The organism is Aeromonas aquatilis, from assembly GCF_054052405.1.
In genome coordinates, this window is the sequence record NZ_JBSTYP010000036.1 from 1 (window position 1) to 49,966 (window position 49,966).

Consider the following 49,966-nt stretch of genomic DNA (forward strand, 5'->3'; position numbering starts at 1 on the left):
TACTTTGGCGAGCAGAAGGGTACCACCAATCAGCAGTTGGCCACCTCTCGCCATTCATCCATGAGTGTCGCACTTATTATCTGAATTCCCGAACGATTTTATCATTAATGTTGCTGGGCAGGTAAGTTTCCCGAATGAAGCTGTGGTTGAAATAAACAGACCTGCCAGTTAATTGATACGTTGCGGATGTAAACATTTACGCCAGGGCTGACACTTATTTCCATTATTCGTATTCGGCATATTTGGCGGAGTGAATTACGCCATCCTGTCAGATAAATCCGCCCCAATGGCGACAGCGCTTATCCTCCCAGCCGAGTCAGCAGCACGCCGCCAGTGATAATGGCCGCCGCCGTCAGCCGCATGCGCCCGAGCGGCTCTTTCAGCAGCCAGACCGAGAGCAGCATGGCAAACAACACGCTGCTTTCGCGCAGGGCCGCGACCACGCCAATAGGGGCTTGGGTCATGGCCCAGATAACAATCCCGTAGGCGAGCAGTGACATGGCGCCTCCCGCCATGCCTGACATTGCATGGCGGCGGATTTGGCGCCACGCGTTGCGCCTCTGGTGGACGATCAACACCAGCAGCATCGCCAGCCCGGTACAGGCAAAGAGCCAGAGTGTGTAGCGTACCGGTTCTCCCCCTGCGCGGGCGCCAGCCCCATCCGAGAGGGTATAGGTCGCCGTGAACATGGCCGTGATCAGTGCCGCCCGAACCGCTTTGCTGGCAAGGCGCTGCTGCCCACCTCGCCAGGCCATCAGCAAGACCCCCATGATCAGCACGCAGGCGCCGACGATGCCGCCGTAACCTGGGTAGTCCCCCAGCAGCAGGGCACTTAACACCATGGCGAGTAGCGGGGCACTGCCACGGGCCAGCGGATAGATCTGACCAAAATCCCCCTGATTGTAGGCATGACTGAGAAACAGGCAGTAACCGGTATGGAGCAGGACTGAGAGGCCGAGCCAGGGTAGCTCGGCAGTAGAGGGAAGCCCCATGGGCAGCAGCGCGACGGCGGCGATAAGCCCTGAGAAGATCGCCACCAGTGACACCCCCACCAGCCGCTCTTCGCCAATTTTGACCAGCGCATTCCAGCTGGCGTGAAGCAGGGCGGCCAGCAGAACGGCAAAAAAGACGGTGGTGCTCATGGGAAAGGGCTCTCGGGCGATGGGGGTCAACAGCATACCCGCCCGGAGCCTGACTGGCCGAGATCTTTATCAAGGCTTCGGCTTTTCGGGGCTCGCCTCCTGCGTGGTGGCGTTACCCAGTTGCCCCAACACCAGTTTGGGATGGGGGTCGGTCTGCAGCGGTATATCTTGCAGCTCGGTTCCCTGCTGGTGGCGATGGATGATCCCTGCTGCCATCTTGCCCAGCGCCTCGTAGCTGCTGATTGTGCCAACGCTGCAGCCGTGTTCGACGAACAGCTCGGCACTGCAGATGGTAGGGATGGCCGCTTCGTTGAGTGCATTCAGCAAACGGGGGGCGATGGAGAGCAGATAGCTGTCTGCGGCCAGAAAGACGATGTCGTTTTTGGCATCCTGTTGCAGCCGCTTCAGTTCGTTGTCCAGCCGCCGTGGGTCAGGGGCCATTCGCCAGGTGACCATCTGCCACTGATAGCGTTTCGCTTCATTGAGCAGCATATCGGCCACCAGCAGGGTGTTCTGCTCACGGGGGTTGAAGGGTAGCAGCAGCCGTTTGCTGGTGGTCAGATGCTCGCTGGCGTTGGCCAGTTGCAGTGCCATCGGCACCATGTTGCTTACCCCGGCCACCATGCTGTTCTGGGCTTTGTCTTCCGAGAGGATGTCTGCCCCGACCGGACCGGAGACCACATTGAAAATCAGAGGCTTGCGGTTGGCCACCAGACTCTTGGTCATGGTGGTGGCGGTGGTGCCAAAAGTGTAGATGTAGTCGTATTCGGCCAGTTTCGGCAGCATCTGCTGGCGCAGCATGGTTGCCAGCGCCGTACGATCCTGATCGGCGTTATAGGTGGTGATGGTGGCCTGATAGCCAAGACGGGTCAGCTCTGCCCGAAAGCCCGCTTCGGCTGCGGTTTCACCGCGCCACAGCACCATGGCGATAGAGAGGGCGTGAGCGGGAAGAGCCAGCAGCAACAGCAGGACGAAAGGCAGCCTGACCATGATCATCTCTCCGGCGATACATCTACTGTTGAGCCTAGGCTACTTTATCCGGTCGTGAACGACGCCCAGCAAAAAGCGCGATGGCAAGCCATCGCGCTTTGGGGATCCGCAAAACCTCGATTAGAAGTCGTAGCGGGCAGCCAGTTGGAAGTCATCCTTGACGTTGAGCTTGCCGCTCTCCTTGCTGTCCAGATTGTTGATACGGTACTCACCAATCACCCGCAGGTTCTTGTTGAATTTGTACTGGGCACCCAGGGTGTAGTAATCCACGTTGTCTTTCTTGATGCCAGCCTTGTCCTGTTCCTGCTTGTTCCACAGGGCCATCAGACCGAAGCCGTTCTCGAAGTTGTAGCCCAGCGCAGCTTCCCAACCGGTGTGATCGGTGCCGGTCGCGATGAAGTCGCTGCCATCGGCATAGCTCAGGGCGGCGTAGGCGGCCTTGTTGTCGAACTTGGCGGAGATCAGCCACAGCTTGGCATCTTCTTCACCGCTCTTGTCGCGGATACCTATGTTGTAGGCGGTACCCAGAGACAGGTTGAACGGGAAGGTATAGGCCACGGCAGCACCGTAGGCGGCGTCGCTATCCTTGCTGGTGGTCTCTTCGGTGTCACCACCGTCGAACTTGTAGCTGGTGTCGAGCTGGAAGCCATTGAACAGGCCGGAGTATTTCAGCACGGAACCGGCGCGGTTGGTGGCGAAGGTGTCGGTCTTGGCGCCCAGCGCGTCGTTGCCGTAGCCGTCGGAGAGGGAAACATCAGTCCAGTCGGCCAGGAAACCCGGGGCCCCTTTCTGGCGACCGAAGGTCACGGTGCCCCAGTCAGCGCCGACACCGGCGAACGCCAGGCGGGTGCGCAGGTTGTCGGAGTTCTCGCTGATGGTCTTCTCGCTGTCATTGATATACATCTGTACTTCGTACTGAGCCAGAGCCTTCAGGCCGCTCTGGATCTGGGTCTCGGCCTTGGCGCCGAAACGGACAAACTGGTTGGCACCCTGCTTGTCGCTGTATTCGCTTTTCGGTTTGCCGCTGGCATCCAGTTCCTTCTTGTCACCAAAGAAGTGGCCAGCGTAGATACGGCCATAGAGATCCAGCAAAGAGGTGTCATTTTTATACACTTCAACGGCTTGAGCCTGGAAGGCTGCGGTGAGAGTCAGTGCCACTACAGTCAGCTTTTTCATCTTAATCCCTTGTGTTGCAAGCTTTTGTTTTGAAGACGGGGCCATGCTAGGCCGCAGGGATGACAGCGGGGTGACAGTTGGGTGAAGAGTCGATGGCAGTTGGATTGCAATTGGATGAATTGGCTACATTCTTGCTCGCAACGGCTACTTTTGTGCGCAAAGGTTTGCCCTTGTGGTAGAATGCCGCCCGTTTTCGAGCTCCATAGGTTGGATATGCGATGAGACGTGAACTGGCAATCGAGTTTTCCCGAGTGACGGAAGCGGCTGCACTGGCTGGCTACAAGTGGCTCGGACGTGGTGACAAGAATATCGCTGATGGTGCGGCCGTAGCGGCCATGCGCCACATTCTCAACCAGATCGAGATCGATGGTGAGATTGTGATCGGCGAAGGTGAAATTGATGAAGCGCCGATGCTCTATATCGGCGAGAAGGTCGGTACCGGACACGGCGACGCGGTGGATATCGCGGTCGATCCCATCGAGGGTACCCGCATGACCGCCATGGGTCAGGCCAACGCGCTGGCGGTGCTGGCGGTGGGCGACAAGGGTTCCTTCCTGAAGGCGCCTGACATGTACATGGAAAAGCTGATCGTCGGGCCCAAGGCCAAAGGCGCCATCGACTTGAATCAGGCTCTCGAGCTGAATCTCAAGTCCGTGGCCAAGGCGCTGGGCAAGCCGCTCTCCCGTCTGACCGTCATTACCCTGGCCAAGCCGCGTCATGACAAGGCGATCAAGGAGATGCAGGGGCTGGGCGTGCGGGTGTTCGCCATTCCTGATGGTGACGTTGCCGCCTCCATCCTCACCTGTCTGCCGGACAGCGAAGTCGACATGCTGTATGGCATCGGCGGCGCACCGGAAGGGGTGATCTCCGCTGCGGTGATCCGCGCGCTGGATGGCGACATGCAGGCCCGTCTGGTGCCGCGTCACCGGGTCAAGGGCGACAGTCCGGAAGTGCGTGCATTGGGCGAGCAGGAAATTGCCCGCTGCGAAGCGCTGGGTATCGATGTCAATAAGGTGCTCAAGCTGGAAGACATGGCGAAGAATGACAACGTCATCTTCTCCGCCACAGGCATCACCAAGGGTGACCTGCTGGATGGCATCACCAGCGATGGCGTGATGGCGACCACCGAGACTCTGTTGATCCGTGGCAAGTCGCGTACCATTCGTCGTATCAAGTCGATCCATTATCTTGAGCGTAAAGACAGCGTAGTGCGCGACATTATTCTGTGATGTGGTGAGTGCTGGTCGGCGGCAAGTCCCGCACTATGTGCCGCCGTATCAAGTCGATCCATTACCTGGAACGCAAAGACAGCGTGGTATGAGATATCATCCTGTGATGATGGCTCGCTGAACCGGCTGTGTCTGAAGCCCGATCGCCCGTGCGGTCGGGCTTTTTGTTGTGCGCCAGCTACGTTTGTGCCGCCGCTTCGGCTATGGTGGCTCAGACCGTCCCAAAGGAGTGGAGTCTATGGAGTGTCGTAGCGGCTGCGCTGCCTGTTGCATCGCCCCCAGTATCAGCAGTGCCATTCCCGGTATGCCAGATGGCAAACCGGCTGGCGTCCCCTGTATCCAGCTCGATAGCGCCCTCGGCTGCAAGATTTTCGGTCAACCGGAGCGACCGGCGGTGTGTGGCGGTTTTCGCCCCATGATGGATGTGTGCGGCAGCCATCGCGCTGAGGCCATCTGGCTGATCGGCGAGCTGGAGCGGCTCACCACCTGACGAGAGAAGGGTGAAGAGATAAAAAAGAGGCCGCATCATGCGGCCTCTCGCGTTTCTGTTCGCCGGGGATCAGATCCCCGCCAGCTCCAGTGCCTGACGATAGTACTCGTTGGCCTTGTTGGTAAGGCGGCGTTTGTCCATCAGCTGGCCGAGGGCGTGGTAGGCGGCGGCGCTCGGCGCCCGCTCCACCTCCTGTTCCAGCAGCTTCTGGGCATCATCCAGTTGGCCTGCCAGCAGATAGAGCTGGGCCAGTGCGGTGTCCACCTCCGGTTGCCCCTGCTGCTTTTGCAGCAGCGCCAGCAGCGGCTGGTAGCTGTCGAGTTTCAGCTTGGGCAGGCGAGCCAGCAGCTGTGGCATCGGTTGTTTGCGCAGCGCCTCCTGCCACAGGGTGGCGGCTTCGCCGTCGGCGCCCAGCTGGCGCAGCAGATCGCCGTAGCAGGCCAGCAGTTCCGGCTCAAGGCGCAGCTTGCGCGGCAGATCCTGCCATACCGCCTTGAGGGTCTCGAGGCTGCCGTCAGCCTGTTGCAGGCGGCCACACCAGGCCTGTTGCAGCAGGTCTTCTTCCTGTTTCGGGGTCAGCTTGCCCACCTTGTGCAGTGCCGGGATCAGGTCGCACAAGGCGCTCCAGTCCTGACGGGCCAGATGCACCTGGCGCAGCTGATCCAGCACCATGGGGTGGCGCGGGTTGAGGGCGTAGACCGACTCCAGCATCGCCAGCGCGGTATCGTACTGGCCCTGCTCGATCTGCAGCTGGGTCTGGGTCAGGGTGAGCGCCAGCTCGGCTTTGGGATTCTCCTCCTGCGCTTTTTGCAGGTATTGATCCCGGCGGGCGTCGTCACCACGGGCCTGTGCCGCCTTGGCGGCGCTCAGGTAGTTGAGCAGCGGGGTGTCGCTGTTGCTGGCCCCCTTGATCATCAGCTTTTCAGCCTGACTGTAGTGCCCTTCGGCCATCGCCAGGGTGGCGGCCACGGTCTGTTGATTGGCCTTGCGGCGGCGGCGCGAGCCGTACCAGCCGAGGGTTTTGCGGCGCAGGCCGAATACCCGGCCCAGCAGCCACTCGACGATCAGCAGGGCGCCGTAGAACAGCACGGCCAGGATCACCGCGCTGGTGACGGAGGATTCGATGGTGTAATTGCCAAGGGCAATCAGCACATAGCCCTTGTTGCCGGAGGCTTGCGGGCCAAAGATCAGCCCTGCGACCATCACGGCAACCAGAATGATTATACGGATCATGGTGCCCTCCTCAGCTGCTGGCCAGAATGCGTTGCAGGCGTTCGGTCAGCACCTGCTCCAGCATGGCCTGGGTCTTGAATTGGGCCGGATAGTCGATCTGGATCTGCTCACCCTTGAGCTTGTCGATCTCGCCCTGCATGTAGCGGGTGGCGCTGTTGTCGGTGTCGAAATACTGGGTCAGCCAGCGCTGGGCCTTGTCCAGGCTGTCTTCGTAGAGCGCCTGCTGCTCGCGATAGACGGAGAGCTGGGCCTGCAACAGCTTGGTCTTGAGGTTTTCACGCAGGAAGATCTCCTGCTGCGGCGAGAGTAGTGCCTCGACCGCGCCATCGCGGCGACGGATGGTGACGAAGTTCTCGGTGAACTTGACCCAGTTCTTCTTCAGGTTGCTCTCCCACTCGTCGGGATTGGTGCTGACCGCCTGATCCGGCTCGGCTTTGGCTTCCGGCATGCTGACGGTGGAGAGGGGCAGCAGCTCGATCTGGTCGGACAGTGCAGCCAGCTTGAGGGTCAGTCCCTCGCGGTCGATGCGCGGCATCCCCTTGAGCTTGGCGATATCCTCGGCCAGCGCCTTGCGGATCGGCATCAGGCTCGGGTCGTTGAGGGCGGCGATGCGCTCGTCAGCGTTGCCGAGCAGGGTGATGGCGGAGACGAGGTCATGCTCCAGCCACAGTTTGCGGCCCGCCATCCGTACCAGATACTCGGATTCGGCCAGCATCCAGTCGTTGGGGCGCTTGTCATTCAGATCCAGTACCCGGTTCTGCAGACCCTGCATCTCCCCTTGCAGTTGCTGCTGGGTTTGATCCAGCGCAGCCAACTGCTCGGCATCCTTGCTGCTGGTCTGGTCGATCTTGCTCAGGGCGCTCGCCAGCTGCTGCTTGAGCTGGGCCAGCTCGGCCTGCTGGGCAACGGCATTCTTGTGACCGTGCAGATAGAGACCGCCGGTCAGGCCAAGGGCCAGCATGATGGCAACCCCTCCCAGTACGGCACCGGAGCGGCTCTTGCTGCCATTGACCGCAGCGGTCGGCTGGGGTTTGACCTGGGATTCTTGTTGTTCTGTCATTCCATCTTCCTCAGTTCCAGTGCGGCCGTCAGGGCCTGGTTGGATGCACCTTGGGCAATCGTGATATGGATAAAGCCCGCGGAGTGGGCCATCTCGGCCACGCGCGGACTGGGGACCACCAGCAGGCGGTCAAAAAGCCAGGGCCGCTGGTGGTCGGGAACCAGCTCCAGCAGCTGTTGCAGCAGTTCACCACTAGTAATGAGCAGGCTGTCCAGCCCCGCTGCCTGCCAGTGGCGGGTTAATTTGTCCCCGTCTAGCTCGGGGTAGTGGCGCTCATAGGCCGCACAATAGTGCACCAGAGCACCGCGTGAGGCCAGTGTGCTGGCGATGAGATCCCGCCCGCCATTGCCGCGCAGGATCAGTACCCGTTTGCCTGCTACCTGCTGCAGGGCGGGCAGGGCCAGCAGCCCTTCGCTACGCGGGTCATCCGGGCAACTTGCCGTGATGCCGATGGCTGCAAACGCATCTGCGCTGGCCTGACCCACCGCAAAGTACTCAATATGTGGCCAGGTCTGACCAGTTTGCAACAGAAAATCGTGTGCAAAATGAACGGCATGGATGCTGACGGCGATAACCGCGTTGGCACTGCGCAACAGGTCGGGCAGGAGAGGGAGTTCACTGCCCGCCACGGTTTCCAGCAGCGGGCAGCAGAGTGGTGCATGACCGTGGGGGGGCGCCCCCAGCGCCCCCCCCCCCGGCGGGGCGGCCCGGCCCCCCCGCCCGCGGCGCGGGGGCGGCCCCGGCCCCCCCGCGCGCCCGCCCCCCCCCCCCCCCCCCCCCCCCGCGGCCTGAGCGGCCGGACGCACCACCAGCGGGGTCATGCGCGGTAGACCTCGGCCAGGATCTCGTCGGCACCGGCGGCCAGCAGGCGCTGGGCCAACTGCTCGCCGAGGGCCTCACCATCGGCCAGCGGACCGCGGATCTCGTCGCGGATTACTTGGGTGCCGTCCGGGCTACCCACCAGACCGCGCAGCCAGATCTGCTCGCCTTCGACCAGTGCGTAGGCACCGATAGGGACCTGACATCCCCCTTGCAGGGCGCGGTTCATGGCGCGCTCGGTCAGCACCCGGGCGCGGGTCTCGGCGTGCTCCAGCGGCGCCAGCAGGGCGTGCAGCTCAACATCGTCGAGGCGGCACTCGATGCCGACAGCGCCCTGACCGTTGGCCGGCAGGCTCTGTTCCGGCTCGATAAAGGCGGTGATGCGGTGCGCCATCTCCAGTCGTTTCAGACCGGCGGCGGCGAGGATAATGGCGTCGTACTCACCGGCATCCAGCTTGGCGAGGCGAGTGTTGACGTTGCCACGCAGGTCGCGGATCACCAGATCCGGGCGCGCCGCGCGCAGCTGGCACTGGCGGCGCAGGCTGGAGGTGCCGACTACGGCCCCTTGCGGCAGTTCGGCAATGGCCTTGAAACGGTTGGAAACGAAGGCATCGCGGGGATCTTCCCGTTCGCAGATGGTGTGCAGGCCGAGCCCCTCGGGGAACTCCACCGGAACGTCTTTCATGGAGTGAACGGCGATATCGGCCCGTCCTTCCAGCATGGCGGTCTCCAGCTCCTTGACGAACAACCCCTTGCCGCCTACTTTGGCCAGCGGGGTATCGAGGATCTTGTCACCCTGAGTGCTCATGGGCACCAGTTCGACCTGCAACTGCGGGTGCAGGGCTTCGAGCCGGTCTTTGACAAAGTTGGCCTGCCACAGGGCCAGCGGGCTCTTGCGAGTGGCAATTTTCAGGGTTCGGGCTGCCATATCAATCAGTTGTTTCATTTTTAGAAGGGAATCGATATTACCACCCTTTGCCCGGGCTTTCATGGCGGAGCCGGCAAAAGCGGGGCCAAGCTCAAAAATGCATGCTGAAAATGATTTTCATTAAGCAAGTGGTGTTGATTAATTCATTGAATGTATTGGAATTTAATGATTTCCCCTGATACTTGATGTGGTCATACCAGAAATAATCTGGCGTTTAGCTGAAGGCTTGTTTACCACCGCTGTTTGCATTGTTAACATGATCACACTTTTTTGACGTATCCCCTTTTGGTGCGTCATTTTCACTTAGGTGATAGGCAGGGCATTGCAGGAACACATCGATACGCTGGTTGCGCGTTATGACGACATTACCCGTCTCAAGACGCAACGGGCGTTAGGCCTCATGAGTCGCTATGGGCAGCAGGTATTCCAACTGCTGCCTGTCATGCTGCACTTCAATCATCCCCTGCTGCCCGGTTATGTCTCCGGTGATGTCCCTTATGGCATCTGGAGCTTCAGCGCCACCGTCGAGCAGCAAGCCTTTATCGATGACCTCTGCCGCAATGCCAACTGCCAGAGTGGTTTTGCCACCCATGATCGAGCCATTCAGGGGCTCTACTCCATGGGCAGCACCTCCTCCATCGGGCAATGCTGTCACTCCGATCTCGATATCTGGGTCTGCCACGTGGCCGGTTTGTCGCAGGAGCGGCTCGATCTGCTGGAGCTGAAGTGCCAGCAACTCTCCAAGTGGGCCGAACAGCGCGGGGTCGATCTCAACTTCTTCCTGATCCCGGAAGACAAATTCCGCCAGACCAACGATGCCCAGATGCAGGGGGAGAGCTGCGGCAGTGCCCAGCACTTGCTGCTGCTCGACGAGTTCTACCGCAGTGCCATGCGTATCGCGGGCAAACGCTTGATCTGGTATCTGGTGCCCACCGAGTATGATGATCACTACGATGAGTATGTGAACGAGCTGTTCGAGAGCGGCAAGCTCAAGCAGGATGACTGGCTCGATCTCGGCAGTTTTGACCGTATTCCGGCTGAAGAGTATTTCGGCTCCGCCCTGTGGCAGCTCTACAAGGGGATCGACTCCCCCTACAAGGCGGTGCTCAAGTCGGTGCTGATGGAAGCCTACTCCCACGAGTATCCCAACACCCGCCTGCTGTCGATGATTGGTCGCGACTGGTTCCAGCACAACGAGGGGATGCACTACCGGCTCGACAACTACTGTCTGATGCTGGACAAGGTGACCAACTACCTCAAGTCCATCGGCGACATGGCGCGGCTCGATCTGGTGCGCCGCTGCTTCTACCTCAAGGTGTGCGACGGTCTCAGCCATCCCAAGGATGATCACTCCCCCGAGTGGCGTCGCGAGCAGATGAGCCAGCTGGTCTCCTACTGGGGCTGGAGTCAGGACAAACTCTATCAGCTCGATCATCGCCATGAGTGGAAGATCGAAGAGGTGAAGATCGCTCACGCCGAGCTGCTGGAAGCTCTGATGCAGAGCTACCGCAACCTGATCCAGTTCGCCCGCCGCAACAACATCAGCGAGTCGATCAACCCGGAAGATATCGGCATTCTGTCGCGCAAGCTCTACGCCGCGTTTGAGAGCCTGCCGGGCAAGGTGCAGCGCATCAACCTCAAGATCGCACCTGATCTCAGCGAGCCGGATCTCAGCTTCGTGCAGGTGCCGCACGGTCGCCTCAATCGCGCTGGCTGGTATCTCTACAAACATTCGCTGGAGCCGGTGGACATCATTGGTCGCGCGCCGCTGGAGTTCAACGGTTACATCAGCAAGCTGGTCTCCTGGGCCTACTTCAACGATCTGTTGACGCCCCAGTCGCGGGTGCACCTGTTCAATCAGGGCTCGGATCTGCACATCGACAATCTGCACCAGTTCTGCCGCGATCTCTCCGGCTGCTTCCCCGAAAAGTACCCGCTGGCCACCAACCTGGCCCTCAGCAGACCATGCGAGATCCGTCAGCTCTCCATCTTCCTCAATCTGGAGATGGATCCGACCAGCCATTGGGTCGGTCAGGTGATCGAATTTGACGCCAACACCGTGGATGTCTTCTCGTTCGGCCGCAATCAGGAGTGTCTGGTCGGCTCGGTGGATCTGGTCTACCGCAACTCCTGGAGCGAGATCCGTACCCTGCACTTCCAGGGGGATGAAGCTGTGGTCGATGCCCTCACCACCATCCTCGGCAAGATGCATCAGGATGCCGCCGCCCCCGAGATGATCGAGGTGTTCTGCTACAGCCAGCACTTCCGCTCTCTGGTGCGCTCCCGTTTCCAGACCCTGGTGGCGGAGTGTATCGATCTGCGCCTGGCCCGCGACAAGCAACAGCTGGTCAAGACCATGGCCCTTGGCCGCGAGAAGTACGGCATCTTCTTCGAGCGGCGCGGGGTGTCGGTGAAGAAGCTGGAAAACGCCATCGATTTTTACCGTCACATCTCCCACAACAAGCTGGATCACCTGCCGCTGCGGCTCGACAAGACCCACAGCCAGCATCTGCCGAGCATCGTCGATGCCTACGCCAGCGAAGGCTTGGTGCAGTTCTTCTTCGATACCCGGGATGCGGGCACCAACATCTACATCCTCGATGAGGCGAACAGGGTGGAGATCTACCAGCACTTTGCCGGCAACAAGGATGAGCTGGTGGCGGGGGTCAACCGCTTCTACACCTCCAATCACGAGCGGTTCAGCGATGATGGGCAGTTCATCAACTTCAACCTGCCGCAGTACTACGAGATAGTACAAGTGAATGACGAGCTGGATGTGATCCCCTATCGCAGTCAGGGCACTCTGCGCGAACAGGTGCCGCCCGCTCGAGAAGTGGGCTGACCCGTCAGTTGGAATCGCCATAAAAAACGGCCTGCAGATGCAGGCCGTTTGCTATTGCGGTTGCTCAGGCGCCGAGGCGAGCCAGCAGCCAGCTGCGAATGTCGCCGAGCTGCGGACGGCAGATCTCGTGACGCATCGGATACTCGTGCCACTCGGGGGCGAGCCCGGCGCTTTCCAGCCGGTTTTTGGCATCCCAACCGAGCGACAGGCTCACCACATCGTCGTAGATGCCGTGCATGTAGCTGATGGGCAGGGTGCGAGCGGCCTCGCTCATCTCGCCGAGCAGTTTGTCGGGGGCGGCCAGATAGGTGGACATGCAGAGCAGGCCCGCCAGCGTTGTCTGATAGCGCAGCGCGGTGAAGGAGGCAATCACCCCGCCCTGAGAGAAGCCCGCCAGCACGATGCGTTCGGGGGCAAACCCGTCGGCCACCAGTTGATCGAGCAATGCGGCAATCTGGTCGGCTGATTCACGGACATGGGACTCCACGGCCCGCTCGGCGGGATCCTCGAAGCTTTTGATGTCGTACCAGCCGCGCATCTTGTAGCCCATGTTGATGGTGATGGGGCGCTCGGGAGCATCCGGCAACAGGTGACGCACCGGTAGCTCGGCGGGCAGATCCAGCGCCTCCACTAGCGGGGCGAGACCGGCGCCGGAATCACCCAGCCCGTGTAGCCAGACCACCGCATGACGGGCGCCCTGCGGGTGCAGGTCGATCATGGGAACACCACCTCTTCGCCCGCCTGGGCGGTGCAGGATTGGCTCAGCAGCGCCTTGAGCTCGTGGCCGAAGCGGTTGTCGATCCAGGTGTCACCCTGCAGTTCGAAGTGGAAGCCGTTCTCGCGGGTGGCGACCCAAATTTGGTGCAGTGGCTCCTGCTTGTTGATGATGACCTTGGTCTTGTTCTCGAAAGAGAGGGTCAATACGCCGCCGTTGCGTTCGCAGTCGATATCCGGATACCCCTCGTCGAGCGTGTCTTCCACATATTGGAAAAAGGCGTCGGTCAGGGCGTGATACTCGTGATCCTTCATCGGTTTATCCTGTTGCTTTTAACAATGTGAGTGCGATTATAGAGGGCCAAAAATTTTTTCGCAGCGAACCATTATGATCACTCAGTTCACCAAGTGTCTGCTTGCCACTCTTCTGTCCCTCGGGCTGGCCGCGTGCGGTCTGAAGGGGCCGCTCTATATGCCGCCCCCCGAGCAGCCACAGAGCCAGAGTACACCGCAAGCAGCACCGCCTGCGACCACTGAGGCTGCCACCGAGGCCGTGCCGCACTAATGCCGCACCCATTCTAGGAAGGAACCGCCCCCTTGGATCACTTTAACTACGACGCCGACGGCCAGCTTCAGGCCGAGCAAACCTCGCTGCAACAGCTTGCCGAGCAGTACGGTACCCCGCTTTACGTCTACTCCCGTGCGACCCTCGAGCGCCACTGGCACGCCTTCGACAAGGCCGCTGGCGATATTCCCCATCTGATCTGCTATGCGGTGAAGGCCAACTCCAATCTGGCGCTGCTCAACCTGCTGGCCCGACTGGGCTCGGGGTTTGACATCGTCTCCGGTGGCGAGCTGTCGCGGGTACTGGCGGCGGGTGGTGATCCGGCCAAGGTGGTCTTCTCAGGCGTGGCCAAGAGTGAGGCTGAGATGCGCCTCGCGCTGGATAAAGAGATCCTCTGCTTCAATCTGGAGTCGGAAGCCGAGCTGGAGCGCCTCAATCGGGTGGCGGGCAGCATGGGCAAGAAGGCTCGCGTCTCGGTGCGGGTCAATCCGGATATCGATGCCGGTACTCACCCCTATATCTCCACCGGCCTCAAGCAGAACAAGTTCGGCATTCCCATCGAGCTGGCGCCCGCCATCTATCGCAAGGCGGCCACGATGGCGAACATCGAGATCGTCGGGGTGGATTGCCATATCGGCTCGCAACTCACTGAATTGAATCCCTTTATGGAAGCGGCTGACAAGTTGCTGCGGCTGATCGATGGTCTGGCGGCGGAAGGCATTCATATCCATCATCTGGACGTGGGGGGCGGCCTTGGGGTCAACTACGGTTCCGAGCAGCCACCGCACCCGACCGAGTATGCCGAAGCGCTGAAGCAGAAGCTGGCGGGCCGGGATCTGACCCTGCTGTTCGAGCCGGGCCGCGCCATCGTCGCCAATGCCGGCGTGCTGCTGACCCGGGTCGAGTACCTGAAGCCGGGCGAGACCCGCAACTTTGCACTGATCGATGCCGGCATGAACGACATGCTGCGCCCCTCGCTCTACGGCGCCTGGATGAACATCATAGAGGTGGATAGCCGTGCCGGTCATGCTCCCGCGCTCTATGACGTGGTGGGCCCGGTGTGCGAGACCGGTGACTTCCTCGGCAAGGAGCGCACCCTGGCGATTGCCGAGGGGGCGCTGCTGGCGGTGCGTTCGGCCGGTGCCTACGGCTTTACCATGTCATCCAACTACAACACCCGTCCGCGCGCCGCCGAAGTGCTGGTGGATGGTGCCGAGGCGCACCTGATCCGCGAGCGTGAGCAGTTGGCCGATCTCTGGCGCGGTGAGCACCTGCTGCCCTGATGCAGTAGATAGAGACGACAGAATTTTACAGCCCTGACAGCACAGGAGTGCGCGATGTGTACAGATTGTTCCAGGATGCATGGGGCTGTGGCCAATGACTTCATAGTCGTTGATGGCGAGTATTTACAGCCCTAACAGCACAGGAATGCACGATGTTGATAGATTGTTCCAGGATGCATGGGGCTGTGGACAACGACTTCATAGTGGTTGACGGTGAGTTTTTACAGCCCTAACAGCACAGGAATGCACGATGTTGATAGATTTTTCCAAGATGCATGGCTTGGGCAACGACTTCATGGTGGTGGATGGCGTCACCCAGAAGGTATTTTTCAGCAATGACGTCATCAAGAAGCTGGCAGATCGCCACTTCGGAATTGGCTTTGACCAGCTGCTGCTGGTGGAGCCGCCCTATGACCCTGAACTCGACTTCCACTATCGCATTTTCAATGCCGATGGCAGCGAGGTGGAGCAGTGCGGCAACGGCGCCCGCTGTTTTGCCCGTTTCGTGCGCCTCAAGGGGCTGATCAACCGGGATCGCATCGCGGTCAGTACCGCCCGGGGTCGCATCGTGTTGCAGCTGGAGGGGGAGAATCAGGTCACGGTCAACATGGGGGTTCCCCAGTTTGAGCCGGGCAAGATCCCGTTCCGGGCCCAGAAGGCAGAGAAAACCTATCTGCTGCGGGCGCAGGAGCATACCGTGATGTGTGGCGTGGTCTCCATGGGCAATCCCCACTGCGTCATTGAGGTGCCTTCGGTCGCCGATGCGCCGGTCGAGACGCTCGGTGCCATCATGGAGCGCCACGAGCGTTTTCCCGAGCGGGTCAACGTCGGTTTCATGGAGATGGTCAATGCCACCGAGATCAAGCTGCGGGTGTTCGAGCGGGGCTGTGGCGAGACCCTGGCCTGCGGCACCGGTGCCTGTGCGGCGGCGGTGATTGGCATCAGTCAGGGCAAGCTCAAGGAGCGGGTCACCGTCAGCCTGCCGGGCGGCAAGCTGACCATCGCCTGGAAAGGGCCGGGCCAGCCGGTCTATATGACCGGGCCGGCCGAGCATGTGTTTGACGGCCAGATAGAGGTTTAGCCGATAAAGGTTCAGGTACGGGGGGCGTTGGCCCCCTTTGCCAATGATGTCGGGGCAGCTAGCCCCATTTCTCTGATGGATCAACCAATTTATGAGCGAACTCAAACGGCAGGAGCAATCGGTGGATGAAGCCACTGTGCTGGAGTACCTGGCCCGTTATCCCGAGTTTTTCCAACGCCATGCCGCCGTGCTGGACCGGATCCGCATTCCCCACGAGCGCAAGGGCTCGGTCTCGCTGGTCGAGCGCCAGCTGGAGCGTCAGCGCGAGCGGATCGAACAGCTGGAGCAGGAAATCACCGAATTGATGGGGATCGCCAGCGAGAACGAGCGGATCTTCCGGGTCTATGCCGATCTCTACGGCGAGCTGTACGGTTGCCAGACCCTGTTCGAGGTGAGTGCCGTGATGGGCAAGGCCTTTGTCCAGCGGCTGCGCCTGACCGGGCTGCGGTTCTGGCTCAATCCCAAGAAGTTTGCCCTGAGCGGGCCCGAGCAGCGCTTTCTGGCACAGGGCAAGCAGCTCGAATCCCTGCTGGGTCAGCGCCTGCCGGGGCAGGATTACTACTTTGGCCGCCTGAGCCAGAGCGAGAATCAGGCGCTGTTTGGCCATGATGTGCTGGTCAACTCGGTGGCCCTGATGCGGCTCGGCGATCTCGGCGTGCTGGCCTTCGCCAGCTCGGATCCCGGCCACTTTACTCCCCACAACGACACCCTGCTGCTGGGCCAACTGGGGCGCCTGCTGCAACTGCGTCTGCCCGAGTTGACTCATGGCTAGAACACCGGCCAGGGCGCCCGCCAAAGCTCCCGTCGTCGCACCGCCACTGCCTGCGGCACTGGCGGACGAGCTGGCGGCCTTTATCGAATACCTGAGGGTCGAGCGTCAGCTCAGCCCTCATACCCGCAATAACTATCAAGCCCATCTGGAGGCGATGACCACCGAGTTGGTGGCCCTCGGGCTCACTGACTGGGGTCGGCTCGAGGCGAGTCAGGTGCGCACTCTGGTGACCCGGATGCACAAGGGGGGCCTTGCTCCTCGTTCCCTTTCCACCAAGGTCTCTGCCCTGCGCAGCTTTTGCGACTGGCAGGTGCGGCAGGGTCGGCTGACCGCTAATCCGGCCCGTGGCATCGTCACCCCCAAACAGGGGCGGCCGCTGCCGAAAAACCTCGATGTGGACGAGATGCACCAGCTGCTCAACATCACCGACGAGCAGGATCCGCTGGCGGTGCGGGATCGCGCCATCATGGAGCTGATGTACTCCTCAGGGCTGCGTCTGGCCGAGCTGGTGGGGATCAATCTGGTGGATCTTAAGCTCGACGATCGCCAGCTCAAGGTGACCGGCAAGGGCTCGCGGGAGCGGGTGCTACCCATAGGCCGGATGGCGGTCGAGTGGCTGCAGAAGTGGCTCAAGGTGCGCCCGCTGCTGGCTGGGGACGAGAGCGAGGCGCTGTTTGTCTCCAGCCGCAAGCAGCGGCTGTCGGCGCGCTCGGTGCAGGCCCGCCTCGATGCTTGGGGCAACAAGCAGGCGCTCAACGCCCACGTCCACCCCCACAAGCTGCGCCACAGCTTTGCCACCCATATGCTGGAGTCCTCCGGCGATCTGCGGGCGGTGCAGGAGCTGCTGGGACATGCCGACCTCTCTACCACCCAGATCTATACCCACCTCGACTTCCAGCATCTGGCCAAGGTCTACGACAGTGCTCACCCCAGGGCCAAGCGTGACCCGGATGCGCAGGACGATGAATAACGGGCCCTGAGCCCGTGATGCAGAGGAGAGTCCATGCACTTCTATCGCCGCTGGCAGCCGGTTGCTGCCATCTCGTTTGACCTCGATGACACCCTCTATGACAACGGCCCCGCCATCGTGCGGGCCGAGCAGTGGATGCTGAGCCATCTGCGCAGCGAATATCTGGCCACCGCCATGCTCGACAAGCCGCGCTGGCTGGAACTCAAGCGCAGTGTGCTGAACGGTGCCCCCGAGCTGCGCCACGATGTCAGTCTGGCGCGCCAGCAGACCATCCGTACCGCCATGGTCGAGGGGGGGATGGCCGACCAGCAGGCCAGCCGCGAGGCGGAGCAGGTTTTTGCCGCTTTTCTGGCAGAGCGCTCGAAGATCGAGGTGAGCGAGTCCACTCATCAGCTGCTGGCCAGACTGGCCGCATGCTATCCGCTGGTGGTCATCACCAACGGTAATCTGGATCTGGCGCAGGCAGGACTGAAACGCTACTTCACGCTGGTCTGCAAGGCGGGGGCGGGCGCCAGAATGAAACCGGCGCCGGATATGTTTGAGCAGACCCGCAGCGCCCTCAAGCTGCCAGCAGATCGGATCCTCCATGTGGGGGATCATCACGAGACCGATGTGCTGGGTGCCCGCTTGCACGGCTTTCGCGCCGCCTGGCTCAACGAGCGGCAGCAACCGTGGCAACAGCTGCAACTGTTGCCGGACGTGGAGCTGACAGCACTGGAGGAGCTGGCCGAGCTGCTGCTCTGATGGCGCTGGCGGGTGGCCACGCTCAGGCGGTAATGGCTGTCAGCGAATCGCGATATATGGCAAGGGGTTACGCCCGCTATTTGCGACAAACCAACCCGAGCAGGGTGTAGCGGTCGCGCTGGTTGACGCGGCAGTAACTGATGCCGGCGGGCAGCGCCTGCTGCAGGGTGATGGTGCTGTTCTTATAGCGGCAGGCCAGATAGAGCGGGCGCAGGCTGCTATCGAGCTGGCTCCAGTAGTGGATCTCGTCGCTGTCGCCATTATCCGGTTTGAGTTGGGCCAGTTTGGCAGGATCTCCATCGAACAGGGTCAGATTATCGAGCCGGTGACTGAGGGTTTCGTCCGGTTTGCCATCGTCATTGCGGGTGAACGCCTGCCAGCCCTGCTGCGGGGTCAGCAGCTGCTGGTGAGTCTCAATGGTGGCGGGACAATCAAATTGCAGGCTGGCAGCAAGGGCCAGGGTGGTCAGTAACATGGCTGTTGTTCTCTCTTCACGTCCTCAATACGATGCCATGCTACGTCATCTTCCGCCGAACAGCCTCATCAGTTTATCAAGCAGATCAAGCTGTTGTGGAGGCTGTTTCATGGCTTCCGCCTCCCGCTCCAGCAGCGCCTGCTGCTCCTGCTGGCGGTCGCTCAGCACCCGGTAGAGGGGCTCGACCAGCGATTTGCGCTGCATCACCAGTTCCTGAAACATCCCCTGATTGATGCGATAGGTTTCGACGGTGGCCACCGCCCGTACCGTGAAGGAGCTGGGCTCGCCGGTGAGCAGGCTCAGTTCGCCAAAAAAGTCTCCCGCGTTGAGCGTACCGAGCTTCAGCTCTCGCCCCTCGACATTGACCAGCATCTCGGCTTCCCCTTTGACCAGCACGAACAGCCAGCTGGAGACATCTCCCTGCTCCAGCATGATGTCGCCGCTGACGAAGGGGGCGAACTTCACCTGATCGGCCAGCTGGATCAGCTCGTTCTCCTGCAGCATGGCAAACAGCGGCAGCTTGCGCAGGGTGTCGGTGCGTTCGGCAGTGTGGCGCTTGTGGCGGGCATCCAGATGCTGTTTCTCCTTGCTCATGAAGACGTTGAAGATCGGCGGGGTGAGGCGGCGATCGTTACGGCGCAGGGCGGCATCGATTAGGCTACGTACCATGGAGTCGGTCGGATCGTCGCGGGTCAGATCGGTGAGCCAGTAGCGCACCGCATAGCGGGCGATGCCCCCTTCGACGTTCATCAGCAGGCAGTCCGGTTGCGGATGCTTGGCGACGCAGGGGAGCTTGGTCTCCCGCAGGGATTTCTCGATCAACGCGATGATCTGGGTCGGCAGGGTATCCAGGGTCAGATCGAACCAGACCCAGCGCCGCCACTGCAAGGGTTCGCCGCGGCGGCGCCCGAGCACGGTGAAGCGCTGTTTGAGCAGATGGCTGTTGGGGATGACGACTGTCTCCCAGTTGCGGGTCTCGATGGTGGTAGCACGCCAGTTGATCTCCACCACCCGCCCCTGGGTGGTATCCACTTGCAGCCAGTCACCGATGGCGATGGAGTTGTCGAGCTGAATGGATACTCCGGCCAGCAGGTTGCCCAGAGTATCCTGCATGGCGAAGGCGATGACCGCAGTGATCACCGCCGAGGTGGTGACTATCTCCCCGAGCGCCATGCCGGAGGCGTAGAGGCGGAACAGACCCCAGCCAATATAGCCGATGGTGATGACGATATCGGCGATGATCCGTGGGATCCGCACATGGCAGAGCGGGAGCAGAAACTCGAACAGCAGGATCCCCCACACCTTGACCAGTATCAAACCGGCCAGCAGGGTGGAGATCTCGACCAGCAGTTGATGGGGCAACGGCAGTTTGAACCAGCCCCCTTCCAGCTGGATCAGCAGGATGACCACCGCGCTTATCATCACGAAGCCGAGCTCGGAGAGCAGCTCCCGTCGCTGTCCCGGACGGCGCCAGAAGTGGGTCAGCATCAGGGAGAGGGTGAGCAGGGTCCAGAACGGGTGTTCGCCAATCCAGATCAGCGTCGGTAGCGCAGTGAAGTTATCGCCAGCCATAGCAGCACCTTATTGTGGTTTACCTCCAGCATAGCTGCTGCGGTGCGGGGAAATGGTGCGTTGGGGCGGCAATTTATTTATCCTGTGCAGGACAAGGCAAAGGAGTGCGAACACGTGAAATTTTCAAATAAAATCATCTGGTTGATGACCCTGCTGCCACTGGCTGGCTGCGATCTGCTGACGGACAAGTACCGGGTCGAGTTCAGGGATGGTTCCTGGCGCGAAATAGCCATTACCCCTTTCGCCAGTGAGGTGCGCTGGCGCGAGGGGTGTGCCACCGGCGAGGTGCTGACCGATATGAAGGTGCCCATCAAGCACGGTGACACGGTCAATGGCCGGGAGCAGTTGCTTATCGGGGGCGAGAAGTTCGAGCTGGATGACAACAACCTCTACCGCAGCAACGGCATGGTGTTTGGTCAATCCCCAGACCATATCCAGCGTGGGCTCAAGGGGATGGATATCTGCCGCACCCTGCGCCCCGAGCGAGGCGGACTGCCCAAACTCAAGGCGCGGGGGTTTGGCGACTGAATCGATGGGGGGTTAACGGCCTGCCATCAATGCACAGCGTTGACGGCAGGCATCGCCAAAGGCCTGGAAGATCTTGATGGAGTGGGGGTTTTCATTGGCCTTCCACTCCGGATGCCACTGTACTGCCAGCAAGAAGGGAGACAGGGTGGGGGCATGAAGCGCCTCGATCAGCCCATCTTCGGCGTGGGCCAGTGGCTCCAGCCCGTTCCCCAACCGGTTGATGCCCTGTCCATGTAGGGAGTTGACCGCAATCTGCGCTTCCCCCATCAACTCGGCAAACCAGCTGCCCGGCAGCAGTTCAATCTGATGGCTCGGCCCATACTGATCATCGACCGGATCGTCGGCATCCTCCCGATGATCGTCATAGCCCGGCTCGTTGTAGACCTTCTGATGAATATCTCCCCCCAGTGCCACGTTGATCTCCTGCATGCCTCGGCAGATCCCGAGGATCGGCAAACCACGGGCCAGCGCTCCTTTGATCAGCGGCAGATCGAACAGGTCGCGATCCCTGTCCTGCTGTTTCTCTGGGGTGAGGTTCTCCTGGCCGTAGAGGGCCGGGTCGATGTTGGAACCGGCGCCGCTCAGATAGACCCCATCGACCAGATCCAGATACTGCTCCAGATCGGCGGTGCCGCAGCAGGTGGGCACCAGCAGCGGGACGCAGTCGCTGAGTTCGACCAGTGGCATGATGTATTTGTGGGTCATCACCTGATAGGCGTGGCCGTTGCGGGGCTGGGCGCCCATGGTCATCAGCACGACCGGTTTACGGGTGGCGGGAGGCAGGGGATTTGGCATAGGGCACCTTGATTATCCTTGGCGTTGAAGTCTCATCCTGCGCCTTGGGCAGGCCCTTGCCAACCGACCGAGCAAGGGCATGCCTCAAGGCATGGTCATGGGATCCGGCGTCGGGCAGGGTGGCAGAATCGTCGGTCAGCCTGGGCAGCAACAGCCTGGATCCTCTCTCCAGTCTGCCAAGGCCGTTCAATATGTCAAACGAAATGATGCGTAATTGTTAATGAAAATGTTTTTTTGCTGCTCTGAAGTGGCGATTTAACTGGGAGGGAGCAGGCAGGCATTTATGGCCGGGTCGCCTGGATGGTGGATATATTAAACGCGCAGGGATTGCGGGGAATTGGGCTGGGCAGGGGCAAAGGCATCAATAGAAACACGCCTCCACGAGGGAGGCGTGTATTGGGGATCACAGCAGATCTTCGATCTCGCCGCGCAGATACTGGTACATCTCGCGATAGGCGACCGGCGGCTTGTTCAGCACCCGCTCCTTGTTGGCGGAGCGGATCAGCTGGCGCAGCTTCTGGCGATCCAGCTCGTGGAACTGGGACATCAGCTCATTGAGGGCGCTGTCACCTTCGGTGATCAGGCGCTCGCGCCACTGCTCCAGACGATGCAGGCGGGCATTCACGGTGGAGTGACGATTCTTGAAGATCGACAGGGCCTCGATGATCGGCTCCGGGTCGCGGCTGCGCATCAGGCGGCCGATGAACTGCAGATGGCGACGGTAGGATTCATCTTTCTTCGGCTTGAGCTTGCGCCCCAGCTCGATCGCTTCGGCCAGCTCTTCGTCCAGCGGCACTTTTTCCAGTTCGCTATGGCTAAGGCTGACCAGCTCATCGCCCATTTTTTGCAGGGCTTCGGCATCGCGCTTGAGCTGGCTCTTGCTCGGGCCCCAGTCTTCGAACTCGTTGTCGTCTTGATATTGACTCATCGGTCTCTTAGTTCCTGTCATTCACGTTTGGTGGATATGTTACCAGCTTCTCCCGCTGGGCGCAGGGGTCTGATATGCTTAGCCCCTTTCCTTCTTTCATACAGATGTGAGTTATGGATCAGCAAGACCAAATCCGCCAGGATCAAGCCCATCTCGAGGCCGTGGTTGCCGAAGCCCTGGAGATAGCCAAAGGACTGGGCGCCTCGCTGGCCGAAGTCTCCATCAGCAAGCAGACCGGGTTGTCGGTGAATACCCGGGGTTGTGAACTGGAAAGCATTGAATTCAATAAGGATGGTGCCCTCGGTATCGCCGTCTATCGCGATGGTTGCAAGGGATCCTCCTCAACCACCGATCTGGGCAAACCCGCCATTCGCGCTGCCGTTGAAGCGGCCATCGAGATTGCCCGCCACACTTCGGCCGATGATTGTGCCGGTCTGGCGGACGCCGACCTGCTGGCTTGGGATGCTCCCGACCTGCAACTGTGCCACCAAATCGAACTGGATCCCCAGCGCGGGATCGAGCTGGCCATCGAGTGCGAGCGGCTGGCGCTTGGTCGCGATGCCCGTATCAAGCATTCCGACGGCGCCGGTTTCTCCAGCCATCTTGGCATCAAGGTCTATGGCAACAGCCATGGCTTCGTAAAAGGCTACGCGGCCTCGCGCAACTCCCTGAGCTGCGTGCTGATTGGCGAGCAGGATGGCGACATGCAGCGGGATTACGGCTACTCCTCAAGCCGTACCCTCGACGGGCTCTGGAGTCCGCAGCGCATTGCCGACGAAGCCGTTGAGCGTACCGTCTCCCGCCTCGGCGCCCGCAAGATCTCCACCCGTCACGCGCCTGTGCTGTTCCACCCTGATACGGCCTCCGGCCTGTGGGGCCATCTGGTGATGGCCATCAGCGGTGGCAACCTCTATCGCAAGTCGAGCTTCCTGCTCGACAAATTGGGCAAGCAGATCCTGCCAGAGTGGCTCACCATTCAGGAGTTCCCGCATTTGCTGGGCGGGCTCGCCAGTACCCCGTTCGATGGTGAAGGGGTGCGGACCCGCGACATGGATATCATCCGTAACGGCGAGCTGATGAGCTGGCTGCTGACCTCTTACTCCGCGCGCAAGCTGGGGCTGACCACCACCGGCCATGCAGGTGGCATCCACAACTGGCAGGTTTCCAACACGGGTCAGGATTTTCAGGGCATGCTCAAGGAGATGGGCACCGGCCTACTGGTGACCGAGTTGATGGGGCAGGGGGTCAATATCGTCAATGGCGATTACTCCCGCGGCGCCGCCGGTTTCTGGGTCGAGAATGGCGAGATCGCCTATCCGGTCGAGGAGATCACCATCGCCGGCAATCTGGCCGAGATGTTCAGTCATATCGTGGCGGTGGGCCGCGATGAAGATGAGCGCTCCAGCCTCAAGACCGGCTCGGTACTGGTGGAGAGCATGAAGCTGGCGGGTCACTGATCCCGCTATCAACAGAACTCAAACCATGAAAAAGGCCCCCTCGCCAACGCGAGGGGGCCTTTTTATCGGCTAGCGATCAGGGGGCTATCAGCCCTTGATGCGCTCGATGCGGCCACCTAGACCCTGCAGCTTCTGCTCGATGTCTTCGTAGCCACGGTCGATGTGATAGATACGGTCGACGATGGTGGAACCTTCGGCCACGAAGCCGGCCAGTACCAGACTGGCGGAGGCGCGCAGATCGGTCGCCATCACCTGGGCACCCTTGAGTTGCTCGGTGTCACGGCAGATGGCCACATTGCCCTGCAGTTCGATGTCTGCGCCCATCCGTACCAGTTCGGGAACGTGCATGAAGCGGTTCTCGAAGATGGTCTCGGTGACCATGCCGGTGCCTTTGGCGACGGCGTTCAGCACGGTGAACTGTGCCTGCATGTCGGTCGGGAAGGCCGGGTAGGGGGCCGTCTTGATGGTGACCGGCTTGAGGGTGCGGCCAGTCATGTCGAGGGTGATCCAGTCTTCACCCTTCTCAATCAGGGCGCCAGCCTCTTCCAGCTTGACCAGTACCGCTTCCAGCAGAGTCGGGTCTGTCTTGCGGCAGGTGATCTTGCCGCCGGTGACCGCTGCGCCCACCAGGAAGGTACCGGTTTCGATACGGTCAGGCTGCACGCTGTAGTTGCCGCCGTGCAGATGCTCGACACCGTCGATGGTCAGGGTGTCGGTGCCCGCACCCTGGATCTTGGCACCCAGCGCGTTGAGGAAGTGGGCCAGATCGACCACTTCCGGCTCGCGCGCGGCGTTTTCGATCACGGTGCGGCCATCAGCCAGGGTTGCGGCCATCATCAGGTTTTCGGTACCGGTCACGGAGACCATATCCATCAGGATGTGGGCGCCTTTCAGGCGACCATCGACACGGGCCTTGATGTAACCATCTTCGATGGTGATCTTGGCGCCCATCAGCTCCAGGCCGTGGACGTGCAGGTTGACCGGACGGGCACCGATGGCGCAACCGCCGGGCAGGGAGACATCAGCCGCGCCGAAACGGGCAGCCAGCGGGCCCAGCGCCAGAATGGAGGCGCGCATGGTCTTCACCAGCTCGTAGGGGGCTACGTGGTTGTTCACCGCACCGGTCAGCACTGTGACGTTGCCGTTGACCTTGGTGGTCGCGCCCAGCATCTCCAGCAGCTTGATGGTGGTGCCCACGTCTTTCAGGCGCGGCACGTTGGAGAGGTGCACCTCTTCATCACAGAGCAGGGTCGCGAACAGGATCGGCAGTGCGGCGTTTTTGGCGCCGGAGATGGTCACTTCGCCGTTGAGAGTACAACGACCATCGATTTTGAATTTGTCCATTTTTACTTCGTTACCAAATCAGGAGGGCAATAGGAATTTACGTTCGCGTTTCCACTCGGCGTCGGTGAACGCTTTGATGGAGAGGGCGTGAATGGCGTTGCTGGCGATCTTGTCCATCAGCGGGGCATAGATGGCCTGCTGCTTCTTGACCCGGCTCATGCCGTCAAACATGTCACCGACGGCGATCACTTGGTAGTGACTACCGTCCCCTTTGACATGGACTTCGGACAATGGCAGAGCCTCAAGGAGTATCGCTTCAATTTCAGAGACTTGCATTATGCGTCCTCAGTTGTGAGCGGGGTTGACTGAAACAGCCCGGCCACCCCGTAGAGGTTGGCCAGGGTATAGAAATCACTGGAGGCGCCCACCAGTTGCGGTGTGGCGCCTCGCGCTAATACGGCTTTGGCCCATTTGACCAGCAGGGCCAGTCCGGCGGAGTCGAGGGTGGTGACGCCGCCGAGCTCGAGCCGGTCGTCCTGCCACCATTCGGCGCGGCGTTGCCACAGGTCATTGACCTGTGGCGCCTGTAGCTCACCGCTTAGGGTCATGGTTTGAGTACCAGCGGCTTGGCGTTGTGTTCGCGCAACTGGGCGATCACTGCATCGATGCCATTCTGGCGGATCAAACCGCCGAGCTCGCTCTGTTTGGCGGAGAGCAGGCTGATCCCCTCTGCCACCATGTCGAAGGCTTTCCACTCGCCGGTCTTGTTGTTCTTGCGCAGCTTGAACTCGAGGAAGATGTCCGGCTTGCCGGCCTCTTTCACGCTGACGTTGACGGCGGTGATGTTGCCGCTGGGAGCTTTTCCCGGCTCGACCTTGACGGTCTGCTTGTCAAAATGGGCCAGCGCATCGGCGTAGGAGCTCACCATGTACTCGGTGAACACCTCGACGAAGGCATTGCGCTGCGCTTCGGTGGTCTCTTTAATCTGGTTGCCAAGCACCTTGTAGGCGGCGAAGCGGTTGTCCACATAGGGCAGCAGCTCTTCGCGGATGATCACCCGCAGGTGATCCGGATTGCTCTTCACCTGGGCCTGATCGGCTTTCAGGCGGGCAAAGGTCTGCTTGGCAGCCTGATCCACCAGCGCGTTGGGGTCGGTGGCATCGACTGCCTGGGCAGACAGGGAAAAGAGCATGCTGGTCATCAGACCCAGCAGCAGGGCGATTTTCTTGAACATGATTACTCCTTCTTGCTGTCTGATTTGCTGTCGGAGGATTGGCTGTAGAGGAACTTGCCAATCAGGTCTTCCAGCACGATGGCGGATTTGGTGTCTTCAATCAGGTCGCCATCCTTGAGCATCTCGGTGCCCATCTCCTCATCGCTGAAGCCGGGGGCCAGACCGATGTACTGCTCGCCGAGCAGACCGGAGGTGAGGATGGAGAGAGAGCTGGTATCGGCAAACTGGCCAGCGCTCTTTTGCATCATCAGGGTCACTTCGGGCACCTGGGTTTTCGGGTCCAGTACGATGTCGCTGACCCGACCGACCACCACGCCGCCGACCTTGACCGGCGAACGGACTTTCAGGCCGCCGATATTATCGAAATGCGCGCGCAGGGTATAGGTTTCTCCTTCCGGTTTGAAGCTCAAACCGGCCACTTGCAGGGCCAGTGCCAGAATGGCACCGATGCCAGCCAGCATGAAGGTGCCGACCAGGAATTCTACTTTGCTGAACTTCATCTTTACCTTATCCAAACATGACTGCAGTGAGTATAAAATCCAGGCCGAGCACGGCGAGGGATGAGTGGACCACGGTTCGGGTCGTGGCCTGACTGATCCCGGCCGAGGTCGGCTTGGCATCATAGCCGTTAAAGAGCGCAATCCAGGTGACCACCAGGGCGAAAATCAGGCTCTTGATGGCGCCCTGCATGATGTCTTCATGCCAGTCGACGGAGGCCTGCATGGCAGACCAGAAGCCCCCTTCGTCCACGCCGAGCCAGTCCACGCCGACCAGCTTGCCGCCGAAAATGCCGATCAGGCTGAACATAAAGGCCAGCAGCGGCATGCTGATGACGCCAGCCCAGAAGCGGGGGGCAACCACCCGGCGCAGCGGGTCGACCGCCATCATCTCTAGGCTTGAAAGTTGCTCGGTGGCCTTCATCAGGCCGATTTCAGCGGTCAGGGCCGAACCGGCACGGCCGGCAAACAGCAGCGCCGTGACCACAGGCCCCAGCTCCCGCAGCAGGGAGAGGGAGACCAGCGGTCCCAGGCTCTGCTCGGCGCCGAAATCCTTCAATACGTTGTAACCCTGCAGCGAGAGCACCATGCCGATGAACAGGCCGGAGACCAGAATGATGGCCACCGACTGTACGCCCACCACATACAACTGCTGGACAAGCAGCGGGAAGTGCTTGCGCGGTTCGGGTTTGCCCGCCAGCGCATGGAACAACATGATGGTGGCGCGACCGACGGAGCTGATAAACCGCACTCCGACCCGCCCCAGCTTGCTTATTTGACTTATCAACATCAGAGATCCTGTAGCAGATCGCCTGCCGGAAAATGAAACGGAACAGGACCATCGGGCAATCCTCTGAGGAATTGCTCGACTTCGGGATTGTGCTCCTCGCGCAGCTGGTCCGGCGTGCCGTGCGCCACCACCTTGCGATTGGCAATGATGTAGGCGTAATCGGCGATGCTCAGCACCTCTTTCACATCGTGGGTGACGATGACGGAGGTGATACCGAGGGCATCGTTCAGCTCCTTGATCAGTTTGACCAGCACCGCCATGGTGATGGGATCCTGCCCGACAAACGGCTCGTCATACATGATGAGGTCGGGGTCAAGGGCGATGGCCCGAGCCAGCGCCGCCCGGCGCGCCATGCCGCCGGAGAGCTCGGAGGGCATCAGTTTTGCTGCACCGCGCAAGCCCACCGCCTGCAGTTTCATCATGACGATGGTGTGGATCAGCTCCTCCGGCAGGCCGGAGTGCTCTCGCAGCGGGAAGGCCACGTTGTCGTAGACCGTCATGCCGGTAAACAGCGCGCCGCTCTGGAACAGCATGCTCATCCGCTTGCGCACTTCATAGAGGCGCGAACGGGAGAGGGTGGGGATATCTTCCCCGTCAAACAGAATGTGACCGGACTCCGGCTTGAGCTGGCCACCAATCAGCCGCAGCAGGGTGGTTTTACCGATGCCGCTCGGGCCCATGACGGCGGTCACCTTGCCACGAGGAATGGTCAGGTTGATCCCGTCATACAACAGCCGATCTCCGTGACTGAAGGTCAGGTCGGAGATGGTGATCAGGTCATTGTTCAAACAATTGTCCATCCGGTGTAAATAGGGAGCGAATTTTATGGGGTAGTCTAGGGCTAAGCAACAGCAAGGAACAACTATTGAACAGGCCGCCAGCCCATTTGCACGACAGTTTTCTGTAACAAAGTGCGTCATTGAGAGCGGGACTCACCATCCGATTCGCTTATCCGGACAGACTTTTTTATAATCCCGCAGCTAATTTCGGCCCGGAGCTGTGTCTTTATGTCTGTAAAGCCTGAGAAAGTGTCTGAACTGTTCGATTTTCGTCGCAGTGCCCGCGCGGTGCTGGACACAGAAAAGCAAGCCATTGATGGACTCTATCAGTATCTGAACGACGCCTTCGACAAGGCGTGCGAAATGGTGCTGCGCTGCGGTGGCAAGATAGTGGTCACCGGCATGGGCAAGTCGGGCCATATCGGCAGCAAGATCGCCGCGACCCTCGCCAGCACCGGCACACCGGCCTTCTTCCTCCATCCGGGGGAAGCGAGTCACGGCGATCTGGGGATGATCTCCAGTGGCGACCTTATGATCGCCATCTCCAACTCCGGCGAGAGTGACGAAATCCTGGCCCTGCTGCCAGTACTCAAGCGTCGCGGCATTCCGCTCATCTGCATGACTGGCAATCCCGCCTCCACCATGGCCAAAGAGGCCAACGTGCACCTGTGCATCAAGGTGGAGAAAGAGGCCTGCCCGCTGGGTCTGGCCCCCACTTCCAGTACCACGGCAACCCTGGTGATGGGCGATGCCCTGGCGGTCGCCCTGCTGGAAGCGCGCGGTTTTACCGCCGATGACTTCGCGCTCTCGCACCCGGGCGGTTCCCTTGGCAAGCGTCTGTTGCTGCGGGTCGGCGACCTGATGCACCGCGGTGAGCTGTTGCCCCGGGTGGGGATAGATGCCACCATCAGCCAGGCGCTGCTGGAAGTGAGCCGCAAGGGGCTCGGTATGACGGCGGTGGTCGATGGCAATGGCCTGCTGGCAGGGCTCTTTACCGATGGCGACCTGCGCCGCATTCTTGACCAGCAGATCGATATCCATCACACCCCCATCAGCCGTGTGATGACGGCCAACTGTGTTACCGTAGGTCCAGAGATGATGGCTGCGGAAGCCGTCAAGCTGATGGAAACGAGAAAAATCAACGGATTACTGGTCGTGGATGAAGAGAAACGCCCGCTCGGCGCCTTCAACATGCACGACCTGCTGAAAGCCGGAGTAATTTGATGCAAAACGTACCGACCCTCTATGGTCCGGTGACGCGCAGCCAGTTTGAGAAGGCGGCGCAAATCCGCCTGCTGGTGTGCGATGTGGATGGGGTGCTCTCCAACGGCCTCATCTACATGGGAAACAACGGCGAAGAGCTGAAAACCTTCTGTACCCGCGATGGTGCGGGCATGCGAGCGCTGCTCAATGCCGGGATCGAGATCGCCATCATCACCGGGCGTAACTCCCGTATCGTCAGCGATCGGATGAAAAGCCTGGGGGTGGCTCATGTGGTGCAGGGGGCTGATAAAAAGTTGCCTCACTTCGAAGCGCTGCTGGCCAAGCTGGGGCTGACTGCTGAACAGGCCGCCTATATGGGCGATGACACCATCGATCTGCCGGTGATGGCCGCTTGCGGCCTGGGTATCGCGGTGGCCGATGCCCATCCGCTGGTGCTGAGTCGTGCCGATATGGTGACCCGGCTTGGCGGTGGCATGGGCGCGGTGCGCGAAGTGTGTGACCTCATTTTGCAGGCGCAGGGCCACGACGATTATCAGCCCGAGGCCTCGGTATGAGCAGACAGACCCTGTTGTTTGCCCTGCTGTTTCTGGTCGCGCTGGTTGCCTGGCAGCTGGGCAAGGTGGAGCTGGTGCCTGAGAGCGCGGTCAAAATCGAAAACTATCAGCCGGATTTTGTCGCCAAAGATCTGGTGACCACCCGTTTTGATATCAACGGCAAGCGCACCGAGCGGCTGGAGTCGACCTACGCCGAGTATTATCAAATCCTCGAGCAGGCCACCTTCGACAAGCCGGTGGTCTACATGTATGACGATCAGGGGGCCGCCGAGTGGAAGGTGACCGCCGAAACCGGCGTGCTCAACACCGGCGACAACGTCATCCTGCGGGACAAGGTACATCTGGATGGTCTGCTGCCTACCTCTTTCATCTCCACACTGGATACCCCCTATCTGGAGCTGGATCTGGTGACACAAGATGTGCGCAGCAACCGGGAAGTGAACATTCTGGGTCGGGATTTCCAGACCCAAGGGGTTGGCCTCAAGGGCCATCTGGACCGCAAATATTTTGAGTTACTGGATCAAGGCCATGCCATCTATTTCAATGAAAAACGCTAATCTGGCCCTCGCAGCCCTGTTGTTGTGTGGTGCGGTGACCGCCAAAGAGTCCGACTTTGCCGAGAAGGTCTACGTCGATGCCGTCAAACAGGTGGCCGAGATGCAGGACAACCGCATCACCTTCGAAGAGGATGTGACCATCAATCAGGGCACCATCCGGATCAAGGCTGACAAGGTGGTAGTGACCCGTTCCGGCGAGAAAGGGGCCGAGGTGATGACGGCCTACGGCAAGCCCGCCACCTTCTTCCAGATCCTGGATAACGGCAAGCCGGTCAATGCCCACGGCAACACTATCCGCTACGAGCTGAAGAACCGGCTGGTGACCATCACAGGCAACGGTCAGCTCAAGCAGGAAGATAGCCAGGTCAATGGCGATCTGATCCGCTACGACATCGTCAAACAGAAGATGATTGCCGAGAGCAAGAGCCCGAGCCAGCGAGTCAAAACCGTGTTCCTGCCGGATCAGGTAGAGAATTTCGACAAGCCCGCCGACCAGAAGAAGCAGGGAAAATAAGCCATGGCAGTGTTAAAAGCAGTGGGCCTGCAGAAGAGCTACAAGCGCCGCATGGTGGTGAGTGACGTCAGCCTTGAAGTGGGCACTGGCCAGATTGTCGGCCTGCTCGGCCCCAACGGTGCCGGCAAGACCACCTCGTTTTACATGATCGTGGGGCTGGTGCAGCGCGATGCCGGTCTCATCACCATCGACGATCAGGACATCAGCCTGCAGCCCATGCATGTGCGGGCGCGTAACGGCATCGGTTACCTGCCGCAAGAGGCCTCCATCTTCCGTCGCCTGTCAGTGTTCGACAACCTGATGGGAGTTATGCAGACCCGCAAGGGGTTGAGCCGTGAGGAGCGTGAGGACAAGGTTCAGCAACTGCTGGAAGAGTTCAACATCACCCACATTCGCGACAACCTGGGCCAGAGCCTCTCCGGCGGTGAGCGCCGTCGGGTCGAGATCGCTCGTGCGCTGGCGGCCGAACCGCGTTTTATTCTGCTGGATGAACCCTTTGCAGGGGTTGACCCGATTTCTGTGATAGACATCAAGAAGATCATTCAGCATTTGAAAGATAGAGGCCTTGGCGTCTTGATTACCGACCACAACGTCAGAGAGACTCTGGACGTATGTGAGAAGGCCTATATCGTCAGCCACGGCAAGATGATTGCCGAAGGTGCACCGGCTGACATCCTTGCCGATGAGCAGGTCAAGCGCGTCTATTTGGGCGATCAATTCAGTCTATAGTAAGGGGGCATGCCTTCATTTCCTTTGACGAGTGCCTCGCTGAACATAAGGATATCCCGACGTAGATGAAGCCGACATTACAGTTGCGTCTCGGTCAGTCCCTGACCATGACGCCGCAATTACAACAAGCGATTCGTCTGCTCCAGCTCTCCACTCTGGAACTTCAGCAGGAAATTCAGCAAGCGCTCGAAAACAACCCTCTGCTGGAGCAGGAAGAGAGCGAGGCGCAAGAGACCAGTCCGGAAGCGCCGGTCGATGCCAGCCAGCTGGATTCCAGCGATGCCATGGCTCAGGAGCAGATGCCTGACGAGTTGCCGGTGGATACCACCTGGGACGAGGTTTACTCTGCCGGCACCGCCCAGAGCGCGGGCCCCATCCACGATGGGGAAGATAGCGTCTATCAGGGAGAGACCACCGAAAACCTGCAGGATTATCTGTTGTGGCAGATGCGACTCACACCGTTCAGCGATGTGGATGCCGCCATCGCGCTCGCCATCATCGATGCTATCGACGAATCCGGTTATCTGACCGTTGCGCTGGAGGATATCCAGGCTGCCGTCACCAGCGATGACGTAGAGGTGGAACTCGATGAGGTCGAGGCGGTACTCAAACGGGTTCAGCACTTCGATCCGGTCGGCATTGCTGCCCGTTCTGTGCAGGAGTGTTTGCTGATCCAGCTGGATCAGTATGACCCGCAGACCCCCTGGCTCAACGAGGCCAAGGAGGTGATCCTCGAGCACATGGAGCTGCTCGGCAACCGGGATTACCGCACCCTCGCCCGCAAGACCCGACTCAAGGAGAGCGACCTCAAGGAGGTGCTGGATCTGATTCAGCTGCTGGAGCCGCGCCCCGGCAACGGCATCATCCAGAGCGACTCCCAGTACGTGATCCCCGACGTCTCCGTGGTCAAGAAGGGTAGCAAGTGGGTGGTCGAGCTCAATCCCGACTCTGCCCCCCGCATCCGGGTCAACGAGACCTATGCCGCCATGGCCCGCAACGCCCGCAGCAGCACCGACACCCAGTTTATTCGCTCCCATTTGCAGGAAGCCAAGTGGTTCATCAAGAGCCTGGAAAGTCGCAATGACACCCTGCTGAAAGTGGCCAGTTGCATTGTCGAGCAGCAACAGGGCTTTTTCGAGTATGGTGAAGAGGCGATGAAGCCGATGGTGCTCAATGACATCGCCGAAGCGGTAGAGATGCATGAGTCGACCATCTCCCGGGTGACGACCCAGAAGTACATGCATACCCCCCGTGGTATCTTCGAATTGAAGTTTTTTTTCTCCAGCCATGTGAACACCGAAGGAGGAGGAGAGTGCTCATCGACCGCAATTCGCGCGCTCATCAAGAAGCTGGTCACGGCAGAGAATCCTGCCAAGCCGTTAAGTGATAGCAAGATCGCGGATTTGCTGGCCGAACAGGGTATTATGGTGGCGAGACGCACGATCGCTAAGTATCGCGAATCCTTGTTTATCCCACCTTCCAATCAGCGCAAACGCCTGGTTTAGGCAAACAAAAGGATGATGTTATGCAAATTAACCTGACCGGACACCATGTCGAGATCACCGAAGCTCTGCGTGATTATGTGAATAACAAATTTGCCAAACTCGAGCGTCACTTCGACCACATCAACAATGTTCATGTGGTGCTTAGCGTGGAAAAACTGAACCAGATAGCGGAAGCCAAATTGCACGTCAGCGGTGGCGAAGTGTTTGCCAACTCTGAACATGCCGATATGTATGCTGCGATAGACACCTTGCTCGACAAGCTGGACAGGCAGATCATCAAGCACAAAGATAAGTTAAATAAAAAATAACCATGCAACTTGAACACATACTGAGTCGGGACTGCACCAAGAGTGCAGTCCCTTGTACCAGCAAGAAACGCGCCCTCGAGATCATCAGCGAGCTGGCCGCTGAACGCCTTGGCACCTCCCGCCAGGCGCTGTTTGAATGCTTGCTGGCCCGCGAAAAAATGGGTAGTACCGGGATCGGTGCCGGTATTGCGATCCCCCACGGTCGCATTGACGATGAGTTCCCGCCAACCGCGATCCTGATGACCTTTGCCGACCCTATTCCTTTCGACTCCATCGACAATCAACCGGTTGACCTGCTGTTTGCCTTGCTGGTGCCGGAAAGCGAGTGCAAGCAGCATCTCAAGACCCTTTCTCTGATGGCTTCCAAGCTGGGTGACAAGGCGGTTTGCCGCCAGTTGCGTCAGGCAACCAGCGACGAAGAGCTCTATCAGATCATGACCTCGGCCTGATAGCAGGCCAAGGATGAGACACCCGTTTTGGCGTGAGGGAACAAGATGCAGTTAATCGTGGTAAGTGGACGTTCGGGCTCCGGTAAAACGGTAGCCCTGCGAGTGCTGGAAGATCTGGGTTACTACTGTGTGGACAACCTGCCGGTCAATTTGCTGCCCCAGCTGATTGTGTCGGTGGAGAGCCAGTACGACAAATTGGCGGTCAGCATCGATGTGCGCAACCTGCCGAGCGACCCGGAGAAACTGGAAAATCTGCTGGCTCAGGTGCGCAATGAGGGGCGGGTTGAGTTCTCCAGCTTTTTCTTCGATGCCGACAACGGCACCCTGCTCAAGCGCTATGGCGAGAGCCGCCGTTTGCACCCCCTCTCACGCAACAAGCTGTCGCTGGATGAGGCGATTCGGGAGGAGACCCACCTGCTGGCACCCATCTCCTCGACCGCTGACCTGCGTATCGACACCACCACCCTCAGCATTCACGACCTGAGCGAGCTCATTAAGACCCGGGTGCTTGGGAAGAAAGAGAACGAGCTGGTGCTGGTGTTCGAGTCGTTCGGCTTCAAGTACGGCATTCCCAAGGATGCCGACTTCGTGTTCGATGCCCGCTTCCTGCCCAACCCGCACTGGATCCCCGAGCTCAAACCGTTTACCGGCAAGGATGAGCCGGTCGCCAACTACCTCTCGGCGCAGGCCGATGTGATGCTGTTTACTCAGCAGATCGAAAACATGCTGGCGACCTGGTTGCCCCATCTGGAGCGCAACAATCGCAGCTACCTCACGGTCGGCATCGGTTGCACCGGCGGTCAGCACCGCTCGGTCTTTATTGCAGAGCGGCTGGCCAGTGCATTCCGTTTGCTTGGCAAGAACGTGCAGATCCGCCACCGCACTCTCGACAAGAGTGCCTCCCAATCCTGACGGACCAATAGGACGACCCGATGACTGTTTCCGCCTCGGTTGAAGTGAAAAACAAGCTGGGTATTCATGCCAGACCTGCCATGATGCTGTTCGAGCTGGTGCAGGGTTTCGATGCCCACGTGCTACTGCGCAATGAAGATGGTGTGGAGGCCGATGCTGACAGCATCATCGGCCTGCTGATGCTGGATTCCGCGCAAGGGCGGCAGGTGGAAGTGCAGGTTGAGGGGCCCGAAGAGGTCGAGGCCCTGGCCGCCGTGGTGGAGCTGTTCACCTCCGGCTTCAACGAGGAGTAGTCACTCCTCGTTCTTCTTCCTATCCTTTCTCTTGTATTCGCTCGCGTTATTGCTGCATGACATGGCTGACCATGTAGTTCCATGGATAGATGCGAGCTAGCGCAGGCGAGCAGGCTGCTGGCAGATGTAATAGGCCGCTACCGCATTAGCTGGCCGATGAGACATTGGTGCCTGCTGCCCGCTTCTGATAGCGCAGGTCTTCTTCTATGGTGACCACCACTTCCAGCGGCTTGCCGGAGCGGAATACCGAGATGGTCAGCTTGGTGCCGGGGCGGCTCTCGACAATCTTGTCCATGGCGCTGCGCACGCCACTGATGGCTTCTCCGTTGATCTTGAGCAGCACATCCCCTCGCTGCAAACCACCTTTGGCCGCCGGGCCGTTGGGATCCAGACTCTCCACCACCAGACCACGCAGGTCGCCGAGGTTCATCATCCGCGCGACTATGGGGTTGATCTCGACGCTGGAGATCCCGAGGTAGCCACGGATCACCCGGCCGTTGGCGATCAGCTCATCCATGATCCGTTTTGCCAGCCGGTAGGGGATGGCGAAGCTGATGCCGTAGCTCTCCTGATTGCCGTTGAGGTGATAGGTGGCGGTGTTGATCCCCACCAGATCGCCACGGCCGTTGACCAGCGCGCCACCCGAGTTGCCCTCGTTGATGGCGGCATCGGTCTGCAGCAGATCCTGACGGCCATTGCTGTCGGGCCCCATGCTGGAGAGGCCGGTACGGCCGGTCGCACTGATGATGCCCTGGGTGATGGTCTGGCCGACGTTGTAGGGGTTGCCGATGGCGAGCACCACATCCCCCACTTCTGGCAGCCGCTCCGGATCCTGCGGGATCACCGGCAGGTTGTCTGACTCGATATAGAGCACGGCGAGGTCGGTGAGCTGATCGGTACCGACCAGCTCGGCGCTGAAGACCCGGCCATCCTGCAACGCGACGATGATCTGGTCGGCATCGGCGATGACATGGTAGTTGGTCAGCACATAGCCGCGCTGATTCATGATGACGCCGGAACCCAGCCCTTGCGGGCGCAGTTCCCCCTGATTGCCCTGATTGGGGGCAAAGCTGCGGGTGTAGATGTTGACGACGGCAGGGCCTGCCCGATGGGCGGCATAGGAGAAACTCAGTTCACGGGCATTGGTGATGATGCCGGGCAGTTGGGCACCACCGCGAAAATGGGGAAACAGCAGCAACAGCAGCGCTGCGACGGTCAATCCAAAACCGACAGACTTGCCCAAGTAACTGACTAAAGGGGGGATTTTCATGTCATTCTCATCCGTACAGGCTGCGCGCAGAGAATAACACTATCGATGGATAAAAATCACCCGCGGTGAAGACCGCGGGTGATGGATAGAGTGGCGAACAACCCGGGTGTTAGCGGATCACCAGATAGAGCGAGGAGTCGCCACGCTGGATGTTGAGTGCCAGCACGTCAGGCTTGTTCTTGAGCGCCTTGGTCAGCTCGCCCAAGGTGTTGATGCGCAGGCGGTTGACCCCGATGATGATGTCACCCTTCTGCAGGCCGGAAGCCGCTGCCGGAGAGCGAGGATCAATATCGGCCACCGCGACACCGGAGACCGGGTCGGTAGTGGTGCTCAGCTTGGCCCCTTCCAGTGCCGGATGCAGCGCGCTGGCGCGTACTTCGCTGTCATCGGCCTGCTTCAGGGTCACTTTGGCAGTTTGCGACTTGCCATCGCGGATCAGCCCCAGTTCGACCTGCTTGCCAGCGCCCATGGTGGCGATCTTGGCACGCAGCTCGCCGAAGGAGCGAACCGGTTTGCCATCGATGCTGACGATGATATCGCCGGCCTTGATGCCCGCCTTGTCGGCCGCCGAATCAGGCATGACCTGATTGACGAAGGCACCATCTTTCTTGTTGTAACCGAAGGTTTTGGCGATGTCGGAGGTGAGCTCGGTGCCGGTAATACCCAGCTGGCCGCGACGCACTTCACCGTACTTGACGATCTGCTCGGTCAGATCCCGCACCATGTTGGAGGGGATGGCAAAGCCGATGCCAATGTTGCCGCCGTTCGGGCCCAGAATCGCGGTGTTGATACCGATCAGCTCGCCACGCAGGTTGAGCAGGGCTCCGCCGGAGTTACCGGAGTTGATGGCCGCATCGGTCTGGATGAAGTTCTCCAGATTCTCGATGTTGAGGCCGCTGCGGCCCAGCGCGCTGACGATACCGGAGGTGACGGTCTGGCCCAGCCCAAACGGGTTGCCGATGGCCAGCGCATAGTCACCCACCCGCAGCTCGTCGGAGTCGGCGAACTTGATCTGTACCAGATCCTCGGCCTTGATTTGCAGCAGGGCGATGTCGGACTGCTTGTCTTCACCGATCTTCTTGGCCGCATACTCACGACCATCCTTCAGGTTGACCTTGATCTCGTCCGCCTCGTGAACCACGTGGGCGTTGGTGATCACGTAACCCTTCTTGGCATCGACGATGACACCGGAGCCGAGTGCCTGAAACGGCTGCTCGCTCACCTGTTCATCGGGCATGTTGGGGCCGAAGAAGAACTTGAACTGTTCCGGCAGACGCTGACGGGTAATTTTTTTGCCAGAAACCGAGATATTGACCACCGCCGGGGTGACCTGTTCGAGAACAGGCGCCAGGCTTGGCATCTCCTGATTTGAACCTAACAGGGAAGGCAGTGCAGCCTGAGCAGGGGCCGCAGACATGGCGATACCGACACTGAGGGCTAGCACACTGAGCATGGAAAGAGGTTTACGCATATGAAAAACAGCTCCCAGAAAAAGTTGCATTGCAATCGTCAAGGTCAGACCACGGGACTGGCCAATTAGTTCCGCGAGGAACTAGTTTGGTTGCTTGAGCAGTCCGGAAGAGGCGCCAGCATAGTCGCGAGGCGGAACGCCCGGCTCTTCTGCCCCATTGGCAGGGGCTTCTTCTACCAATGACTCGCGGAACAGGGGTTCCTGAGCCTTGGCCAGGAATTTGCTCTGCTCGGCCATGTGGCGATAGAGGGTCTGATACTGCTCGGCCAGTTGCTCCATCAGGGCGGCGCTGTCGGCGAAGTGGGTGTTGATCTGGCCCTGATAACTCTCGAGCTCCTTGTGGGCCTTCTTCAGTTCCTGTTCCAGACGGCCAGCATCGCGGCTACGCACCGAAAAACGGCCGAGAACGACACCGATAATCAAGGCCGCGACAGCCAGCAGGATCCCAGTTAACAGACTCATAGATGCTCCTTGTTACAGCTAAAACAGAGTGGGTTTATGCGGTCGTCATAACCGCCATGCCTTGATGGCACTATACCGTGCGTCCTGAGGCCGTGATACCATTTTGTCCTCGACTCAGGGACTTGGAGAGGCGCTCAAGGATGACACCGCAGCAAAAATACCAGCAGGATCTGCTGCGCCCCGGCTTTGTGGCCGACCCCGCGCAGGGGATGGCCATTAGCAGGCTGGAGCGACTGTATCAGGATTTGCTACGGCGCCCGACTCCGACCAGATCTCGAGGGCTGCTGGGTTGGCTACAAAAGCCCAAGCCGCCGGAGCCCGTCCTCGGTATCTATATGTGGGGCGGAGTGGGCCGAGGCAAGACCTGGCTGATGGATACTTTTTTCGACAGCCTGCCTGGGACGCGCAAGATGCGCAGCCATTTCCACCGCTTCATGCACCGCATTCACGATGAGCTGCAGGGGCTGAGCGGGCAATCCGATCCCCTCAAGCTGGTGGCCAGCAAGCTTGCCAGCGAAACAGACATTATCTGTTTCGACGAATTTTTTGTCTCCGACATCACCGACGCCATGTTGTTGGGCACGCTGTTTCAGGAGCTGTTTGGTCACGGTGTCGTGCTGGTCGCCACTTCAAATATTCCGCCGCAGGATCTTTATCGCAACGGGCTGCAGCGAGCCCGTTTTCTGCCAGCTATCGAGCTTATCGAGCGTCATTGCGAGGTACTTAACGTGGATGGCGGTATCGACTATCGCCTGCGTACGCTGGAACAAGCCGAGATTTATCACTGCCCGCTGGACTTGCAGGCAAAAGCCAATCTTGACCACTATTTTCAGCAATTAACCGGTGGGCACATGGCTTGCGAGGGGACGTTCGAGGTCAATCATCGTCAGCTGAGGTCTCTCGGGATGGGGGAAGGGGTGCTCTATATGGAATTCGAGCAACTTTGCTGTACTCCCCGCTCCCAGAACGACTATATCGAGCTGGCCAGGCTGTTCCATACTGTCTTGCTGGCCAATGTGCAGCCAATGGGCACAGGCACGGATGACGCGGCTCGCCGCTTCATCGCCATGGTCGATGAGTTCTACGAACGGCACGTCAAGCTCATCATGTCGGCGGCGGTTCCCATGGCAGAACTCTACGGCGAAGGGCTGCTGAATTTCGAATTCAAACGCTGTCTTTCGCGGCTTCAGGAAATGCAATCGCACGAATACCTTGCCAGAGTGCACCTTCCTTAGTCACAATACCGCGCCTGCCAGTCGGATGGGCATCTGCGGCAGGTAGGGCCGGGCGACATTTGCTGGTTTCATGGCAGTGAAATTAGCAGGTGATATTTAAGGCAACTTCACTTATAATCGCCCGGCCCACGTTACAGCTGTCGATAAGACAGCAACACTTTAAGCTTTACTTGTATTCGAAGGGGTACAGGTAGGCCATCGTTTGTTGTTTGTGGGAGAGCCCCCATAAGCAATTGGGTCTGTAACAGGTAATTGGGTTTAACTTAATGAAAACTTTCGTTGCCAAGCCAGAAACCGTAAAACGTGACTGGTACATTGTGGACGCAGAAGGTAAAACTCTGGGTCGTATCGCAACCGAGATCGCTGCTCGTCTGCGTGGTAAGCACAAAGCTGAATACACTCCGCACGTTGACACCGGTGATTACATCATCGTTGTAAACGCTGAGAAGGTACACGTAACCGGTAAGAAATTTACCGAAAAAATGTACCACGCTCACTCCGGTTTCCCGGGTGGTATCAAGTCAATCAGCTTCGACAAGCTGATTCAGCGTAAACCGGAAATGGTAATCGAAGCAGCCGTCAAAGGCATGCTGCCGAAAGGTCCTCTGGGCCGTGCCATGTTCCGTAAACTGAAAGTTTACGCAGGCGCCGAGCATGCTCATGCTGCTCAGCAACCTCAAGTACTGGATATCTAATCGGGAACTGGCAACATGGCAGAAAATCAATACTACGGTACCGGCCGTCGCAAAAGCTCCACTGCTCGCGTATTTATCAAAGCGGGTAGCGGCAAGATCGTAATCAACCAGCGCTCCCTGGAGCAGTACTTCGGCCGTCCGACTGCCCGCATGGTAGTTCGTCAGCCGCTGGAACTGGTTGAGATGACCGAGAAACTGGACCTGTACATCACCGTTAACGGTGGTGGCATCTCCGGTCAAGCTGGTGCGATCCGCCACGGTATCACTCGTGCTCTGATGCAGTACGACGAAACCCTGCGTTCCGAACTGCGTAAAGCTGGCTTTGTTACTCGTGATGCCCGTAAGGTTGAGCGTAAGAAAGTTGGTCTGCACAAAGCTCGTAAGCGTCCGCAGTACTCCAAGCGTTAATTCGCTTTTGGTACTCACTCTTTCGAGTGTCAAAAAAGCCTGGCAACCGCCAGGCTTTTTTTATTGGTAATATTACCGACATCAATGCTAACCACGCGTCACAAAAGACAAAAAATTGTTTCTTTATTGTTTTCATTGCTCACCGCTCTTTCTTGTCAAGTTGTTATCTTTTCTTTAAAATTTCCCCTGTTTTCTGTGGCAATTGTAAATCCAGCTTCCGCCGCTGTTGTCACGGGAAAAATGGGGAACAGGGACACTATAAGAATGTGCGGAGTCCACATGGGAGAGTTTTTGGATGAGCAATGCGCCAGTTGATACCGGTCGCCGCAGATTTCTTACCTGGTCAACGGTTGCCGTTGGTGGGGTAGGAGCTGCGTTTACCGCAGTGCCGTTTATAAAGTCATGGAATCCGAGCGCCAAGGCCAAAGCAGCCGGTGCGCCGGTTGAAGTCGATATCAGCAAGTTGGAACCGGGTCAGCTCATCCGTGTCGAGTGGCGAGGCAAGCCTGTCTGGGTGGTGAAACGCACCAAACAGACGCTGGATGCCTTGGCCGCGCATGATGACAAGCTGCGGGATCCCTCATCTGAAGAGCCGCAGCAGCCTGACTATGCCCATAACGGGTACAGATCGATCAAGCCCGAAATTTTTGTCGCGGTCGGTATTTGCACCCACTTGGGGTGTTCACCTTCCTATCTGCCTGACAGCTTTGGCGAGCAGGTGCAGGGCGTTACGTCCGGCTTCTTCTGCCCGTGCCATGGCTCCAAGTTCGACATGGCCGGCCGTGTGTTCCAGGGGGTGCCTGCACCGCTGAACCTGGTCATTCCGCCCTATCAATTTATTAATGACACCACCATCCAGGTCGGTGCCGATGGCAAGGAGGCCTGACCATGTTGAGTAAACTGATGGGCTGGATCGATTATCGATTCCCGCTCACGGCCATGTACAACGACCACATGGCCAAGTATCCGGCACCGAAGAACCTGAACTTCTGGTACTTCTTCGGCTCGCTGGCCATGCTGGTGCTGGTCAACCAGATCATCACCGGTATCTGGCTGACCATGAACTACAACCCCTCTGCGGAAGGTGCGTTTGCCTCCGTGGAGTACATCATGCGCGATGTGGAGTACGGCTGGCTGCTGCGTTACATGCACTCAACCGGCGCGTCTGCATTCTTCATCGTGGTCTACATGCACATGTTCCGCGGCATGATCTATGGCTCTTATCAGAAGCCTCGTGAACTGCTGTGGATCTTCGGCATGCTGATTTTCCTTGTGCTGATGGCGGAAGCCTTTATGGGCTACTTGTTGCCCTGGGGCCAGATGTCATTCTGGGGGGCTCAGGTCATCATCTCACTGTTTGGTGCCATTCCGGTCATCGGTGACGATCTGACCTTGTGGATCCGCGGTGACTATGTGATCTCCGGTGCGACCCTGAACCGCTTCTTCGCGCTGCACGTCATCGCGTTGCCGCTGGTGCTGGTGATGCTGGTTGCCATGCACATTCTGGCGCTGCACGAAGTGGGCTCCAACAACCCGGACGGTATCGACATCAAGAAGCACAAGGACGAAAACGGCTGGCCGCTGGATGCGGTGGCGTTCCACCCTTACTTCACCGTCAAGGATATGATCGGTGTGGCGGGCTTCCTGTTCTTCTTCTGCGCCATCATCTTCTTCAAGCCGGATATGTGGGGTTACTTCCTCGAGAAGCCGAACTTTGAAGTGGCCAACGGCCTGAAAACCCCGGCGCATATCGCACCTGTGTGGTACTTCACGCCGTTCTACGCCATTTTGCGGGCGGTGCCGGACAAGCTGCTTGGCGTCATCATGATGGGTCTCTCCATCGTGGTGCTGTTCCTGCTGCCGTGGCTGGATCGCTGCAAGGTGCGCTCGGTGCGCTATCGCAGCAAGCTGCACAAATTGAACATTGCCCAGTTTGTGGTGTGCTTCGTGATTCTGGGGATCCTCGGGGTGCTGCCGTCGACGCCGACTCTGACGCTGATTGCCCAAATTTGTACCTTGGGTTATTTCGGGTTCTTCGTCCTGCTGTTCTTCTATAGCAAGAACGAAAGTACCAAGCCGCTGCCGGAGAGGGTGACATTTAAATGAAAAGAATAATATTTGCAGTGCTGACCCTGCTGCCGTCACTGGTGTTTGCCAATGCCGGAGCCGTGCATCTGGACAAGGCCAACTATGACCTGAGCGACAAGGCTTCTCTGCAGCGTGGCGCAGCCACCTTCATGAACTACTGCTTTGGTTGCCACAGCACCCAGTACCAGCGTTACAACCGGGTGGCAGAGGATCTGGGGATCCCGGCCGATCTGATGGCTGACAATCTGATCGTCAACGGTGCCAAGATTGGTGACCTGATGGAAAACTCGGTCTCGGAGAAGGATGCCGCCAAGTGGTTTGGTGCGCCGCCCCCCGATCTGACGCTAGTTGCTCGGGTGCGCGGTGCAGACTGGATCTACACCTATCTGCGCTCCTTCTACGTGGATGAGACCCGTCCGTTCGGGGTGAATAACGCCGTGTTCCCGTCCGTGGGCATGCCCCATGTGCTGGAGCCGTTGCAGGGAACCCCCCGTGCCGAGTTCGCTACTCACACGGTCGATGGCGTGGAAACCCAGCAGGTTGTCAGCATCAAATCTGACGGTAATGGTGAAATGGATAACGAAGAGTATGATCAGACGGTACTGGATCTGGTAAACTTCTTGGTCTACTCGGCTGAACCGGTACAACAGGAGCGTGAACGCATGGGCTTCTGGGTGCTTGGTTTCATCGTGATCTTCTTCATCTTCACTGTGCTGTTGAAGAAGGAATTCTGGCGCGACGTTCACTAAGCGACCAGATCCGGGTAATATAATGCACGGCAATGAAGACCAAGATGCTTCATTGCCGTTTCTGCTTTTTAATGACGGGAGGGTTCAATGGCTGTAGCTGCCAATAAGCGTTCGGTAATGACGCTGTTTTCCGGTGCCAACGATATGTTCAGCCATCAGGTGCGTATTGTCCTGGCGGAGAAGGGTGTTAGCGTGGATATCTGCCAGGTTGACCCAGCCAATCTGCCGGATGAGCTGGCCGAGCTGAACCCGTACAACTCTGTACCGACCCTGGTGGATCGTGAGCTGGCACTCTATACCTCACGCATCATCATGGAGTATCTGGACGAGCGCTTCCCGCATCCGCCCCTGATGCCTGTTTATCCGGTTGCCCGTGGTAACAGCCGTCTGATGATGCACCGCATCGAACTGGACTGGTACTCCCTGGCCGACAAGATCATGGTCGGTACCGATGCTGACGCGGCACGCAACGAACTGCGTGACAACTTGCTGGCCATCGCGCCGATCTTCGGTGAAATGCCCTATTTCATGAGCGAAGAGTTCGGTCTGGTGGATTGCTACATGGCTCCGCTGCTGTGGCGTCTGCCGAGCCTTGGCATCGACCTGACCGGTCGTGGTGCCAAAGAGCTGAAGGCCTACATGGTTCGTCTGTTCGAACGTGAATCCTTCCAGGCTTCCCTGACCGAGGCCGAGCGCGAGATCCGTTCTGGCGTATGAGTATGGAACCGACAATGACACCGAGCCGCCCGTACTTGTTACGGGCGTTCTTTGACTGGTTGCTGGACAATGACCTGACCCCCCATCTGGTGGTCAACGTCAACATTCCCCATGTGATGGTGCCGATGCAGTTTGCTCAGGACGGGCAAATTGTGCTGAATATCGCGCCCCGAGCCGTGATGCAATTTCACATGGATAACGAGGCAATCAGTTTCAGTGCCCGCTTTGGCGGGGTCTCCCAGCAGGTTTATATCCCGATGGCAGCCGTACTGGCTATTCATGCCCGGGAGAACGGCGTGGGCACCATGTTCCCGCCTGAGCCGGGTTACGATATCTGGCTGGAGCAGGCTGAAGCGCCGGTGGAGCCTGAGCCGGAACCGCCGCGTCCAAGCGGTCGTCCGACCCTGAAAGTGATCAAATAAAAAACGCAGCCGATTGGCTGCGTTTTTTTTATGTGCGGTCGAGCTTAGTTCTGGGCGAATTCGAAGGCCTTGATCACGCGCTTTACGCCGGTGACATGGCGGGCGATGTTGACGGCCTGCTCTCCCTCCTGACGCGTCACCAGACCAATCAGGAACACCTCGCCGTTCTCGGTGACCACCTTGACCTTGGTGCTGTCGAAGTTCTTGGTGCCGAACATATCGGCTTTCACCTTGGAGGTGATCCAGGAGTCATTGCTGCGCGTGGTGAAACTGGCAGGTTGGCCGATGCGCAATTCGTTGTAGACGTGGCGGACTCCTTCGATGCGACTGACAATTTTGCCTGCCTCAATCTTGTAAACGTCAGAAGGTGTCTGGCCGACCAGCAGCACGCGGCCATTGTTGCTGTAGACGCTGATCTTGCTGGCTGCGCTGAGCGGTTTGTTGTCGGCCAGCAGATTGGCCGCTTTCAGCTCGATGGTCTGGTCATCCCACTGTGCGCCCAGGGTGCGGCGATCGCCAGAGGCCTTGGCAGTCCCTGCGGCGCCGCCAACGACCACGGCTGCGCAGCCTTGCAGCAGCAGGCTGCTCACCAGCAGACCGAGCAGGATAGTGTGCTTTTTCATTGTTTCAATCTTCCTGTTGCGGGAAAAGTGTCTGGTCGATGAGATCACACAGGCAGTGCAGGGTCAACAGGTTCACTTCCAGAATGCGAGGCCGACGGGCGGATGGCACGCGGATCTCCACATCATTCGGGCCAAGCAGACCTGCCATTTCGCCACCGTCCCCCCCGCTCAGCACCACTATGGTCATGTCGCGGGAGAGGGCGGCCTCGGCGGCCTTGATCAGGCTGCGGCTGTGGCCGGAGGTGGTGATGACCACCAGAATGTCGCCAGGCTGGCCAAGTGCGCGGATCTGCTTGGCGTAGACCTCTTCAAAACCGTGATCGGTGGCGATGGCGCTGATGGTCGCCATGTCCGGGGTTAGGGCCATGCCGGGCAGAGAGGGGCGCTGGGTCTCGTAGCAGTTGACCAGCTCGGAGATGAACAGTTGCGCCAGTGCGGCAGAAGGACCGTTACCGCATGCCAGCACCTTGTGGCCATTGAGCAGGCAGATGGTGATCATCTGGGCCGCAGTATGGATGGCATCCGGCAGCGCCTCGGCGGCGGCTATCTTGGTCTGGATGCTTTCGGTGTAGTTCTCTTTGATGCGGTCAGTCATAGGGTCCTCTTAAAATGCGTTCTGGAGCCAGGCTGGCTGGTCGCCCTCGAACGCAATCACGTCGAATCGGCAGGCCTGATTGGCCTCGTTGATGGCATGTTGCTTCAAATAGTGGCGCGCTGCCAGCATGATCTTGTGCTGTTTGCTGCGGGTGACCGAGCTGGCGGCCCCGCCATGGCTGCCGGTGGCCCGGTAGCGCACCTCAACAAACACCAGGGTCTGGCCCTGGTGCATGATGAGATCTATTTCTCCGCCACGACAGCGGTAGTTGCGAGCTACCGGTTGCAGGCCCCGAGCCTGCAACCAGCGTTCAGCGACTTGTTCAAAGTGCTGTCCCTTGCTCGTTGGTGAGGGGAACAGGCTCGGCAACTGCTGGCGCATCCGTTTCCATAGTTCCTTCATTGGAGGGCTCCTCCAGTTGCTGAACGGCGTTCTCATCGACCAGTTTGCCGTTCTGGTAAGTACCCCAGCTCAGCATCCGCACGATATTGCCCTGGGCATCCACGCTCAGCTGACCGCTCATGCCAGCCTGCTGCATACCACCCACCTTGCGCATCTGCTGCAGGTTCTCTGTCAGGCTGACGGCATCGTAGCCCATGGCAAACAGGCGCAGCAGGTCACCCTGGGTCTGCGGCCAGAGCAGGGCAATCTGCTCGCGCTGTTTTTCGTAACCGCCAAGCAGCAGCGGCATATCGGCGATATGCATGCCGTTGAGCTCGGAGGCGACCTCGGTAGCGGCGCTGTCATAGCCGCGCGGGCCGGTGAAGATCGGCAGGCTGCCCATCGGATTGACCGAGACATCTACGTAGGGCTTGATCATCCGGGTTTCCAGCGGGTTGGCCACGATGTAGACAACATCGATGCTGCGTGGTGCGGCATCAGAGAGTTGCACCACTTCACCAGCACGGGCGGTAGAGCGGCCGCTCAGGGCATTCTTGACCATCCCCTGTACTTCGTTGCGGGCACCGAAGGTGGCAACGACTGGCTTATCCTGGCTCAGGGTGGCCCAGCTTTGCTCGAACGCCTTGATACTGCTGTAACCGATCCGCCCCTGGGCGGCGATCAGCAGCGGTTTGCGGTAGCCCTGAGTGTAGAGGTACTGGGCTGCCTGCGCAGCATCGGCGGCGGCAGAGAGGGAGAAGTAGTAGGTGGTGTCGTTGACGATCGGCTTGTCCAGCTCGTTGAGTGCCAGTACCGGCACGGTCGGATTGGCCTTGAGCAACTCCTCGACCCGGTCTTTCAGCAGCGGGCCGATGATCATGTCCGCACCTTCCTGAATCGCCTGCTTGTAAAGATCGCCGGTCGACTTGCTCTGGGTGTCGTAGAAGTTCAGGGTAAATTGCCCCTGATTCTCCTTGTAGGACATCAGCATACCGTTGCGGATGGCGGCGCCCTGCGGCTCCAGATTACCGGAGAGGGGCAGCAGCACGGCGATCTGCTGCACCAAGGTGCTGGCAGTGGTAGCCAGATCGCCCAATCCTGCCGGCATATCTTTCTGAGCCGGATGGTTGGGGAAGTCGCGCTTCCAGCCTGCCAACTGACGAGCCAGCAGGTTCGGCTGGGCGCCAAACTCGTTGACCAGTGCCGCCAGTCGCAACCAGCCGGTGGTCACATCAGGGGCCGGTGCTTCTTCCAGCGCCTGCAGGGTGGAGGGGGTCATGCTTTTGAGCAACGACCAGATCTGCTGATGGTTGGTCGCCTGCTCGCTCTGATTGAGGTAGGGCTCCAGTGCAATCAACGACTTGGCTGCGCCAAACTTGTTGTTGATGTCGAGCTGAAGTACCACGCGCTGACGATACCAATCCTTCTGGGTATCGGCATCCAGCGCAACCTCAGGCTTGCCTTCCAGCAGGATCAGCGCTTGATTGGCGTGGCCCTGCGCCAGCAACAGATGGGCTTGCAGCAGTTGCAGCTGCGCCTTCTGGGCGGGCTCCTTGGCCTGCTTCTGCAACTGCTGGAACAGTGCCGAGGCCGGTTTGGCCTGGCCCAGCGCCAGATAGCTGCGTGCCGCCAGCATCTGCCAGGTAAAGGCTTCGGCCGGCTTGGCCGGGTCCACTTGCTCAAGATACCACTGGGCATTCTTGGTCAGATTGGAGAACGCAGAGGGCATGCCTGACTGCCCTGACGGTTGATTGGGCTCCGACGCACAGGCGGCGAGGAGTACTGCCGCGAGTATGATGCCGAAGAGTCGTGATACACTTAGCTGCTTTGTAACCCGGTTCAAGTTCATTCCCCGACCAGTGTTGAAGTTCCCCATAGTGTAAACGGGCCAATATGGCGACACAATTGTCGGGGCACTCGGAGATCCCATGAGTGACATCCCAACCCTGTATATAGTCCCCACTCCGATCGGCAATCTGGCGGACATCACCCAGCGTGCATTGGACATTTTACGCAGTGTCGATCTGGTGGCCGCCGAAGATACCCGTCATACCGGTATCCTGCTCAGCCACTACCACATCTCGGTACCGACCTTCGCCCTGCACGATCACAATGAGCAGCAGAAGGCCGATGTACTGATCGGCCGGATCAAAGAGGGCAAGAGTGTTGCGCTGGTCTCCGATGCCGGCACCCCGCTCATCAGCGACCCCGGTTATCACTTGGTCACCCGCTGTCGTGAAGCCGGGGTCAAGGTGGTGCCGCTGCCCGGCCCCTGTGCTGCCATCACCGCTCTGAGCGCGGCCGGTCTGCCCACCGATCGCTTTGCCTTTGAGGGCTTCCTGCCCGCCAAGAGCAAGGGACGTGACGATCGTCTGCAAGCCGTTATCGAAGATACCCGTTCGCTGGTGTTTTACGAATCGCCGCGTCGTGTGCAGGATACAGTGGAAGCGATTGCTCGCATTCTCGGCGAGCGTCAGGTGGTGGTGTGCCGTGAGCTGACCAAGACCTTCGAGTCGATCCACGGTCTGCCAGCCTCTGAAATGCTGACCTGGCTTGGTGAGGATGACAACCGCTGCCGCGGCGAGATCGTGCTGGTCGTGGCTGGCGCTTCCAAAGAAGAAGAGGATCTGCCCGCCGAGGCGATCCGTACTCTGGGTCTGCTGGTGACCGAACTGCCACTGAAAAAAGCGGCCGCCCTGACCGCCGAGATCCACGGCGTGAAAAAGAATGCCCTCTACAAATACGGTCTCGAGCACTATTGAGCCGATGAAATAGGCTGGCAGACTGCTTTTTGACCTGCACAATCCCCCGTACAGACAAGCATTCAGCCTGTAAACGGGGGCCAAAGCGCGATAAATGGCTGTAAACGGGAATTGCCGGTTTACCCCGTGCGTATCGCAAGGCTATAATCCGCGCCTCGGAGTTGGCTGGGCAATCGCTGCTTCGTCGTTGTGTCCTTCGGGGCAGACGGGCGGAGGGGAGGAAAGTCCGGGCTTCACAGGGCAGGGTGCCAGGTAACGCCTGGGGGGCGCGAGCCTACGACCAGTGCAACAGAGAGCAGACCGCCGATGGCCCAAGGGATCAGGTAAGGGTGAAAGGGTGCGGTAAGAGCGCACCGCGCGACTGGCAACAGTTCGTGGCACGGTAAACTCCACCCGAAGCAAGACCAAATAGGCCCCTATTGGCGCGGCCCGCGTTGGGGGCGGGTAGGTTGCTTGAGCCAGCGAGCGATTGCTGGCCTAGAGGAATGATTGCTACCCGGGGCAACCCGGTACAGAACCCGGCTTACAGGCCGACTCCGACCTCATTCCGAAGAGCCCCGCGATTTATCGCGGGGCTTTTTTTAGGCTATGTCCCAATTACGTGTTGAAAGGCTAAGCTTGAAGTAGGCCATCACCTTGAGGTCTACCATCATGGATACCCCAGCC

Annotated in this window: 57 protein-coding genes and 1 other RNA gene; 31 read left to right on the forward strand and 27 right to left on the reverse strand. The window is 59.4% G+C overall.

The window, feature by feature from the left end:
• Positions 1–299: 299 nt before the first annotated feature.
• From ACW5W8_RS14880 to ACW5W8_RS14890, 3 genes are all read right to left on the reverse strand, one after another.
• A complete protein-coding gene (locus ACW5W8_RS14880; RefSeq protein WP_498628488.1) occupies positions 300–1,178 on the reverse strand; it encodes an EamA family transporter in 879 nt (292 codons plus the stop codon).
• 33 nt (positions 1,179–1,211) lie between these two features.
• Positions 1,212–2,132, reverse strand: coding sequence for an ABC transporter substrate-binding protein (locus ACW5W8_RS14885; protein ID WP_498628489.1), 921 nt, complete (start codon positions 2,130–2,132; stop codon positions 1,212–1,214).
• A gap of 120 nt (positions 2,133–2,252) precedes the next feature.
• Positions 2,253–3,308, reverse strand: coding sequence for a porin (locus ACW5W8_RS14890; RefSeq protein ID WP_498628490.1), 1,056 nt, complete (start codon positions 3,306–3,308; stop codon positions 2,253–2,255).
• A gap of 218 nt (positions 3,309–3,526) precedes the next feature.
• Between ACW5W8_RS14890 and glpX the strand changes: the two genes are divergently transcribed.
• Positions 3,527–4,537 carry a class II fructose-bisphosphatase gene (gene glpX, locus ACW5W8_RS14895; protein ID WP_042061575.1) on the forward strand — a complete coding sequence of 337 codons (1,011 nt, stop codon included), beginning with the start codon at positions 3,527–3,529 and terminating at the stop codon, positions 4,535–4,537.
• Between the two features lie 238 nt (positions 4,538–4,775).
• Positions 4,776–5,027, forward strand: coding sequence for a YkgJ family cysteine cluster protein (locus ACW5W8_RS14900; protein WP_005336384.1), 252 nt, complete (start codon positions 4,776–4,778; stop codon positions 5,025–5,027).
• Positions 5,028–5,096: 69 nt separating this feature from the next.
• Here ACW5W8_RS14900 and ACW5W8_RS14905 read toward each other — a convergent pair whose 3' ends face one another.
• From ACW5W8_RS14905 to hemC, 4 genes are read right to left on the reverse strand one after another with little or no spacing between them, the layout of a single operon-like run.
• A complete protein-coding gene (locus tag ACW5W8_RS14905) occupies positions 5,097–6,260 on the reverse strand; it encodes a heme biosynthesis HemY N-terminal domain-containing protein (RefSeq protein WP_498628491.1) in 1,164 nt (387 codons plus the stop codon).
• Between the two features lie 10 nt (positions 6,261–6,270).
• Positions 6,271–7,320 (reverse strand): uroporphyrinogen-III C-methyltransferase, encoded by a 1,050-nt coding sequence (locus tag ACW5W8_RS14910; protein ID WP_498628492.1) that lies wholly within the window; start codon positions 7,318–7,320, stop codon positions 6,271–6,273.
• Positions 7,317–8,141 carry a uroporphyrinogen-III synthase gene (locus ACW5W8_RS14915; protein ID WP_498628493.1) on the reverse strand — a complete coding sequence of 275 codons (825 nt, stop codon included), beginning with the start codon at positions 8,139–8,141 and terminating at the stop codon, positions 7,317–7,319. The genes ACW5W8_RS14910 and ACW5W8_RS14915 overlap by 4 nt, the downstream gene beginning before the upstream one ends.
• Positions 8,138–9,067, reverse strand: a complete 930-nt coding sequence (gene hemC, locus ACW5W8_RS14920; protein ID WP_139435215.1) for a hydroxymethylbilane synthase — start codon at positions 9,065–9,067, stop codon at positions 8,138–8,140. The genes ACW5W8_RS14915 and hemC overlap by 4 nt, the downstream gene beginning before the upstream one ends.
• A gap of 322 nt (positions 9,068–9,389) precedes the next feature.
• Between hemC and ACW5W8_RS14925 the strand changes: the two genes are divergently transcribed.
• The gene (locus ACW5W8_RS14925) at positions 9,390–11,909 is read left to right on the forward strand and encodes a class I adenylate cyclase (RefSeq protein ID WP_498628494.1); all 2,520 of its coding nucleotides are present in this window, start codon (positions 9,390–9,392) and stop codon (positions 11,907–11,909) included.
• 64 nt (positions 11,910–11,973) lie between these two features.
• On the opposite strand, the gene ACW5W8_RS14930 is transcribed toward ACW5W8_RS14925, so the two are convergent.
• Positions 11,974–12,627, reverse strand: coding sequence for an alpha/beta hydrolase (locus tag ACW5W8_RS14930; protein ID WP_498628495.1), 654 nt, complete (start codon positions 12,625–12,627; stop codon positions 11,974–11,976).
• Positions 12,624–12,938, reverse strand: coding sequence for an iron donor protein CyaY (gene cyaY / locus ACW5W8_RS14935; protein WP_069554181.1), 315 nt, complete (start codon positions 12,936–12,938; stop codon positions 12,624–12,626). Before cyaY ends, ACW5W8_RS14930 begins: the two co-directional genes overlap by 4 nt.
• A 73-nt stretch (positions 12,939–13,011) precedes the next feature.
• On the opposite strand from cyaY, the gene lptM reads away from it, so the two are divergent.
• The 6 genes from lptM (at position 13,012) to ACW5W8_RS14965 (ending at position 18,038) form a co-directional block, all read left to right on the forward strand.
• Complete coding sequence (gene lptM / locus ACW5W8_RS14940; protein ID WP_498628496.1) at positions 13,012–13,188, forward strand: LPS translocon maturation chaperone LptM; 177 nt, start codon at positions 13,012–13,014, stop codon at positions 13,186–13,188.
• A 32-nt stretch (positions 13,189–13,220) separates the two neighbouring features.
• Positions 13,221–14,471: a diaminopimelate decarboxylase gene (lysA, locus tag ACW5W8_RS14945; RefSeq protein ID WP_498628497.1), complete on the forward strand. Its 1,251-nt coding sequence runs from the start codon at positions 13,221–13,223 to the stop codon at positions 14,469–14,471.
• Positions 14,472–14,721: 250 nt separating this feature from the next.
• A complete protein-coding gene (gene dapF, locus ACW5W8_RS14950) occupies positions 14,722–15,552 on the forward strand; it encodes a diaminopimelate epimerase (RefSeq protein ID WP_005336371.1) in 831 nt (276 codons plus the stop codon).
• Positions 15,553–15,643: 91 nt separating this feature from the next.
• The gene (locus tag ACW5W8_RS14955; RefSeq protein WP_498628498.1) at positions 15,644–16,324 is read left to right on the forward strand and encodes a DUF484 family protein; all 681 of its coding nucleotides are present in this window, start codon (positions 15,644–15,646) and stop codon (positions 16,322–16,324) included.
• Complete coding sequence (gene xerC, locus ACW5W8_RS14960; protein ID WP_498628499.1) at positions 16,317–17,294, forward strand: tyrosine recombinase XerC; 978 nt, start codon at positions 16,317–16,319, stop codon at positions 17,292–17,294. Before ACW5W8_RS14955 ends, xerC begins: the two co-directional genes overlap by 8 nt.
• A 33-nt stretch (positions 17,295–17,327) precedes the next feature.
• A complete protein-coding gene (locus ACW5W8_RS14965) occupies positions 17,328–18,038 on the forward strand; it encodes an HAD-IA family hydrolase (RefSeq protein WP_498628500.1) in 711 nt (236 codons plus the stop codon).
• Between the two features lie 76 nt (positions 18,039–18,114).
• Here the strand turns inward: ACW5W8_RS14965 and ACW5W8_RS14970 are convergent, their stop codons facing one another.
• Positions 18,115–18,513, reverse strand: coding sequence for an STY0301 family protein (locus ACW5W8_RS14970; protein ID WP_498628501.1), 399 nt, complete (start codon positions 18,511–18,513; stop codon positions 18,115–18,117).
• A 45-nt stretch (positions 18,514–18,558) separates the two neighbouring features.
• Entirely contained in the window at positions 18,559–20,085 is a 1,527-nt protein-coding gene (locus tag ACW5W8_RS14975; RefSeq protein WP_498628502.1) for a mechanosensitive ion channel domain-containing protein, read from the reverse strand.
• 144 nt (positions 20,086–20,229) lie between these two features.
• Here ACW5W8_RS14975 and ACW5W8_RS14980 point away from each other — a divergent pair, with 144 nt between their 5' ends.
• Positions 20,230–20,613, forward strand: coding sequence for a hypothetical protein (locus tag ACW5W8_RS14980; RefSeq protein WP_498628519.1), 384 nt, complete (start codon positions 20,230–20,232; stop codon positions 20,611–20,613).
• 12 nt (positions 20,614–20,625) lie between these two features.
• Here ACW5W8_RS14980 and ACW5W8_RS14985 read toward each other — a convergent pair whose 3' ends face one another.
• Together ACW5W8_RS14985 and yjgA are read right to left on the reverse strand one after the other, a co-directional pair.
• Entirely contained in the window at positions 20,626–21,408 is a 783-nt protein-coding gene (locus ACW5W8_RS14985; protein WP_498628503.1) for a gamma-glutamyl-gamma-aminobutyrate hydrolase family protein, read from the reverse strand.
• A gap of 403 nt (positions 21,409–21,811) precedes the next feature.
• Positions 21,812–22,336: a ribosome biogenesis factor YjgA gene (gene yjgA / locus ACW5W8_RS14990; RefSeq protein WP_498628504.1), complete on the reverse strand. Its 525-nt coding sequence runs from the start codon at positions 22,334–22,336 to the stop codon at positions 21,812–21,814.
• Between the two features lie 113 nt (positions 22,337–22,449).
• Between yjgA and pmbA the strand changes: the two genes are divergently transcribed.
• Positions 22,450–23,793 (forward strand): metalloprotease PmbA, encoded by a 1,344-nt coding sequence (gene pmbA, locus ACW5W8_RS14995; RefSeq protein WP_498628505.1) that lies wholly within the window; start codon positions 22,450–22,452, stop codon positions 23,791–23,793.
• Between the two features lie 87 nt (positions 23,794–23,880).
• Here pmbA and murA read toward each other — a convergent pair whose 3' ends face one another.
• The 7 genes from murA to mlaF are packed head-to-tail and all read right to left on the reverse strand — an operon-like array spanning position 23,881 to position 28,398.
• The gene (murA, locus tag ACW5W8_RS15000; RefSeq protein WP_498628506.1) at positions 23,881–25,137 is read right to left on the reverse strand and encodes a UDP-N-acetylglucosamine 1-carboxyvinyltransferase; all 1,257 of its coding nucleotides are present in this window, start codon (positions 25,135–25,137) and stop codon (positions 23,881–23,883) included.
• Between the two features lie 18 nt (positions 25,138–25,155).
• Entirely contained in the window at positions 25,156–25,413 is a 258-nt protein-coding gene (gene ibaG, locus ACW5W8_RS15005; RefSeq protein ID WP_005306001.1) for a BolA family iron metabolism protein IbaG, read from the reverse strand.
• The gene (locus ACW5W8_RS15010) at positions 25,413–25,685 is read right to left on the reverse strand and encodes an STAS domain-containing protein (RefSeq protein ID WP_100652493.1); all 273 of its coding nucleotides are present in this window, start codon (positions 25,683–25,685) and stop codon (positions 25,413–25,415) included. Before ACW5W8_RS15010 ends, ibaG begins: the two co-directional genes overlap by 1 nt.
• Positions 25,682–26,311 carry an ABC transporter substrate-binding protein gene (locus tag ACW5W8_RS15015; protein WP_431361023.1) on the reverse strand — a complete coding sequence of 210 codons (630 nt, stop codon included), beginning with the start codon at positions 26,309–26,311 and terminating at the stop codon, positions 25,682–25,684. The genes ACW5W8_RS15010 and ACW5W8_RS15015 overlap by 4 nt, the downstream gene beginning before the upstream one ends.
• A gap of 2 nt (positions 26,312–26,313) precedes the next feature.
• Positions 26,314–26,811 (reverse strand): outer membrane lipid asymmetry maintenance protein MlaD, encoded by a 498-nt coding sequence (gene mlaD / locus ACW5W8_RS15020; protein ID WP_019444849.1) that lies wholly within the window; start codon positions 26,809–26,811, stop codon positions 26,314–26,316.
• A gap of 7 nt (positions 26,812–26,818) precedes the next feature.
• A complete protein-coding gene (mlaE, locus tag ACW5W8_RS15025; protein WP_005336345.1) occupies positions 26,819–27,598 on the reverse strand; it encodes a lipid asymmetry maintenance ABC transporter permease subunit MlaE in 780 nt (259 codons plus the stop codon).
• Positions 27,598–28,398: a phospholipid ABC transporter ATP-binding protein MlaF gene (gene mlaF, locus ACW5W8_RS15030; protein WP_498628507.1), complete on the reverse strand. Its 801-nt coding sequence runs from the start codon at positions 28,396–28,398 to the stop codon at positions 27,598–27,600. Before mlaF ends, mlaE begins: the two co-directional genes overlap by 1 nt.
• 207 nt (positions 28,399–28,605) lie before the next feature.
• On the opposite strand from mlaF, the gene ACW5W8_RS15035 reads away from it, so the two are divergent.
• From ACW5W8_RS15035 to npr, 10 genes are all read left to right on the forward strand, one after another.
• The gene (locus ACW5W8_RS15035) at positions 28,606–29,601 is read left to right on the forward strand and encodes a KpsF/GutQ family sugar-phosphate isomerase (RefSeq protein WP_498628508.1); all 996 of its coding nucleotides are present in this window, start codon (positions 28,606–28,608) and stop codon (positions 29,599–29,601) included.
• A complete protein-coding gene (gene kdsC / locus ACW5W8_RS15040) occupies positions 29,601–30,155 on the forward strand; it encodes a 3-deoxy-manno-octulosonate-8-phosphatase KdsC (RefSeq protein ID WP_101530526.1) in 555 nt (184 codons plus the stop codon). The genes ACW5W8_RS15035 and kdsC overlap by 1 nt, the downstream gene beginning before the upstream one ends.
• Positions 30,152–30,712, forward strand: a complete 561-nt coding sequence (lptC, locus tag ACW5W8_RS15045) for an LPS export ABC transporter periplasmic protein LptC (protein ID WP_005336338.1) — start codon at positions 30,152–30,154, stop codon at positions 30,710–30,712. Before kdsC ends, lptC begins: the two co-directional genes overlap by 4 nt.
• Entirely contained in the window at positions 30,699–31,226 is a 528-nt protein-coding gene (lptA, locus tag ACW5W8_RS15050; RefSeq protein ID WP_040068817.1) for a lipopolysaccharide transport periplasmic protein LptA, read from the forward strand. Before lptC ends, lptA begins: the two co-directional genes overlap by 14 nt.
• 3 nt (positions 31,227–31,229) lie before the next feature.
• The gene (gene lptB / locus ACW5W8_RS15055; protein WP_005336333.1) at positions 31,230–31,955 is read left to right on the forward strand and encodes an LPS export ABC transporter ATP-binding protein; all 726 of its coding nucleotides are present in this window, start codon (positions 31,230–31,232) and stop codon (positions 31,953–31,955) included.
• Between the two features lie 65 nt (positions 31,956–32,020).
• A complete protein-coding gene (locus ACW5W8_RS15060) occupies positions 32,021–33,460 on the forward strand; it encodes an RNA polymerase factor sigma-54 (protein WP_498628509.1) in 1,440 nt (479 codons plus the stop codon).
• Between the two features lie 20 nt (positions 33,461–33,480).
• Positions 33,481–33,768 carry a ribosome hibernation promoting factor gene (gene hpf / locus ACW5W8_RS15065; protein ID WP_005336323.1) on the forward strand — a complete coding sequence of 96 codons (288 nt, stop codon included), beginning with the start codon at positions 33,481–33,483 and terminating at the stop codon, positions 33,766–33,768.
• 2 nt (positions 33,769–33,770) lie between these two features.
• The gene (gene ptsN / locus ACW5W8_RS15070; protein ID WP_005336322.1) at positions 33,771–34,217 is read left to right on the forward strand and encodes a PTS IIA-like nitrogen regulatory protein PtsN; all 447 of its coding nucleotides are present in this window, start codon (positions 33,771–33,773) and stop codon (positions 34,215–34,217) included.
• 45 nt (positions 34,218–34,262) lie between these two features.
• Complete coding sequence (gene rapZ / locus ACW5W8_RS15075) at positions 34,263–35,129, forward strand: RNase adapter RapZ (protein ID WP_064339242.1); 867 nt, start codon at positions 34,263–34,265, stop codon at positions 35,127–35,129.
• Positions 35,130–35,149: 20 nt separating this feature from the next.
• Positions 35,150–35,422 carry a PTS phosphocarrier protein NPr gene (gene npr, locus ACW5W8_RS15080; protein ID WP_005336318.1) on the forward strand — a complete coding sequence of 91 codons (273 nt, stop codon included), beginning with the start codon at positions 35,150–35,152 and terminating at the stop codon, positions 35,420–35,422.
• A 145-nt stretch (positions 35,423–35,567) separates the two neighbouring features.
• On the opposite strand, the gene degS is transcribed toward npr, so the two are convergent.
• From degS to ACW5W8_RS15095, 3 genes are all read right to left on the reverse strand, one after another.
• The gene (gene degS / locus ACW5W8_RS15085) at positions 35,568–36,692 is read right to left on the reverse strand and encodes an outer membrane-stress sensor serine endopeptidase DegS (RefSeq protein ID WP_498628510.1); all 1,125 of its coding nucleotides are present in this window, start codon (positions 36,690–36,692) and stop codon (positions 35,568–35,570) included.
• A gap of 109 nt (positions 36,693–36,801) precedes the next feature.
• Positions 36,802–38,163 carry a Do family serine endopeptidase gene (locus ACW5W8_RS15090; protein ID WP_005336295.1) on the reverse strand — a complete coding sequence of 454 codons (1,362 nt, stop codon included), beginning with the start codon at positions 38,161–38,163 and terminating at the stop codon, positions 36,802–36,804.
• Positions 38,164–38,244: 81 nt separating this feature from the next.
• On the reverse strand, positions 38,245–38,625 hold the full coding sequence (locus tag ACW5W8_RS15095) for a Z-ring associated ZapG family protein (protein WP_498628511.1): 381 nt from the start codon (positions 38,623–38,625) through the stop codon (positions 38,245–38,247).
• 140 nt (positions 38,626–38,765) lie between these two features.
• On the opposite strand from ACW5W8_RS15095, the gene zapE reads away from it, so the two are divergent.
• The 8 genes from zapE (at position 38,766) to ACW5W8_RS15135 (ending at position 44,939) form a co-directional block, all read left to right on the forward strand.
• Entirely contained in the window at positions 38,766–39,860 is a 1,095-nt protein-coding gene (zapE, locus tag ACW5W8_RS15100) for a cell division protein ZapE (protein ID WP_498628512.1), read from the forward strand.
• Positions 39,861–40,126: 266 nt separating this feature from the next.
• Positions 40,127–40,555 carry a 50S ribosomal protein L13 gene (rplM, locus tag ACW5W8_RS15105; protein WP_498628513.1) on the forward strand — a complete coding sequence of 143 codons (429 nt, stop codon included), beginning with the start codon at positions 40,127–40,129 and terminating at the stop codon, positions 40,553–40,555.
• 15 nt (positions 40,556–40,570) lie between these two features.
• On the forward strand, positions 40,571–40,963 hold the full coding sequence (rpsI, locus tag ACW5W8_RS15110) for a 30S ribosomal protein S9 (protein WP_005336286.1): 393 nt from the start codon (positions 40,571–40,573) through the stop codon (positions 40,961–40,963).
• Positions 40,964–41,258: 295 nt separating this feature from the next.
• Entirely contained in the window at positions 41,259–41,849 is a 591-nt protein-coding gene (petA, locus tag ACW5W8_RS15115) for a ubiquinol-cytochrome c reductase iron-sulfur subunit (protein ID WP_005336284.1), read from the forward strand.
• Between the two features lie 2 nt (positions 41,850–41,851).
• On the forward strand, positions 41,852–43,069 hold the full coding sequence (locus ACW5W8_RS15120) for a cytochrome b (RefSeq protein WP_019444835.1): 1,218 nt from the start codon (positions 41,852–41,854) through the stop codon (positions 43,067–43,069).
• Positions 43,066–43,800 carry a cytochrome c1 gene (locus ACW5W8_RS15125; protein WP_498628514.1) on the forward strand — a complete coding sequence of 245 codons (735 nt, stop codon included), beginning with the start codon at positions 43,066–43,068 and terminating at the stop codon, positions 43,798–43,800. Before ACW5W8_RS15120 ends, ACW5W8_RS15125 begins: the two co-directional genes overlap by 4 nt.
• Positions 43,801–43,887: 87 nt before the next feature.
• Entirely contained in the window at positions 43,888–44,517 is a 630-nt protein-coding gene (gene sspA / locus ACW5W8_RS15130) for a stringent starvation protein SspA (RefSeq protein WP_498628515.1), read from the forward strand.
• On the forward strand, positions 44,514–44,939 hold the full coding sequence (locus ACW5W8_RS15135) for a ClpXP protease specificity-enhancing factor (protein WP_005336278.1): 426 nt from the start codon (positions 44,514–44,516) through the stop codon (positions 44,937–44,939). The genes sspA and ACW5W8_RS15135 overlap by 4 nt, the downstream gene beginning before the upstream one ends.
• 44 nt (positions 44,940–44,983) lie before the next feature.
• Here the strand turns inward: ACW5W8_RS15135 and dolP are convergent, their stop codons facing one another.
• From dolP to ACW5W8_RS15155, 4 genes are read right to left on the reverse strand one after another with little or no spacing between them, the layout of a single operon-like run.
• On the reverse strand, positions 44,984–45,562 hold the full coding sequence (gene dolP / locus ACW5W8_RS15140; RefSeq protein WP_498628516.1) for a division/outer membrane stress-associated lipid-binding lipoprotein: 579 nt from the start codon (positions 45,560–45,562) through the stop codon (positions 44,984–44,986).
• Between the two features lie 4 nt (positions 45,563–45,566).
• The gene (locus ACW5W8_RS15145) at positions 45,567–46,157 is read right to left on the reverse strand and encodes a D-sedoheptulose-7-phosphate isomerase (protein WP_005336275.1); all 591 of its coding nucleotides are present in this window, start codon (positions 46,155–46,157) and stop codon (positions 45,567–45,569) included.
• Positions 46,158–46,166: 9 nt separating this feature from the next.
• Entirely contained in the window at positions 46,167–46,538 is a 372-nt protein-coding gene (locus tag ACW5W8_RS15150; RefSeq protein ID WP_498628520.1) for a YraN family protein, read from the reverse strand.
• Positions 46,480–48,267 carry a penicillin-binding protein activator gene (locus ACW5W8_RS15155; RefSeq protein ID WP_498628517.1) on the reverse strand — a complete coding sequence of 596 codons (1,788 nt, stop codon included), beginning with the start codon at positions 48,265–48,267 and terminating at the stop codon, positions 46,480–46,482. Before ACW5W8_RS15155 ends, ACW5W8_RS15150 begins: the two co-directional genes overlap by 59 nt.
• A gap of 199 nt (positions 48,268–48,466) precedes the next feature.
• On the opposite strand from ACW5W8_RS15155, the gene rsmI reads away from it, so the two are divergent.
• On the forward strand, positions 48,467–49,300 hold the full coding sequence (gene rsmI / locus ACW5W8_RS15160) for a 16S rRNA (cytidine(1402)-2'-O)-methyltransferase (protein WP_498628518.1): 834 nt from the start codon (positions 48,467–48,469) through the stop codon (positions 49,298–49,300).
• A 157-nt stretch (positions 49,301–49,457) separates the two neighbouring features.
• An RNA gene (gene rnpB / locus ACW5W8_RS15165) (RNase P RNA component class A) lies at positions 49,458–49,842 on the forward strand.
• The last annotated feature ends 124 nt before the right edge of the window (positions 49,843–49,966 follow it).

Excerpts from the sequence above, each read along its gene's own strand:
- glpX (WP_042061575.1), top strand. The coding sequence starts at position 3,527 with ATGAGACGTGAACTGGCAATCGAGTTTTCCCGAGTGACGGAAGCGGCT.
- pmbA (WP_498628505.1), top strand. The coding sequence starts at position 22,450 with ATGGATCAGCAAGACCAAATCCGCCAGGATCAAGCCCATCTCGAGGCC.
- cyaY (WP_069554181.1), bottom strand. The coding sequence starts at position 12,938 with ATGAAGGATCACGAGTATCACGCCCTGACCGACGCCTTTTTCCAATAT.
- lptM (WP_498628496.1), top strand. The coding sequence starts at position 13,012 with ATGATCACTCAGTTCACCAAGTGTCTGCTTGCCACTCTTCTGTCCCTC.
- ACW5W8_RS14915 (WP_498628493.1), bottom strand. The coding sequence starts at position 8,141 with ATGACCCCGCTGGTGGTGCGTCCGGCCGCTCAGGCCGCGGGGGGGGGG.
- rapZ (WP_064339242.1), top strand. The coding sequence starts at position 34,263 with ATGCAGTTAATCGTGGTAAGTGGACGTTCGGGCTCCGGTAAAACGGTA.
- ACW5W8_RS14890 (WP_498628490.1), bottom strand. The coding sequence starts at position 3,308 with ATGAAAAAGCTGACTGTAGTGGCACTGACTCTCACCGCAGCCTTCCAG.
- ACW5W8_RS14975 (WP_498628502.1), bottom strand. The coding sequence starts at position 20,085 with ATGGCTGGCGATAACTTCACTGCGCTACCGACGCTGATCTGGATTGGC.
- degS (WP_498628510.1), bottom strand. The coding sequence starts at position 36,692 with ATGAAAATCCCCCCTTTAGTCAGTTACTTGGGCAAGTCTGTCGGTTTT.
- murA (WP_498628506.1), bottom strand. The coding sequence starts at position 25,137 with ATGGACAAATTCAAAATCGATGGTCGTTGTACTCTCAACGGCGAAGTG.
- ACW5W8_RS15150 (WP_498628520.1), bottom strand. The coding sequence starts at position 46,538 with ATGCGCCAGCAGTTGCCGAGCCTGTTCCCCTCACCAACGAGCAAGGGA.
- ACW5W8_RS15060 (WP_498628509.1), top strand. The coding sequence starts at position 32,021 with ATGAAGCCGACATTACAGTTGCGTCTCGGTCAGTCCCTGACCATGACG.
- mlaD (WP_019444849.1), bottom strand. The coding sequence starts at position 26,811 with ATGAAGTTCAGCAAAGTAGAATTCCTGGTCGGCACCTTCATGCTGGCT.
- ACW5W8_RS15120 (WP_019444835.1), top strand. The coding sequence starts at position 41,852 with ATGTTGAGTAAACTGATGGGCTGGATCGATTATCGATTCCCGCTCACG.
- petA (WP_005336284.1), top strand. The coding sequence starts at position 41,259 with ATGAGCAATGCGCCAGTTGATACCGGTCGCCGCAGATTTCTTACCTGG.
- ACW5W8_RS14970 (WP_498628501.1), bottom strand. The coding sequence starts at position 18,513 with ATGTTACTGACCACCCTGGCCCTTGCTGCCAGCCTGCAATTTGATTGT.
- ACW5W8_RS14985 (WP_498628503.1), bottom strand. The coding sequence starts at position 21,408 with ATGCCAAATCCCCTGCCTCCCGCCACCCGTAAACCGGTCGTGCTGATG.
- yjgA (WP_498628504.1), bottom strand. The coding sequence starts at position 22,336 with ATGAGTCAATATCAAGACGACAACGAGTTCGAAGACTGGGGCCCGAGC.
- rplM (WP_498628513.1), top strand. The coding sequence starts at position 40,127 with ATGAAAACTTTCGTTGCCAAGCCAGAAACCGTAAAACGTGACTGGTAC.
- ACW5W8_RS15035 (WP_498628508.1), top strand. The coding sequence starts at position 28,606 with ATGTCTGTAAAGCCTGAGAAAGTGTCTGAACTGTTCGATTTTCGTCGC.
- ACW5W8_RS14885 (WP_498628489.1), bottom strand. The coding sequence starts at position 2,132 with ATGGTCAGGCTGCCTTTCGTCCTGCTGTTGCTGCTGGCTCTTCCCGCT.
- hpf (WP_005336323.1), top strand. The coding sequence starts at position 33,481 with ATGCAAATTAACCTGACCGGACACCATGTCGAGATCACCGAAGCTCTG.
- ACW5W8_RS14910 (WP_498628492.1), bottom strand. The coding sequence starts at position 7,320 with ATGACAGAACAACAAGAATCCCAGGTCAAACCCCAGCCGACCGCTGCG.
- dapF (WP_005336371.1), top strand. The coding sequence starts at position 14,722 with ATGTTGATAGATTTTTCCAAGATGCATGGCTTGGGCAACGACTTCATG.
- npr (WP_005336318.1), top strand. The coding sequence starts at position 35,150 with ATGACTGTTTCCGCCTCGGTTGAAGTGAAAAACAAGCTGGGTATTCAT.
- mlaF (WP_498628507.1), bottom strand. The coding sequence starts at position 28,398 with ATGGACAATTGTTTGAACAATGACCTGATCACCATCTCCGACCTGACC.
- dolP (WP_498628516.1), bottom strand. The coding sequence starts at position 45,562 with ATGAAAAAGCACACTATCCTGCTCGGTCTGCTGGTGAGCAGCCTGCTG.
- lptA (WP_040068817.1), top strand. The coding sequence starts at position 30,699 with ATGAAAAACGCTAATCTGGCCCTCGCAGCCCTGTTGTTGTGTGGTGCG.
- ACW5W8_RS14955 (WP_498628498.1), top strand. The coding sequence starts at position 15,644 with ATGAGCGAACTCAAACGGCAGGAGCAATCGGTGGATGAAGCCACTGTG.
- ACW5W8_RS15135 (WP_005336278.1), top strand. The coding sequence starts at position 44,514 with ATGAGTATGGAACCGACAATGACACCGAGCCGCCCGTACTTGTTACGG.
- ACW5W8_RS15095 (WP_498628511.1), bottom strand. The coding sequence starts at position 38,625 with ATGAGTCTGTTAACTGGGATCCTGCTGGCTGTCGCGGCCTTGATTATC.
- ACW5W8_RS14930 (WP_498628495.1), bottom strand. The coding sequence starts at position 12,627 with ATGATCGACCTGCACCCGCAGGGCGCCCGTCATGCGGTGGTCTGGCTA.
- lptC (WP_005336338.1), top strand. The coding sequence starts at position 30,152 with ATGAGCAGACAGACCCTGTTGTTTGCCCTGCTGTTTCTGGTCGCGCTG.
- ACW5W8_RS15015 (WP_431361023.1), bottom strand. The coding sequence starts at position 26,311 with ATGTTCAAGAAAATCGCCCTGCTGCTGGGTCTGATGACCAGCATGCTC.
- ACW5W8_RS15125 (WP_498628514.1), top strand. The coding sequence starts at position 43,066 with ATGAAAAGAATAATATTTGCAGTGCTGACCCTGCTGCCGTCACTGGTG.
- ibaG (WP_005306001.1), bottom strand. The coding sequence starts at position 25,413 with ATGCAAGTCTCTGAAATTGAAGCGATACTCCTTGAGGCTCTGCCATTG.
- zapE (WP_498628512.1), top strand. The coding sequence starts at position 38,766 with ATGACACCGCAGCAAAAATACCAGCAGGATCTGCTGCGCCCCGGCTTT.
- ACW5W8_RS15010 (WP_100652493.1), bottom strand. The coding sequence starts at position 25,685 with ATGACCCTAAGCGGTGAGCTACAGGCGCCACAGGTCAATGACCTGTGG.
- ACW5W8_RS15145 (WP_005336275.1), bottom strand. The coding sequence starts at position 46,157 with ATGACTGACCGCATCAAAGAGAACTACACCGAAAGCATCCAGACCAAG.
- ACW5W8_RS15090 (WP_005336295.1), bottom strand. The coding sequence starts at position 38,163 with ATGCGTAAACCTCTTTCCATGCTCAGTGTGCTAGCCCTCAGTGTCGGT.
- ACW5W8_RS15155 (WP_498628517.1), bottom strand. The coding sequence starts at position 48,267 with ATGCCCTCTGCGTTCTCCAATCTGACCAAGAATGCCCAGTGGTATCTT.
- rpsI (WP_005336286.1), top strand. The coding sequence starts at position 40,571 with ATGGCAGAAAATCAATACTACGGTACCGGCCGTCGCAAAAGCTCCACT.
- ACW5W8_RS14905 (WP_498628491.1), bottom strand. The coding sequence starts at position 6,260 with ATGATCCGTATAATCATTCTGGTTGCCGTGATGGTCGCAGGGCTGATC.
- sspA (WP_498628515.1), top strand. The coding sequence starts at position 43,888 with ATGGCTGTAGCTGCCAATAAGCGTTCGGTAATGACGCTGTTTTCCGGT.
- ACW5W8_RS14980 (WP_498628519.1), top strand. The coding sequence starts at position 20,230 with ATGACCCTGCTGCCACTGGCTGGCTGCGATCTGCTGACGGACAAGTAC.
- ACW5W8_RS14965 (WP_498628500.1), top strand. The coding sequence starts at position 17,328 with ATGCACTTCTATCGCCGCTGGCAGCCGGTTGCTGCCATCTCGTTTGAC.
- hemC (WP_139435215.1), bottom strand. The coding sequence starts at position 9,067 with ATGGCAGCCCGAACCCTGAAAATTGCCACTCGCAAGAGCCCGCTGGCC.
- ACW5W8_RS14900 (WP_005336384.1), top strand. The coding sequence starts at position 4,776 with ATGGAGTGTCGTAGCGGCTGCGCTGCCTGTTGCATCGCCCCCAGTATC.
- ACW5W8_RS14880 (WP_498628488.1), bottom strand. The coding sequence starts at position 1,178 with ATGCTGTTGACCCCCATCGCCCGAGAGCCCTTTCCCATGAGCACCACC.
- mlaE (WP_005336345.1), bottom strand. The coding sequence starts at position 27,598 with ATGTTGATAAGTCAAATAAGCAAGCTGGGGCGGGTCGGAGTGCGGTTT.
- lptB (WP_005336333.1), top strand. The coding sequence starts at position 31,230 with ATGGCAGTGTTAAAAGCAGTGGGCCTGCAGAAGAGCTACAAGCGCCGC.
- xerC (WP_498628499.1), top strand. The coding sequence starts at position 16,317 with ATGGCTAGAACACCGGCCAGGGCGCCCGCCAAAGCTCCCGTCGTCGCA.
- kdsC (WP_101530526.1), top strand. The coding sequence starts at position 29,601 with ATGCAAAACGTACCGACCCTCTATGGTCCGGTGACGCGCAGCCAGTTT.
- rsmI (WP_498628518.1), top strand. The coding sequence starts at position 48,467 with ATGAGTGACATCCCAACCCTGTATATAGTCCCCACTCCGATCGGCAAT.
- ptsN (WP_005336322.1), top strand. The coding sequence starts at position 33,771 with ATGCAACTTGAACACATACTGAGTCGGGACTGCACCAAGAGTGCAGTC.